This window comes from Pseudomonas sp. LAMO17WK12:I5, from assembly GCF_900215165.1.
Classification (GTDB): domain Bacteria; phylum Pseudomonadota; class Gammaproteobacteria; order Pseudomonadales; family Pseudomonadaceae; genus Aquipseudomonas; species Aquipseudomonas putida_A.
This window is the reverse complement of record NZ_OBDS01000006.1, coordinates 344778-402448: the sequence shown is the minus strand read 5'-3', so window position 1 is coordinate 402448 and position 57671 is coordinate 344778. Positions and strand designations below refer to the sequence as shown.

Annotated in this window: 42 protein-coding genes (1 of these 42 only partly in view); 24 read left to right on the top strand and 18 right to left on the bottom strand. The window is 61.9% G+C overall.

Annotation, left to right across the window (positions count from 1 at the left end):
* On the bottom strand, positions 1–441 hold the 5' portion of the coding sequence (locus CRO59_RS13105; RefSeq protein WP_097087784.1) for a cysteine hydrolase family protein. 246 nt of this gene lie to the left of the window's left edge; the window shows 441 of its 687 coding nt (coding positions 1–441); it begins with the start codon at positions 439–441; its stop codon lies beyond the left edge, outside the window.
* A 192-nt stretch (positions 442–633) separates the two neighbouring features.
* Between CRO59_RS13105 and yegQ the strand changes: the two genes are divergently transcribed.
* Entirely contained in the window at positions 634–1968 is a 1335-nt protein-coding gene (yegQ, locus tag CRO59_RS13100; RefSeq protein ID WP_097087782.1) for a tRNA 5-hydroxyuridine modification protein YegQ, read from the top strand.
* Positions 1969–2086: 118 nt separating this feature from the next.
* Here the strand turns inward: yegQ and CRO59_RS13095 are convergent, their stop codons facing one another.
* Complete coding sequence (locus tag CRO59_RS13095; RefSeq protein WP_097087780.1) at positions 2087–2950, bottom strand: LysR family transcriptional regulator; 864 nt, start codon at positions 2948–2950, stop codon at positions 2087–2089.
* 101 nt (positions 2951–3051) lie between these two features.
* On the opposite strand from CRO59_RS13095, the gene CRO59_RS13090 reads away from it, so the two are divergent.
* Positions 3052–3945: a DMT family transporter gene (locus CRO59_RS13090; protein ID WP_097087779.1), complete on the top strand. Its 894-nt coding sequence runs from the start codon at positions 3052–3054 to the stop codon at positions 3943–3945.
* Between the two features lie 135 nt (positions 3946–4080).
* Here the strand turns inward: CRO59_RS13090 and CRO59_RS13085 are convergent, their stop codons facing one another.
* Complete coding sequence (locus CRO59_RS13085) at positions 4081–4314, bottom strand: hypothetical protein (RefSeq protein ID WP_097087777.1); 234 nt, start codon at positions 4312–4314, stop codon at positions 4081–4083.
* A gap of 92 nt (positions 4315–4406) precedes the next feature.
* Entirely contained in the window at positions 4407–5120 is a 714-nt protein-coding gene (locus CRO59_RS13080; RefSeq protein ID WP_097087775.1) for a FadR/GntR family transcriptional regulator, read from the bottom strand.
* Positions 5121–5485: 365 nt separating this feature from the next.
* Here CRO59_RS13080 and CRO59_RS13075 point away from each other — a divergent pair, with 365 nt between their 5' ends.
* On the top strand, positions 5486–6832 hold the full coding sequence (locus CRO59_RS13075) for an MFS transporter (RefSeq protein ID WP_007965412.1): 1347 nt from the start codon (positions 5486–5488) through the stop codon (positions 6830–6832).
* Positions 6833–6866: 34 nt separating this feature from the next.
* A complete protein-coding gene (gene gudD, locus CRO59_RS13070) occupies positions 6867–8210 on the top strand; it encodes a glucarate dehydratase (protein WP_096797760.1) in 1344 nt (447 codons plus the stop codon).
* Between the two features lie 133 nt (positions 8211–8343).
* Here the strand turns inward: gudD and CRO59_RS13065 are convergent, their stop codons facing one another.
* Positions 8344–9216, bottom strand: coding sequence for a LysR family transcriptional regulator (locus tag CRO59_RS13065; protein WP_097087773.1), 873 nt, complete (start codon positions 9214–9216; stop codon positions 8344–8346).
* Positions 9217–9376: 160 nt separating this feature from the next.
* On the opposite strand from CRO59_RS13065, the gene ampC reads away from it, so the two are divergent.
* Positions 9377–10543, top strand: coding sequence for a class C beta-lactamase (gene ampC, locus CRO59_RS13060; protein WP_097087771.1), 1167 nt, complete (start codon positions 9377–9379; stop codon positions 10541–10543).
* Between the two features lie 139 nt (positions 10544–10682).
* Here the strand turns inward: ampC and CRO59_RS13055 are convergent, their stop codons facing one another.
* A complete protein-coding gene (locus tag CRO59_RS13055; protein WP_027613884.1) occupies positions 10683–11255 on the bottom strand; it encodes a DUF4174 domain-containing protein in 573 nt (190 codons plus the stop codon).
* A gap of 209 nt (positions 11256–11464) precedes the next feature.
* Between CRO59_RS13055 and CRO59_RS13050 the strand changes: the two genes are divergently transcribed.
* Positions 11465–11929 carry a GNAT family N-acetyltransferase gene (locus tag CRO59_RS13050; RefSeq protein ID WP_097087770.1) on the top strand — a complete coding sequence of 155 codons (465 nt, stop codon included), beginning with the start codon at positions 11465–11467 and terminating at the stop codon, positions 11927–11929.
* Positions 11930–11972: 43 nt separating this feature from the next.
* On the opposite strand, the gene CRO59_RS13045 is transcribed toward CRO59_RS13050, so the two are convergent.
* From CRO59_RS13045 to CRO59_RS13035, 3 genes are all read right to left on the bottom strand, one after another.
* Positions 11973–12758 carry a sulfite exporter TauE/SafE family protein gene (locus CRO59_RS13045; RefSeq protein WP_064586898.1) on the bottom strand — a complete coding sequence of 262 codons (786 nt, stop codon included), beginning with the start codon at positions 12756–12758 and terminating at the stop codon, positions 11973–11975.
* 229 nt (positions 12759–12987) lie between these two features.
* A complete protein-coding gene (locus CRO59_RS13040) occupies positions 12988–14202 on the bottom strand; it encodes an MFS transporter (RefSeq protein ID WP_097087768.1) in 1215 nt (404 codons plus the stop codon).
* A 176-nt stretch (positions 14203–14378) separates the two neighbouring features.
* Positions 14379–15128 carry a hypothetical protein gene (locus CRO59_RS13035; RefSeq protein ID WP_097087767.1) on the bottom strand — a complete coding sequence of 250 codons (750 nt, stop codon included), beginning with the start codon at positions 15126–15128 and terminating at the stop codon, positions 14379–14381.
* Between the two features lie 234 nt (positions 15129–15362).
* On the opposite strand from CRO59_RS13035, the gene CRO59_RS13030 reads away from it, so the two are divergent.
* The 3 genes from CRO59_RS13030 (at position 15363) to CRO59_RS13020 (ending at position 18011) form a co-directional block, all read left to right on the top strand.
* Positions 15363–16511, top strand: coding sequence for an aldose epimerase family protein (locus CRO59_RS13030; RefSeq protein WP_097087765.1), 1149 nt, complete (start codon positions 15363–15365; stop codon positions 16509–16511).
* A gap of 179 nt (positions 16512–16690) precedes the next feature.
* On the top strand, positions 16691–17512 hold the full coding sequence (locus CRO59_RS13025; protein ID WP_097087764.1) for an aldo/keto reductase: 822 nt from the start codon (positions 16691–16693) through the stop codon (positions 17510–17512).
* Positions 17513–17540: 28 nt separating this feature from the next.
* On the top strand, positions 17541–18011 hold the full coding sequence (locus tag CRO59_RS13020; protein WP_097087762.1) for a DUF1810 domain-containing protein: 471 nt from the start codon (positions 17541–17543) through the stop codon (positions 18009–18011).
* Here the strand turns inward: CRO59_RS13020 and CRO59_RS13015 are convergent.
* Positions 17976–20336 carry a DNA polymerase II gene (locus CRO59_RS13015; RefSeq protein ID WP_177408995.1) on the bottom strand — a complete coding sequence of 787 codons (2361 nt, stop codon included), beginning with the start codon at positions 20334–20336 and terminating at the stop codon, positions 17976–17978. The two genes, CRO59_RS13020 and CRO59_RS13015, sit on opposite strands and share 36 nt — an antisense overlap.
* A gap of 226 nt (positions 20337–20562) precedes the next feature.
* Between CRO59_RS13015 and CRO59_RS13010 the strand changes: the two genes are divergently transcribed.
* Positions 20563–21003 carry a CBS domain-containing protein gene (locus CRO59_RS13010; protein ID WP_027613875.1) on the top strand — a complete coding sequence of 147 codons (441 nt, stop codon included), beginning with the start codon at positions 20563–20565 and terminating at the stop codon, positions 21001–21003.
* 155 nt (positions 21004–21158) lie between these two features.
* On the opposite strand, the gene CRO59_RS13005 is transcribed toward CRO59_RS13010, so the two are convergent.
* A complete protein-coding gene (locus CRO59_RS13005; RefSeq protein WP_027613874.1) occupies positions 21159–21782 on the bottom strand; it encodes a glutathione S-transferase N-terminal domain-containing protein in 624 nt (207 codons plus the stop codon).
* 1093 nt (positions 21783–22875) lie between these two features.
* Between CRO59_RS13005 and CRO59_RS13000 the strand changes: the two genes are divergently transcribed.
* The 11 genes from CRO59_RS13000 to CRO59_RS12950 all read left to right on the top strand — a co-directional run bounded on the left by CRO59_RS13000 (position 22876) and on the right by CRO59_RS12950 (position 35627).
* The gene (locus tag CRO59_RS13000; protein WP_096797380.1) at positions 22876–23700 is read left to right on the top strand and encodes an energy transducer TonB; all 825 of its coding nucleotides are present in this window, start codon (positions 22876–22878) and stop codon (positions 23698–23700) included.
* A gap of 51 nt (positions 23701–23751) precedes the next feature.
* Positions 23752–24459 carry a MotA/TolQ/ExbB proton channel family protein gene (locus tag CRO59_RS12995; RefSeq protein WP_007966644.1) on the top strand — a complete coding sequence of 236 codons (708 nt, stop codon included), beginning with the start codon at positions 23752–23754 and terminating at the stop codon, positions 24457–24459.
* A complete protein-coding gene (locus tag CRO59_RS12990; protein WP_003223575.1) occupies positions 24459–24860 on the top strand; it encodes a biopolymer transporter ExbD in 402 nt (133 codons plus the stop codon). The genes CRO59_RS12995 and CRO59_RS12990 overlap by 1 nt, the downstream gene beginning before the upstream one ends.
* A gap of 206 nt (positions 24861–25066) precedes the next feature.
* A complete protein-coding gene (locus tag CRO59_RS12985; RefSeq protein WP_177408993.1) occupies positions 25067–27778 on the top strand; it encodes a TonB-dependent receptor in 2712 nt (903 codons plus the stop codon).
* 149 nt (positions 27779–27927) lie between these two features.
* Positions 27928–29793, top strand: a complete 1866-nt coding sequence (locus tag CRO59_RS12980) for an extracellular solute-binding protein (protein WP_097087758.1) — start codon at positions 27928–27930, stop codon at positions 29791–29793.
* 1 nt (position 29794) lies between these two features.
* The gene (locus CRO59_RS12975; protein ID WP_027613869.1) at positions 29795–30859 is read left to right on the top strand and encodes a microcin C ABC transporter permease YejB; all 1065 of its coding nucleotides are present in this window, start codon (positions 29795–29797) and stop codon (positions 30857–30859) included.
* Positions 30859–31881 carry an ABC transporter permease gene (locus CRO59_RS12970; protein ID WP_096797383.1) on the top strand — a complete coding sequence of 341 codons (1023 nt, stop codon included), beginning with the start codon at positions 30859–30861 and terminating at the stop codon, positions 31879–31881. The genes CRO59_RS12975 and CRO59_RS12970 overlap by 1 nt, the downstream gene beginning before the upstream one ends.
* A gap of 14 nt (positions 31882–31895) precedes the next feature.
* On the top strand, positions 31896–33587 hold the full coding sequence (locus CRO59_RS12965; protein ID WP_097087757.1) for an ABC transporter ATP-binding protein: 1692 nt from the start codon (positions 31896–31898) through the stop codon (positions 33585–33587).
* 107 nt (positions 33588–33694) lie between these two features.
* Positions 33695–34216, top strand: coding sequence for a DUF3455 domain-containing protein (locus CRO59_RS12960; RefSeq protein ID WP_097087755.1), 522 nt, complete (start codon positions 33695–33697; stop codon positions 34214–34216).
* A gap of 179 nt (positions 34217–34395) precedes the next feature.
* The gene (locus CRO59_RS12955; protein ID WP_097087753.1) at positions 34396–34929 is read left to right on the top strand and encodes a sigma-70 family RNA polymerase sigma factor; all 534 of its coding nucleotides are present in this window, start codon (positions 34396–34398) and stop codon (positions 34927–34929) included.
* Positions 34926–35627: an anti-sigma factor domain-containing protein gene (locus tag CRO59_RS12950; RefSeq protein ID WP_096797386.1), complete on the top strand. Its 702-nt coding sequence runs from the start codon at positions 34926–34928 to the stop codon at positions 35625–35627. Before CRO59_RS12955 ends, CRO59_RS12950 begins: the two co-directional genes overlap by 4 nt.
* A gap of 7 nt (positions 35628–35634) precedes the next feature.
* On the opposite strand, the gene CRO59_RS12945 is transcribed toward CRO59_RS12950, so the two are convergent.
* Positions 35635–36726, bottom strand: coding sequence for a DUF1615 domain-containing protein (locus CRO59_RS12945; RefSeq protein WP_097087751.1), 1092 nt, complete (start codon positions 36724–36726; stop codon positions 35635–35637).
* 324 nt (positions 36727–37050) lie between these two features.
* Here CRO59_RS12945 and CRO59_RS12940 point away from each other — a divergent pair, with 324 nt between their 5' ends.
* Both CRO59_RS12940 and CRO59_RS12935 read left to right on the top strand, forming a co-directional pair.
* Positions 37051–39255: a TonB-dependent siderophore receptor gene (locus tag CRO59_RS12940; protein ID WP_097087749.1), complete on the top strand. Its 2205-nt coding sequence runs from the start codon at positions 37051–37053 to the stop codon at positions 39253–39255.
* A gap of 210 nt (positions 39256–39465) precedes the next feature.
* Entirely contained in the window at positions 39466–41001 is a 1536-nt protein-coding gene (locus CRO59_RS12935) for an FAD-dependent oxidoreductase (RefSeq protein WP_097087748.1), read from the top strand.
* 124 nt (positions 41002–41125) lie between these two features.
* On the opposite strand, the gene hemB is transcribed toward CRO59_RS12935, so the two are convergent.
* Positions 41126–42100, bottom strand: a complete 975-nt coding sequence (hemB, locus tag CRO59_RS12930; protein WP_027613860.1) for a porphobilinogen synthase — start codon at positions 42098–42100, stop codon at positions 41126–41128.
* 243 nt (positions 42101–42343) lie between these two features.
* Positions 42344–43042 carry a glutathione binding-like protein gene (locus CRO59_RS12925; protein ID WP_027613859.1) on the bottom strand — a complete coding sequence of 233 codons (699 nt, stop codon included), beginning with the start codon at positions 43040–43042 and terminating at the stop codon, positions 42344–42346.
* A gap of 296 nt (positions 43043–43338) precedes the next feature.
* Between CRO59_RS12925 and CRO59_RS12920 the strand changes: the two genes are divergently transcribed.
* On the top strand, positions 43339–44013 hold the full coding sequence (locus tag CRO59_RS12920; protein ID WP_027613858.1) for a hypothetical protein: 675 nt from the start codon (positions 43339–43341) through the stop codon (positions 44011–44013).
* A 136-nt stretch (positions 44014–44149) separates the two neighbouring features.
* Here the strand turns inward: CRO59_RS12920 and mnmH are convergent, their stop codons facing one another.
* The 4 genes from mnmH to CRO59_RS12900 all read right to left on the bottom strand — a co-directional run bounded on the left by mnmH (position 44150) and on the right by CRO59_RS12900 (position 57447).
* Positions 44150–45253, bottom strand: a complete 1104-nt coding sequence (gene mnmH, locus CRO59_RS12915) for a tRNA 2-selenouridine(34) synthase MnmH (RefSeq protein ID WP_097087746.1) — start codon at positions 45251–45253, stop codon at positions 44150–44152.
* Positions 45253–46287, bottom strand: coding sequence for a selenide, water dikinase SelD (gene selD / locus CRO59_RS12910; RefSeq protein ID WP_096797393.1), 1035 nt, complete (start codon positions 46285–46287; stop codon positions 45253–45255). Before selD ends, mnmH begins: the two co-directional genes overlap by 1 nt.
* A gap of 172 nt (positions 46288–46459) precedes the next feature.
* The gene (locus CRO59_RS12905) at positions 46460–46825 is read right to left on the bottom strand and encodes a DUF4440 domain-containing protein (RefSeq protein WP_097087744.1); all 366 of its coding nucleotides are present in this window, start codon (positions 46823–46825) and stop codon (positions 46460–46462) included.
* Positions 46826–46923: 98 nt separating this feature from the next.
* A complete protein-coding gene (locus CRO59_RS12900; protein WP_097087742.1) occupies positions 46924–57447 on the bottom strand; it encodes an autotransporter-associated beta strand repeat-containing protein in 10524 nt (3507 codons plus the stop codon).
* Positions 57448–57671 lie beyond the last annotated feature (224 nt).

Here is a 57671-nt window from a genome sequence, read left to right as displayed (position 1 = left end):
GCCGGCCTTTTTCAATTGCTGGTCAAGGTCGGTGCTGGCGAACACGCTGACGGTGCTCTTTTGCAGCACCACGTCTTGCGGGCGCGGCTGCATGTCCGGGTGAAATTTAACGGTCTGGCCATCGATGGCAAACACTGGCGAGCCGGCCGGGGCAACGTGCTGCACGTGATACACCGGGATCTTGTGACTGTCGGCAAAGGTGATCAGCTCACGGGTTTTCGCCAGGGCAGCGGCACCGTCCGGGATCGGCATCCGGCCGCTGAAATATTCATTCTGGAAGTCGATCACCACCAGCGCAGACTTGCCCGCTGGCAGATGATCGACCGGTGTAGCGCCGGACATTGCCCGAATGGTCGGGTGGTTGTCGGCCATCGCTGCGCTGCTGGCCAATACACCGGAAAATGCACAAGCGGTGAGAAATCGGCGAGTAAAGTTCTGCATGGGAAGTTTCTCTTGCGGTTGAGTGGATGCGCCAAGGTTACGAAGCCAACGTCAAACCGAACACAGTGAAACCGACACATGATCTGTGCCCTTTCTGCACAGATAAAGTCCACGCACTCAAACGTAGATCCAGATCAATAAACCGCACTTGCCACTGCACTACCCTGCCGCGCTTTTGCGACCGATGCCGCCATGAAGCCAGACCTCCCCCTCGCCGCCCCGGAACTGCTCGCCCCCGCCGGCACCCTGAAGAACATGCGCTACGCCTTCGCCTACGGTGCCGACGCGGTCTATGCCGGCCAGCCGCGCTACAGCCTGCGGGTGCGCAACAACGAGTTCGACCACGCCAACCTCGCCCTCGGCATTCGCGAAGCGCAGGCACAGGGCAAGCGCTTCTACGTGGTGGTCAACATCGCCCCGCACAACGCCAAACTGAAGACGTTCCTCAAGGATCTGGCGCCAGTGATCGAGATGGCGCCGGACGCGCTGATCATGTCCGACCCGGGCCTGATCATGCTGGTGCGCCGGCATTTTCCGCAGATGCCGATCCACCTTTCGGTGCAGGCCAACACGGTGAACTGGGCGAGCGTCGAGTTCTGGCAGCAACAAGGCCTGAGCCGGATCATCCTGTCGCGGGAATTGTCGCTGGAAGAAATCGGCGAAATCCGTGAACAGGTACCAAGCATGGAACTGGAGGTGTTCGTCCATGGCGCACTGTGCATGGCTTACTCCGGGCGCTGCCTGCTGTCGGGCTACATGAACAAGCGCGATGCCAATCAGGGCACCTGCACCAACGCCTGCCGCTGGAAGTATTCGGCGCAGCAAGCCACGGAAAACCAGCTCGGCGAGATCGTGCAGACCTTCCAGCCGGAGCCGACCCTGGGCATCGGCGCGCCGACCGATCAGGTGTTTCTGCTGCAGGAAGCCAATCGCCCCGATGAGTTGATGCCCGCATTTGAAGACGAGCACGGCACCTACATCATGAACGCCAAGGATCTGCGCGCGGTGCAACACGTCGAACGCCTGACGCGCATGGGCGTGCATTCGCTGAAGATCGAGGGCCGGACCAAATCGCACTTCTATTGCGCACGCACCACCCAGGTCTATCGCCGGGCAATCGACGATGCGATGGCCGGGCGCGAGTTCGACCGCAGTCTGATGACCGATCTGGAATCACTGGCCCAGCGCGGCTACACCGAAGGTTTCCTGCGTCGCCATGTGCATGACGAATACCAGAACTATCAGAACGGCAGCTCGGTGTCCGAGCGCCAGCAGTTCGTTGGCGAACTGACCGGCGAGCGCCGCGACCGGTTGGCCGAGGTCAAAGTGAAGAACCGTTTTGCCTTGGGCGATCATCTGGAACTGATGACACCCAAGGGCAATTTCCACTTCGATCTGCACCAGTTGCAGAGTGCCAAGGGTGAAGCGATCGAGGTTGCGCCAGGGGATGGACACACGGTGTACTTGCCGATTCCGGATGCGGTGGATTTGCGCTTTGGCCTGCTGATGCGCGACCTGACTCCTTGACCCCCTCCCCTGTAGGAGCTGCCGCAGGCTGCGATCTTTTGATCTTGTTCTTCAATAACAAAGTCAAAAGATCGCAGCCTGCGGCAGCTCCTACACAGGGAATGCGGGTGTAGCGGAGTCAGAGGAATTCTTCACGCAACATCGCCACAAACGCCTCACGCGCCGGGTGTACCCCGGCGTTTTCGTGCCAGTAAAACAGGTTGTCGATCGCCGTCAGTTCGGGAAACTCATACCCCACGCATCCAGCGCCCTTGGCGTATTGCTCGAACACGCCTTTAGGCACCAAGGCCACGCCGGCGCCAGCACTCACGCAACCGACAATCGCCCCATAACTCGCCAGGCTGACAATCGGCAGCGCCTGCCCCTGACGCAACAACCAATGCTCCAGCGCCGCCCGATACGGGCAGCCTTGCGGCCACATGAATACGGTTTTGTCCTGCAAATCGTGGATGTCGCGCACCGGGCCGAACGACGTCGAAGCAATCAGCAGCAGCTCCTCGCGGTACATCGGCGTGCGTTTCAGTTGCGAGCGCTCGACGTCCACTGCGACGATTGCGCCGTCGAGGCGATGGTTGACGGTGTCGTCGAGCAATTGGCCCCAGGTGCCAGTGGTCAACTCCAGTGCCACCTGCGGATAGCGCTGGTGAAACTTGGCCAACAGTCGGGGCAAACGTCCGGTGGCCGAGGACTCGATCGCGCCGATACGCAGCGGGCCAGAGGGTTCGGCGGCGGGATCCACCGCGCGCTTGGCTTCGGCGGTCAGGGCCAGAATCTGCTCGGCATACGCAAGAAACGTCTGCCCCGCCGGGCTGATCCGTAGCCCGCGCCCCTCGCGCAGAAACAGCGCCACACCGAGTTCCGCTTCCAACGCCTTGATCCGTGCGGTGATGTTCGACGGTACACAAAACAGCTTTTCAGCGGCCCGGGCAATGCTGCCCTCGTCGGCCACGGTCTTGAACATGCGGATCTGCGCCAGCTCCATACCCATCACTCAAAGTGAACATTCAGCGCAGTATAAGTCAGTTGTGGAGACTTGTTCGCCGCCCGGATACTCGGCGCATCAACCCTTGCGGTGCGCCGATCATGCCGTCTCCTTCTCCCTTGAAAATCATTCTGGCCATGGCCTTCGTGGTCGGCTGCTGGGCCTATTCACCCACCGGCATTCACATCGGCCTGCAAGCCTACGACCCCGGGCATCTGGCGTTGCTGCGGTTTCTGCTGGCGTCGTTGTTCATGGCCGTGATCGCGGCGTTCAAGAGCATTCGCCTGCCGCAACCGCGCGATGTGCCGCTGTTGTTCGCCCTGGGATTTTTTGCCGTCAGCCTGCATCACGTGGCGCTGAACATCGGCCAGCAAAGCGTCAGTGCCGGCGCCTCCAGCGTACTGGCGCAGTCGAGCCCGCTGTTCAGTACGCTGCTGGCGCGCTACGTGTTCAAGGATCAGGTCAGTGTCTGGCGATGGGGCTGCGTGTTGCTGGGACTGGTCGGGGTGGTGATCGTGGTCAGCGCCGATCGGGGCCTGGGGCAGATCGACGCGCATGGCTTGCTGATCCTGCTGGCAGCGCTGTCATGGAGCATTTACTTCGCCCTGCAAAAACATCACGCCCGGCGTTATGACGGCTTCAGTCTGGCCTGTTATGCGGTGTGGTCGGGGACGCTGCTGTTGCTGATTTATCTGCCGGGGCTGGGTGCGGCGGCGGTGAAAGCGCCGCTGCGAGTGCAGTGGGCAGTGCTTGCACTGGGGGTATTTCCCAGTGCACTGGCCTATGTGGCCTGGGGCTTTGTGCTCAAGCATGTGGACTTGAGCCGGGCGACGATGACGTTGTACCTGATACCACCGACGGCGATGGGGATTGCTTCGCTGGGATTGGGCGAGCGACCGACGCTGATGGTGCTGGCGGGGTCGGCGGTGGTGTTGATCAGTGTGCTGGCGTTGAATCTGGAGCGGCGGGTGGAGGGTCGACCGGTTGAGGTCTGATCGAGGTTTTTTACTGAGGCTGACGACCCTATCGCGAGCAGGCTCACTCCTACAGGGGATGCGTTCTGTCTGTGGGAGCGAGCTTGCTCGCGAAAGGGCCGGCGCAGACTATAAATATCTCGTGCCGGGTCAGCCTCAGCGCCTGTCATCCGACAACGGCGTCGGCTCATCCGCCGGTGGCACATCATCATCGTCCGCCGCCGGGTCCTTCCAGTCTTCCGGCCGATCGGCATCACTCAACGGATCGCGCCCCGGACTCATGCCCGGCGGCGCATCGTGATCGGCCAGTGTCGGCTCATCCGTGCCGGGCACCGGACGGGTTGGATCGGTCGGCAACACACCACCCTGAAACAGCAAATCATTAGCCATGACACACCTCACCAAGGAGGTCCGGAGAACCCGGGCCATACATCTTGGAAGCGCGCCTGCGCAGGCGGTGCTATCGAGCAGACCAACGGCAATCAGCCCTGCGCACTGAAGCGGTCGCGGCTGTTGGTCAGGTGCAGCCACATGGCCGCGCGCGCCGCGTCCGAATCCTGCCGTTTGATCGCATTCAAGATCGCTTCGTGCTCCAGATGGGCCAACTGCCCCAGCTTGCTCAGATCCGCCGCGCCACGCTCGGCGGCATTGAGCCGCTGACGTGGAATCATCGCGCTGCCCAAGTGCTGCATGATTTCGCTGAAGCAGACGTTGCCGGTGGCTTCGGCAATAAGCAAATGAAAGCGTCGGTCGGCCTCGACGCAACTATCGTTGCTGTCCAGCAGACGCTGATAGTCATCCAGCGCCTGACGCATTTGCAGCAATTGCTGCTCGCTGCGACGTGACGCGGCCAACGCCGCAGCCTGCGTCTCCAGGCCCATGCGCAATTCAAGAATGCTGCGCACGCCGAGCGCGGTGTCGACATTCAGGCGCAAGCCCTGCTCCGCGACGCGCTCGATGACGAACGTGCCGATGCCGTGCCGCGTCTCCACCAGCCCCGACGCCTGCAACTTGGAAATCGCCTCGCGCACGACCGTGCGACTGACGCGGTGTTCCTGAACGATGGCGTTCTCCGACGGCAGCTTGTCGCCGGGCGACAGCCGGCCGAGCAGGATGCTCTGGGTGAGTTTTTCCACCAGATCGTGTGCGAGGTTGTGCGCACGTTTGGGCGCGGGGGCGTCGAGGTCTTCTTGCATGTTCGGTTCCGGTCTTCGGGGCTTGCCGATCGTAGCACTGCGTGATGGCTGACGAGTCGATTTTAGCGCCGAAACCACTTTCAACTTGTATGACAACACTCAATAAAACGAAAAAAACGCAACAACCAAACGCTACGCCCTGTTTGAACATTTGGATCGTGAACCCAAGGGGCGCGTCTGACGGCCGCGATTAAAACCAATAAAAACGGGGAAAAACACCAAAAAGAAATAAAGAATTCGTTCACCAGACAAATTTAATCGCTCCACCCCACTTGTAGGACAAAAAATCTCAGTTGTATGATGTCTATCAACAACGCACCATCCAGCCCTACCCCGCATAAAAATAATCAGTGGGAGAAAACCAAGTGAAAACCTCCGTCTCCGGGATGAACGAGGGCGTCGATTCGACACTCGCGTCCGCCATCTCGAAAGTGAAACGCCACGTCCTGCCGCTCTTCGTGATCATGTTCATCGTCAATTACATTGACCGGGTGAACATCGGTTTCGTCCGCACTCACATGGAACATGATCTGGGCATCGGGGCTGCCGCCTACGGCTTCGGCGCCGGTCTGTTCTTCATCGGTTACGCGCTGTTCGAAGTGCCGTCCAACATGCTTTTGCAAAAAGTCGGCGCGCGTATCTGGCTGACCCGCATCATGCTCACCTGGGGCCTGGTCGCCGCCGGCATGGCGTTCATCCAGAACGAAACGCACTTTTACATCCTGCGCTTTCTGCTCGGCGTGGCCGAGGCCGGGTTCTTTCCCGGGGTGATCTACTACTTCACGCGCTGGCTACCCGGCGCCGAACGCGGCAAGGCGATTGCAATTTTCCTCAGTGGTTCGGCAGTCGCCTCGCTGATCTCCGGCCCGTTGTCCGGCCTGCTCTTGCAGATCAACGGCCTCGGCATGCACGGCTGGCAATGGATGTACTTCATCGAGGGGATGTTTTCCGTCGGGCTGTGCGTGTTCGTCTGGTTCTGGCTCGACGCCAAACCCCACGACGCGAAATGGCTGACCCGCGCCGAACAGGACGCACTGGTCAACGCCATCGACGATGAACAGAAGGCCCGCGAAGCCGCGACGCCGATCCGCCCATCGATGGGCAAACTGCTCAAGGACCGGCAAATCATCCTGTTCTGCCTGATCTACTTTTTCATTCAGCTGACGATCTACGCCGCGACGTTCTGGCTGCCGAGCATCATCAAGAAAATGGGTGAGATGAGTGACTTCCAGGTCGGGCTGTTCAACTCGATCCCGTGGCTGCTGTCGATCGTCGGCATGTACGCCTTCGCCGCTTTCTCGGCCAAGTGGAAGCACCAGCAAGCCTGGGTCGCCACCGCGTTGTTGATCGCCGCAGCAGGGATGTTCATGTCCACCACCGGCGGGCCGATCTTCGCCTTTGTCGCGATCTGTTTTGCCGCCCTGGGCTTCAAGTCCGCCTCATCGTTGTTTTGGCCGATTCCGCAGGCCTATCTGGATGCACGGATCGCCGCGGCGGTGATCGCACTGATCAACTCGGTAGGCAACCTCGGCGGCTTCGTCGCGCCGACCACCTTCGGCCTGCTCGAAGAACACACCGGCTCGATTCAGGGCGGCCTCTATGGCCTGGCCGCGACTTCGATCATCGCCGCGATCATCGTCTTCGCTGCACGCACCACCCCGAAACCCGCTGCTGACCTCGCCGTGGCCGAGGCCGCGCCAAAGCACGCATGACTTCCTTTTTAAAGATGCTGACAAGGATAAAAACATGACCGCACACGACACTGCCAAAGCGCCAATCATCACTGAAATGCAGGTGATTCCCGTGGCCGGCCACGACGCCATGCTGCTCAACCTGAGCGGCGCCCACGGGCCGTTTTTCACCCGCAATATCGTCATTCTCAAGGACAACGCCGGCCACACTGGCGTCGGTGAAGTGCCCGGTGGCGAGCGCATCCGCCAGACGCTGGAGGATGCTCGCAGCCTGGTGCTCGGCAGCACAATCGGCAACTATCAGAAGATCCTCAATCAGGTGCGCCAGACCTTCGCCGAGCGTGATGCCGGCGGCCGTGGCCTGCAGACGTTCGACCTGCGCATCACCATCCACGCGGTCACCGGACTCGAAGCCGCCCTGCTCGACTTGCTCGGGCAACACCTCGACGTACCGGTCGCGGCGCTGCTCGGCGAAGGCCAGCAACGCGATCAAGTGAAGATGCTCGGTTATCTGTTTTATGTCGGCGATCAACGCGAGACCAACCTCGCCTACCGCAGCGAACCGGACGCCGATAACGACTGGTTCCGCGTGCGTCACGAGAAGGCCATGAGCGCCGAGGCGGTGGTGCGTCTGGCCGAAGCGGCGCAGGCGAAATACGGTTTCCAGGATTTCAAACTCAAGGGCGGCGTGCTTAGCGGCGACGCGGAAATCGAAGCCGTGACGGCACTGGCCGAACGCTTTCCCGAGGCGCGTATCACGCTTGATCCGAACGGCGCCTGGTCACTGAAAGAAGCGATCCGCCTGTGCCGCGATCAACATAAGGTGCTGGCTTACGCCGAAGACCCGTGCGGTGCGGAAAACGGTTACTCGGGGCGCGAAGTCATGGCCGAGTTCCGCCGCGCAACCGGACTGAAGACGGCGACCAACATGATCGCCACCGACTGGCGCGAGATGGGCCACGCCATTCAGTTGCAGTCGGTGGACATCCCATTGGCCGACCCGCACTTCTGGACCATGCAAGGCTCGGTACGTGTCGCGCAGTTGTGCCATGAGTGGGGCCTGACCTGGGGCTCACACTCCAACAATCACTTCGATATCTCGCTGGCGATGTTCACCCATGTCGCGGCGGCGGCACCGGGCGACATCACCGCCATCGACACGCACTGGATCTGGCAGGACGGCCAGCGCCTGACCAAGGCTCCGCTGCAAATTGTCGACGGTTGCGTGCAAGTGCCGCAGAAACCTGGGCTGGGGGTGGAGCTGGATATGGATCAACTGGCCAAGGCTCATGAGCTGTACAAAGGCATGGGCCTCGGCGCGCGGGATGACAGCGTGGCGATGCAGTTTTTGATACCGGGGTGGACGTTCGATAACAAGCGGCCGTGTCTGGTGCGCTGAATTCTGATTTGCAGTCCACTGCCGTCCCTGTGGGAGCGGGCTTGCTCGCGAAGGCGGTGCATCAGTCAATATTTGAGTTGACTGACACGCCGCCTTCGCGAGCAAGCCCGCTCCCACAGGGGGGGGATTTGTGTCAGGCAGAGATTTGCAGCAGCCAGTTTTTGAACGCCGTCATCGCCGCCGTCTCCGGCCGTGACTGCAAGCGCGTCAGCCAATAACTGCCGGTGGTGATTTCAATCGCAAACGGCTGACGAATCACATCCGCCGCCAGTTGCCGGGCGAACATCAGCGGCGGTGCCAACGCTACCCCGCTGCCCTGCAGCGCGGCCTCCATCATCGCCAGCGATGAGTCGAACACAATGCTTTGCGGCGGCGCCGCGTGGGTCGCCAGGCCGGCGGCGTGAAACCATTCCGGCCATTCATCGGTGCGATAGGAACGCAGCAAGCGCTGTTGCAGCAGATCACCCGGGGTGTGCAACTGCCGGGCAATTTCCGGCACGCACAACACCGACAATGGCGCATCGAGCAGGCGCGTGGCCTCGATGCCGTGCCACGCTCCGGCGCCAAAACGAATCGCGTAATCCAGCCCCTCAGCCGCGACGTCGACCCGGTTGTTGTGAGTCGACAGCCGCAAATCTATGAGCGGATGTTTCGCCTGGAAGTCTGGCAGCCGTGGCAGCAACCAACCGACCGCAAAGGTTCCGACGGCACCCACGGTCAACATTTCCCGATACTGACCGCCGGCCAGCCGCTCGAGCATCTGCGCGATATGATCGAACGACGTGGTCAAAACCGGCAACAGGGTCTCGCCTTCACTGGTCAGCATCAGCCCGCGGGGCAGGCGTTTGAACAGGGTCAGATTGAGCTGCGCCTCAAGGCTTTTCACCTGATGGCTCACCGCCGCCTGAGTCACGCATAACTCCACGGCGGCACGGGTAAAGCTCAGATGCCGCGCCGAGGCTTCGAACGCGCGCAGTGCATTGAGCGGCAATTGAGGTCGAATCATGCCCAGTCCCAAATTTTTCTAATGGCTCATCCGAAATATCATCGTTTGTCGACGAGTGCCAGACTGCCTAAATTGTCGGCGCTGATCAGCTGCCCAACAACAAAATCGCCCGCAGTGTAGCGGGATATCACCCTCAACACTCATGGAGAGTGGTTCACTCATGTCCTTCATCACCCCGAGCAAATTCATTTCCTGCAGCGCTTTCGGCCTGTTTTTCGGCGCCACCGCTTGCATGGCCGCCACACCCGGCGACGAGCAACTGCAAGCGCTGGTGAACAAAGCCGTTACCCCGGTGATGCAGCAGCAGAACATCCCCGGCCTCGCCGTCGCCATCACCATCAACGGCCAACCGCATTACTTTAATTACGGCGTCGCCGCCAAGGACACGGGGCAGAAAGTCAGCGAAAACACCCTGTTCGAAATCGGCTCGGTGAGCAAAACCTTCGCCGCCACTCTGGCCGGCTATGCGCAGGCGACGGGCAAACTGGACCTGTCGACCAAGGCCAGCCAGATCTGGCCAGAACTCAAGGGCAGCGCTTTCGACAACATCAGCGTGCTGCAACTGGGCACCTACAGCGCCGGCGGCCTGCCGCTGCAATTCCCTGGCCAGTGGGATTCGGCGGAGAAGATGCTCGGCTACTACCAACAGTGGAAACCGAGCTTCCCGGCCGGTAGCCAACGCCTGTATTCCAACCCGAGCCTGGGCCTGTTCGGTTATCTGGCCGCCAAGACCCTCGGTCAGCCATATGATCAGGTGATGAGCGAAACCCTGCTGCCGAAACTCGGCCTGCAACACACCTACCTGCAGGTGCCGAAAGCGCAAATGAGCCTGTACGCGCAGGGCTACGACAAGAACAATCAACCGGTGCGCGTCACCCCGGGCGCCATGGATTCAGAAGCCTACGGCGTGAAAACCAGCGCCGCCGACATGCTGCGTTACGTGCAGGCCAACCTGAAACCGGCAAGCCTTGAAACGCCGCTGCAACAAGCTATCGCCAACACCCACACCGGCTACTACAGCGTCGGCGACATGACCCAGGGCCTGGGTTGGGAAATGTACCGTTACCCGATCAGCCTCGACCGCTTGCTGGCCGGCAACAGCACGGAAATGGCCATGCAGCCGCACAAGGTGCAATGGCTCAACCCGCCACAGCCGCAGGCGAAAAATGTGCTGATCAACAAGACCGGCTCTACCGGTGGCTTCGGGACCTACGTGGCGTTTGTGCCGTCGAAGGAGGTCGGCGTGGTGATTCTGGCGAACAAGAACTTTCCGATTCCGGAGCGGGTGAAGATTGCTCACACGATCCTCAGCGCTTTAGCCGACTGAAAATCAAATGATCGCAGCCTTCGGCAGCTCCTACACCGATCCCATGTAGGAGCTGCCGCAGGCTGCGATCTTTTTGGGCGGGCAATAAAAATGGGCGACCTGCAGAGGTCGCCCATTTTTTTTGATTCAGGCCATGCCATCAATCATCCGGCATTTCCGGTGGCTTGCTCGGTTTCGCCGGTTTGCTCGCCTTGGCGCCCTTCTCGCCTTTCTTGGCTGCCGGTTCGGCGGCGGTGGCCTTGGTTTCAGCGACCGTCGGTGCGCTGATTTCCTTTTCGCTGGCCGGCAGCGCGTCAACCGTGTCGAAGATTTTTTTCAGGTCCACCGATTTCGCTTCATCGCCCGAGGCCGACAGTTTAGTCTCGCCGTCCTTGCCCAGCAGGAACACTTTAGGATACGCGCCGGCACCGAGTTTCAGCGACCGCAGCAAAGCCATGGTGTCTTGCTGGCCGAGATCCTTGCCGTCGAGTTGTCCGGCCATATTGAGGATGGTGTAGACCTTGATGTTGCGGTCGGCGACACCCTTCTTGTTCGCCGGATCTTCCAGCGACTTTTTCAACCCCACCCACACCGGGTCGACGGTGCTTTGGGCGATCACGATCAACGGTCGGGCCCGTCCCATATCCCCGGCTATGGGCGAGTCATTGTCAGCGGCGAACAAGGGGCCGGCAATCGCCAGCAAGAGTGTCAGGGTCAGTGACCTGATGAGCATGCGCATCTCCTTTTGATATCCACGCTCTAATGATTGCGCATCGCGGCGATTGTTCCGGGGTTGTGCCCGGCAAATATGTTTCGCCTTGTCAGAAGCTTAGGTCAGCCGCGTCATTGCGCAACCGCATCGGCGTAATCGTGACGCGGATTTGATTACCTTTTATGAGCGCATTAGGGTGGTCGTTCTGCCCACGAAATGGAGTTCAACCCATGCACATCGACTACCTGTGCGATCACCCGCATTTGATTGAGGAACTGGCTGCGCTCAATTTCAAGGAATGGGGCGAATTCCGTGACGGCGATACCCTTGAAGCCCGCACCGAGCGGATGCGCGCGGCCTGCGGCAAGGGTGCGGTTCCCAGCGTGGTGGTGGCCATTGAAGACGGCAGATTGCTCGGCGGCGCGCTGTTGATCGACAGCGATATGAAGATCCGTCCCGAGCTAACGCCTTGGCTGGCCGGGGTTTATGTGAAGGCCGAGGAACGTGGACGCGGTGTTGCTTCGCAGCTGGTCAATCGGATTGTCGAAGAAGCCAGGGCGTCGGGCGTACAGACGTTGTATCTGTACACCGATGCGGCGCAAGCACTGTATGCGCGGTTGGGTTGGGAGGTGGTCGAGGATCTGGTCTACGAAGACCTGCCGGTGACGATCATGAAGTACACCTTTACGAGCTGAGATTCCTCCACAGGTTTTGTCCGGCTCAAAGATCGAGCCGGGATCAGAACGCCAGTTTGTAGCCGATCAACAGCAACATGGTCGCCAGGCACGGGCGCAGCAATTCATCGGAAATGCGCCCGGTCAGGTGACTGCCAAGCCAGATGCCCGGCAGCGAACCCATCAGCAGGAAGCCCAGCACGCCCCAATCCATATTGCCCATGCTCGCATGCCCCAGCCCCGCAACCAGGGTCAACGGCACGGCGTGGGCGATTTCGGTGCCGACCAGACGCCGGGTCGGCAGCAGCGGATAGAGGATGAACAACGCGACCGTGCCGAGGGCGCCGGCGCCGATCGAGGTCAGGGCGACCATGGTGCCGAGGATCAGCCCGGTGATCACCGTCATCACATTCAGGCGCGCGCCGCTCGGGTTGTAGTTGCCGCCCGCGCGTTTGTGGGCGAATTCGAGCAGGCGCTTTTTGAACAGAATCGCCAGCGCCGTGGCGAACAGCACGAAGCCCAAGGCCTGTTTGATGATCGCGTTCATCGCCTCGGGCGCGGTGTGCAGGGTGCTGAGAAACCACAGGGTCATGGCGACTGCCGGCACGCTGCCGAGGGTCAGCCAGCCGGTGATGGCCCAGTCGATGTTGTTGTTCTTTTTGTGCACCAGCACGCCACTGGATTTGGTAATGGCCGCGTATAACAGGTCAGTGCCCACCGCGGTTGCCGGGTTGATACCGAACCACAGCAGGATCGGCGTCATCAACGAACCGCCGCCGACACCGGTCATGCCGACAATAAAACCCACCACCAGCCCGGCAATCACCAGGCCGAAATTTGCCAATTCCATTAAGACGTCCAGAAAAACGACAGGAAAAATCTGGCCCGCAGCATAGCGATTTTTCATATAACCACATATATCGATGCGGTCTATCGTTATGCCTTCCAGCCACACCGCCTTTATCTGAGTGGGAGCGGGCTTGCTCGCGAAGGCGGCGTGTCATTCACGTAGATATCGACTGACACGCCCTTTTCGCGAGCAAGCCCGCTCCCACAGGGGTTCTATGGTGCCAGGTAGATCAATGCATGCGCCGGCCCGGTTTGAAACTGTGATGCCGGTTGATCCACACCGTCGCCAGCGCGATCAGCGACAGGATCAACAATGCCCATGGAAACGACATCGCCCCCGCCCGATCCAGCAACAACCCGCCAAACAGACCGCCGCCGGCAATCGCCACGTTCCAAGAGGTGGTGAGCATCGCCTGCACCACGTCCACGTGCTCGCCAGCCGAATCCGCCGCGGCTGTCAGCAGCAGCGTCGCCGAACCGCCGAACGACAGGCCCCACACGGCCATGCAGGTGTAGATCAGCCACGGCGACGGGGATATCAGCGCCAGCACCAGCGCGGTCACGGCAAACACCGCGAGGCTGATCAGCGTCAGCCAGCGCAACCAGCGGTCCACCAGCAGGCCAATGATCCAGATCCCCACCAGCGAACACAGGCCGAACACCAGCAACACCAGATCGACGCGCTCGGCCAATCCGGCTTGCATCAGGAACGGCGCAATGTAGGTGTAGAGAATGTTGTGCCCGAGCATCCAGGTCAGCACCACGAACAGCACCGGCCGTACGCCCGGGAGACGCAGCGATTGCAGCAACGGCAGGCGTTCGGCGCTGGCCTGGCCCGGACGGTCCGGCACCGCCAGCACAATCCACGCCGCCAGCACCAACGCCAGCGCCGACATGATCCCGAACGAAGCGCGCCAACCGATCAGGTTGCCCAGCCAGGTTCCCGCCGGGGTGCCCAGCGACAGCGCCACCGGGGTGCCGAGCATGGCGATTGCCAGTGCCCGCCCCTGCTGGTGCACCGGCACGATCCCGCGGGCGTAACCGGCCATGATGCCCCACGACAGCCCTGCCGCCATCCCGGCGAGGAACCGCGACGCGAGGGTCAAGCCGTAATGGCTGGAGAACGTGGTCACGGTGTTGAACACCAGGAAGCCACCGACCGTCACCAGCAGTACCCGCCGCCGTGGCCAGCCCCGGGTGGCGACGGTCAGCGGAATCGCCGCGACGATCGAGCCCAGCGCATACAGCGTCACCAGTTGCCCGGCGAGCACTTCGCTGACCCCAAGCCCGGCGCCGATCTGCGGCAGCAGCCCGGCCGGCAGGGTCTCGGTGAGGATGGCGATGAAGCCGGTCATGGCGAACGCCAGTAACGCGGCATAGGGCAGTTTTTCTGTGCGGGTAGCGCGGTCGATACGGTTGAAGTCGGTGCTTGCGGAGTCGGTCATGACAGGTGCAGCTCCCTTTGGATCAATAGTAGCGATGGATTGTATACAAAAATCCCACGCACAATTTGATCAATGTGGGAGCGAGCCTGCTCGCGAATGCGGTGGATCTATCAGAGATTCAGCGCCTGGTAGATCGCTTTCGCGAGCAGGCTCGCTCCCACATTGGATCTCCGCACTTACTGCACCGGCAGGAAATTCAGGAACAGCAGGCTCTGCGCGTAATTCAACCCAATGCGCCGGTAGCGCTCATCGAGCATCTGCGTCAGCAGGTCGAGCCGCGCGACGATCTTGCCGAACTCGGTGGCGAAACTCAGGTTGCTGCCCTCCTCCGAGATTTCGTTGGAGAACAGCAGCGGCTGTCCCTCCTTGTTCTGGCGCTGGGCCAGAATCCATGTGGCTTTTTCGATGTTGCGCGCGGCGTTGTGGACGAAGGTCGGGTTGATTGCATCGGTCATGTAGAACTCGATGCGATTGCCGTGGGCGGTGACCAGCATGCTGCCGATGGCATAGATGAAGGCGCCGACCCGATCCCCGAGAAACTCCGGACTCATCGCATAGCTGAGCGCCGCCAGATCTTTGCGCCCGCCCAACACCGGTAACGGTTGCTGCTGCTCGACGGCAAGGCGCACCTGTTTCACCGCCGTGTTGATGTCGAGGAAGCCCGACTTGCGCAGTTCTTCCGGGTTGCGCAAATACAGCTTGCCCATCAGGCGATAAAGGCTGTTGAGGTTGTCGCGCATCGCCAACGTGGCCATGCGATCGACGCTGGTCTGCAGGAATTCCTGCGGTTGACCGTCACGCATCTGAGCGATGAAACCGTTGCCGGTCTGGTGCGTGCAACCGCTGACAAACAGCGATGACAGACAGGCCAGCAGCAGGCACGGGCGGCGAAAAAATCGGGCGATCGGGTGAAAAACTCTCGGCATGAATTCTCGAACGGGCACATTCCTGTGCGGCGGGCGTCGCCGCATCCTGGCCATGGATAGAGCCGCCGAATCCGGAAAAGTGCAGCGCAGGCACGATTTCCCGACCTTCGGCAACTATTTAGTATGACTTTATATTTGCACTAAACCTTTAACCGGCTATAAATTCTGACTCAACCCACAATTAGCATGACTATTACCCTGTTTTGAAAACAACAACAAAAAGGAAGGTCAACCATGCTTCAATCACGTCACCTGCTCTCCGGCCTCGGACTGTCCCTGATGATCGCCACCCTCTCCGCCAACGCGGCCGGCCTCAGCGCCGAACACAAAGCCTTTGGCAAAACCAATGACGGCACGCCCGTCGAGCAATACATCCTGCGCAACAGCCACGGCATGCAGGCGACCGTCATCACCTACGGCGCCACCCTGCAATCGCTGCTGGTGCCGGACAAACACGGCAAAGCAGCCGATGTGGTGCTGGGTTTCGACGATGTTCAGGGTTACCAGAAAGGCACGGCGTATTTCGGCGCGACCATCGGCCGTTTCGGCAATCGCCTCGCGGACGGCGCGTTCGAACTCGACGGCAAGCGCTATCAGGTGCCGCAGAACGACAAGTCCAACGCCTTGCATGGCGGTACTCAGGGTTTCGACAAGAAGGTCTGGAAAGCGCAGGAAACCAAGGACAAGGATTCCGTCGGCGTGACCCTCACCTATCTGTCGGCAGACGGTGAAATGGGCTTCCCCGGCAATCTCACAACGCAGGTGACCTATCGCCTGACCGACAGCAACGAGTTGCGCATCGACTATAAGGCCAGCACCGATAAACCGACCGTGCTCAACCTGACCAACCACAGCTACTTCAACCTCGCCGGTGCCGGCAATGGCGACATCCTCAAGCAGGTGGCCACCTTGCACGCCAGCCATTACACCCCGGTCACCGGCAAACTGATCCCGACCGGCGAACTGGCGCCAGTGGCCGGCACACCAATGGACTTCACCAAACCCACCGCCATTGGTACGCACATCAAGGCCGATCACCCGCAGCTGAAATTCGCCGAGCCGAAACAGGGTGGCTTCGATTTCAACTGGGTGCTGGATACCAAAGGTGATGTGAGCAAAGTCGCCGCCGAGGTCAGCGATCCGCAGTCAGGGCGGCATTTGCAGTTGTTCACCAGCGAACCGGGTGTGCAGTTCTATACCAGTAACTTCCTCGACGGCACGGTCAAGGGCAAGGGCGGCAAGGTCTATCCGCACTGGGGCGCGTTTACCCTGGAAACGCAGCACTATCCGGATGCGCCGAATCAGCCGGACTTCCCGAGCACGCGTCTTGATCCGGGGCAGACTTACAACCACAGCGTAGTCCTGAAGTTCTCCGCTAAGTAACACCGGTCTTGTGGTGAGGGGATTTATCCCCGATGGATTGCGCAGCAACCCTGCTTCTTGGGGGCGCTGCGCGCCCATCGGGGATAAATCCCCTCGCCACAGGTTCATCGACCTCCATTGGAACCCCTGCGCTATCCTGCTGCCCACTAAGGTATCGACCATCAGCACAGGAGGTTTGAATGCGTACCCTTGAACTGGCAGGCGTGCAGGTTCCAGTGATTGGCCAGGGCACCTGGCGCATGGGCGAAGACCGTTCGGCGCACAAGCGTGAAGTGTCCGCGCTGCGACAAGGTATCGAGTTGGGCATGACCCTTATCGACACCGCAGAAATGTACGCCGAGGGCGGTGCCGAAAGCGTGGTCGGCGAAGCCATTGCCGGTCTGCGTGATCAGGTGCTTCTGGTGAGCAAGGTCTACCCGCACAACGCCAGCCGCACAGGCATCCCGCAAGCCTGCGAGCGCAGTCTGCGCCGGCTCGACACCGACTACATCGACCTCTATCTGCTGCACTGGCGCGGCCAGTATCCGCTGGAAGAAACCGTCGAAGCCTTCGAACGCCTGCGCGAGGACGGCAAGATCGGCCGTTGGGGCGTGTCGAATTTCGACGTCGATGACCTCGAAGAGCTGGCCAATCCGGCCTGCGCCACCAATCAGGTGCTGTACAACCTGGAAGAGCGCGGCGTCGAATTCGACTTGCTGCCCTGGTGCCAGCAACAGCGTATGCCGTTGATGGCGTACTGCCCGATCGGCCAGGGCGGCGCGATGCTCGCCGAACCAGCGCTACAGCAGATTGCCGCTCGTCACAACGTGACCCCGGCGCAGGTTTCGCTGGCGTGGATTCTGCGTCAGGATGGGGTAATTGCGATTCCCAAGGCTGTGCGACCGGAACATGTGCAACTCAATGCACAAGCGGCGCAGTTGCAACTGGATGCCGGGGATCTGGCGGCGCTGGACCAAGTATTCAAAGCGCCACAACGCAAGCAGCGGCTGGCGATGGTCTGAGTCGCTGGCCGTTGGCGAGGGCTTCGTCATGAGAAGCACTGATCAGTACGATCCGTTCAATCTGCAGCGTTTCGTCCAGGCGCAGGACCCGGTGTTCGAACGGGTTCAGCGTGAACTCGGTGAGGGGCGCAAGCGTAGCCACTGGATGTGGTTTGTGTTCCCGCAGTTCGCCGGGCTGGGCGGCAGCGAAATGTCCCGGCGCTTCGCCATTCAATCCGCCGACGAGGCGCGGGCCTATCTGGCCCACGACCTGCTCGGTGCGCGGCTGCGCACCTGCACGCAGCTGGTACTGAACATCCGTCAGCGCTCGATAGCCGAGATTTTCGGCCACCCCGACGACCTGAAATTCCACTCCTCGATGACCCTGTTTGCGCAGTTCAGCGCCGAAGATTGCCCGTTCGCTCAGGCACTGGAGCGCTACTTCCACGGCATCCTCGATGAATGGACCCTGCAACTGCTGGACTCAAAACAGGCCCAGTTGTCCCCCGATCAGGGTTGAGAAGTCATCGTCGACGAACGGCAGAATCGCGTCCGCCACCGGCTGCAGTTGGCGGGTAATGTAATGGTCGTAGTCGATCGCCGCGCGGCGCACTTCCAGCGGTTCCGGCCCGGCCAAGGTGATCACGTAACTGATCCAGCCGCCGTTCTGGTACTGCCGCGGGCGACCCTGCTGCGCGTTGTAATCGTCGGCCAGCCGCGCCGCACGCACATGCGGCGGCACGTTGCGTTCGTAGTCGTCGAGGGTGCGGCGCAGGCGCTTGCGGTAGACCAGTCGTTCATCGAACTCGCCGGCCAGAGTCTTGCGCACGTAATCGCGCACGTAATCCTGATACGGCTTGCGCTGGAAGATCCGCTCGTAGAGTTCCTGCTGGAACTGCCGAGCCAGCAGCGACCAGTCGGTGCGCACGGTTTCCAGGCCCTTGTAGACCATTTCGTCACTGCCATCGGCGCGCGTCACCAGTCCGGCGTAGCGCTTTTTGCTGCCCTCCTCGGCACCGCGAATGGTCGGCATCAGAAAACGTTTGTAGTGGGTTTCGTACTGCAATTCGAGGGCACTTTGCAGGCCGTATTCCTCACGCACATGCTCGCGCCACCAGTCGTTGACGTGCTTGACCAGCGCCTGACCGATCTGCGCCGCTTCCTCCTGCCCGTGCGCACGACGCAGCCAGACGAAGGTCGAGTCGGTGTCGCCATAGATCACCGCGTGGCCCTGCGCTTCGATCAACTGACGAGTGCGCAACATGATCTCGTGGCCGCGCAGAGTGATCGACGACGCCAGACGCGTATCGAAAAACCGGCAGCCGCTGGAACCGAGCACGCCGTAGAAGGCGTTCATGATGATCTTCAGCGCTTGCGACAACGGTGCGTTGTGCTCGCGCTTGGCGGTCTCGCGGCCCTCGGCGACCCGCGCGACAATCGACGGCAGGCAATGCCGGGTGCGCGAAAACCGTGCGCCGCGAAACCCCGGCACCGAATCGGCATCGTCCGGGTGTTGCAGGCCTTCGATCAGTCCCACCGGGTCAATCAGAAAAGTGCGGATGATCGACGGATACAGGCTCTTGTAATCGAGCACCAGCACCGACTCGTACAGCCCCGGCTGTGAGTCCATGACGAAGCCGCCGGGGCTGGCCTGTGGCGGATTGGTGCCCAGGTTCGGCGCAACGAAACCCTGGCGGTGCATCAGCGGCATGTACAAATGGGTAAACGCCGCTACCGAGCCGCCGCTGCGATCCGCCGGCAGGCCGGTAACGCTGGCGCGTTCGAGGAGAAACGTCAGCAGTTCGGTCTTGGCGAAGATCCGCGTCACCAGCTCGCAGTCCCTGAGGTTGTACTTGGCCAGCGCCGGTTTGTCCTCGGCGAACATGCGGTTGATTTCGTCCATGCGCTGGTACGGGTTATCGATCGCCTTGCCCTCGCCGAGCAGGGTCTGCGCGACGTTTTCCAGGCTGAACGAGGGGAAACTCCAGGTCGCCGAGCGCAGCGATTCGATGCCGTCGATGATCAAGCGCCCCGCTGCCGAAGCAAAGTAGTGCGTGCGGCTGCCGTGTTCGCGCCACTGCATCTCTTCACCGCCACGGCCGATTTTCAACGGCACACCGAGGCGTCGCGCGTGTTCGTGAAGGATGCGCAGGTCGAACTGCACGACGTTCCAGCCGATGATCGCGTCGGGGTCGTGGAGGGCGAACCAGTCGTTGAGCTTCTTCAGGATCACGGTGCGCGAGTCGCAATATTCCAGATCGAAGTCGACAATGCTGGCGTCACCGTTGGGCGCGCCGAGCATGTACACCTGACGCTGGCCGCAGCCTTCAAGGGCGATGGAATACAGCTCGCCGGTTTCGGTGGTTTCGATATCCAGCGAGACCAGCCGTAGTTGCGGTCGGTATTTCGGATCAGGTTTGAGTTGAGCGTTGAGCAAGACGCCGTCAGCGTCGGCGCTACCGCCGAACAGCACCGGTGCAGTGATGAAGCGCTCCATCAGGTAGCGCTCGGGCGGACGCACGTCGGCTTCGAAGACATCGACACCGGCGCGGGACAGCGCGGTTTCCAGGCGCATCAACTGGCCGTGTTGCTGGCAATACAGGCCCAGCACCGGGCGATGTTCGAAATCCTGCAGGGCCAGCGGGCGCAGTTCGACGTTCTTTTCGTCGTGCAGCAGGCGTTCGGCCGCTTCGCGTTGAGCAGCGGGGATAAACGCCACTGACGTCTGCGGCGCCAGACGCACACGTCGCGGCCCGGCGTCGGTCGCCAGCCAGAACTCGACTTCGGTGCCGGCCGGGGTGTCGCGCCAATGCCGGGTCAGGACGAAGCCCTGCTGTAAATCCACCACTGCAACCTCAGGAATTGAATCAGAGGGGCATTCTACGCTGCCGTTCAAGGGATAACCCCATTCCCTGTGGTGAGGGAGCTTGCTCCCTCACCACAGGGTTAGAGCAAAGCCGGAAAAACCGGCAAATGACGTTTTTTGCGTGCTATCTGCCGCTTTGCCACCTTGCCCTGCGCGCAAGGGTCTACGATGCTTGAATAACAACGACAACACCTGAGTAACCGCCATGAAGACCGTCGCCCAACTGCTCAAGCTCAAAGATCAGAAAAATCAGGAAGTGCACCATATCGATCCCGGTCACATGGTGCTCGAAGCGCTGATGAAAATGGCCGAGAAAAACGTCGGGGCCTTGGTGGTGATGGAAGATGACAAAGTGGTCGGCATCATCAGTGAGCGTGATTACGCACGCAAACTGGTACTGCACGGGCGCTCGTCAGTGGGCACACCGGTGCGCGACATCATGGTCAAGGACGTCATCACCGTGGACACCCACCAGACCGTCGACACCTGCCTGGGCATCATGTCCGACAAACGCCTGCGCCACTTGCCGGTGGTGGAGAACGGCAAGCTGATCGGTCTGCTGTCGATCGGCGACCTGGTGAAAGAGGCAATTGCCGAGCAGGCGGAACTGATCAAGCAGTTGGAGCAGTACATTCGCGGGGAATAAACCCTTCCCACTTACAGGAGTGAGCCCTGTGGCGAGGGGATTTATCCCCGATGGACTGCGAAGCACCCCCAGAAAAGCCGGGACCGCTTCGCAGTCCATCGGGGATAAATCCCCTCACCACAGAGTTCACTCCTACATTTTGGTTTATCGGGTGATCAGGACGGCCAATGCCGGGCGAAGACCGGTGCCAGCACCGGGTGCCGGTCGATGCGCTGCAACCACGCATAAAACCCCGGACGGCTCTGGCGCAAGTGCTCGCGGCTGCCCGCCCAACGCGTCACCACGGCCGCCAGCACGTCCAGCGCGCCGGGTGTTTCGTCGTCCAGGTACAACTCGGCGGAAAACTGATCGGCAAACACTTCCCAGCTCCAGTGCAGGCGCTCACGTGCACCGGCCATCAGGTTCTGCCGTGAAGCTTCGTCCGGCATCACCAGCCAGCGCTCGGGGTAATCGATGACGCCGATGGCTGCATAGCAATTGCTGGCGATGTAGACCATGCCGCGAATCGCCTGATCGCGATCAGCCGCCTTGGCCGGCAACAGACCGGACTCGGGAAAACTCAGGCCCAGATGAATCAGAATCGCCACACTCTCGGTGATCGCACTGCCATCGGGCAATTGCAGGGTCGGCACCTGCTTCAGTGGATTGAGGCGCGCCAGTGCCTCGGCGGCTTCGCTTGAGGCTTCGATATCGATAAAGCGATAGGCGATCTGGCATAACTCCAGCGCTGCCTCGATGGCTGCGGCACCTGAATTGCGATGTCCGTACAGTTGATACATGCCCCCTCCTCGATCTCGACAGATCTGTGTAGCCCTATTTATAGCGGGTGTATCCGCTTTGGCACGTTTTTCCCATGCATTGGCGACTTGCGAATTCAAACCTCGCAAAACAGCGCTGGCGGTGCCCATCCCGCACCAAGAGCAATCATCGAACGCTATCCGCGTTCTTGTAAGGTGCGATACCGAACCAAAAGTTCGCGTATCCGAGCTGGCAACAAGGAGTTCACCGCGTGAATCTTCAAACGCTCTGCCGCATCAGCCTCTGCTTGCTTGTTTATCAACAACGCCGAGTTCATTCGAACAGTCCCGGCGGCCAGTGCCTCTACTTTATTACCTGACTCCATGACCACACACTCTGATTGGCGATGACGCTTCGCCGACAACGGCGTGATATTTATTTTTTAAATACAACTGCAAAAATCCCTGCACCAGCGCCGTATTAAATGAACGCAGGCGGGATTGTCGGACAATAACTTTCAGCGACTTTGCAAGTGCACCAAAACGGCTCCAGTGAGTTGAATTATTCAGCACTGGAAACAGTGATTTCATTTAAACAAGAACAAGGAACATACGCCGTGACCCGCTAAAACACAGACCCGCACCAAATCAGTCCGCCGCGCACCAGCAAGTGCCCGGGCCGTTAGCCAAGCCGCCGCTCTATCCCGCCGATCAGCGTGATACCGCGTAGAGCCTGACTCGCCTCTGAAAAAACTCCACTCAATGGAGTTTCGGAAAACTGTTGGCCGGAGAAATACACGACAAAGGCAAAACTTATATAAATGCGACATGGGTAACACTGATGAAATAAGACCTATACATTTCGGCAACATCTGGCACAGCGGTTGCTACATGCAAAAAGCACAAGCATGAGACACCAACATTGATCTCAAGCAATAGAAGAACAACCAGGGAATGGCCAATGAACACTCGAAGTCGATGGCTCTAAGCCAGTAACTGTAAGCAAGCCCTGTTCTATAGATAGTTCAACTATCGGCCTGCGTACACCTTGAAGAAAGTTACACCCACCCACTCGAACATCACCCCAATGTTCGGACAGCACCTTATTGCCCTTCATCAACCCGAGGGAGCTTTAATGAACGATGCGGTAAAGCACAGAACCCTGCCGGGGTCGTTACGGGAAGCGCCAATCCCGCTGTCACCGGACAGGCCAGCCTTCACGGCCAATACCTCGCAGCCCGGCGGGTTGAACAAACAGCAAATGCTGTTGCTGGTGGCGGTATCGGCGCTGATACACGGCGGCGCCTGGTGGTTTTTCCAGCAGACCCGGCCCGAGCCACTGCCGACTCCGCCGCAGATTCCGGAAATGACCGTCGAGTTGACCAGCCCGACGCCGCCGGCACCGCCCACACCGGAACCACCACCGCCTCCGCCGCCCCCTCCACCTCCGGAACCGGAACAACCGGTGGAAGACGAAGACGCGGTCAAGCCACCGCCAAAACCGGTAGAGAAACCCAAGCCGATCGAAAAACCGAAACCGGTCGAGAAGCCCAAACCGGTGAAGAAAGTCGAGCCGCCGAAAGCTCCGCCCGCCCCGGCACAACCGGCCGCTCCCGCTGCGCCGGCGACACCGAGCGCGCCACCGGCCCCGGCCGCCGCGCCTGCCCCGGTCAAGGAATCGGCAGCGATTTCCGGTCTCGCCAGCCTTGGCAACCCGCCGCCGGAATACCCGTCGCTGGCGCTGCGGCGCAATTGGGAAGGCAGCGTGGTGCTGCGCATTCAGGTGCTGGCCAACGGTCGCGCCGGCTCGGTGACAGTGACCAAGTCCAGCGGCAAGCCGCAACTGGATGACGCCGCCGTCGCGGCGGTAAAGAACTGGAAGTTCATTCCGGCCAAACGCGGTGACACGCCGATTGACGGCTTCGCCACCCAGACCATCGATTTCAAATTGCCGCAATAACGGCACAACCCAACGAACTCACAACCGACTTAATGCAAGCGAGGTGTAGCGATGAACAATTCACTGTCTTCGATGATTGTCCCCGGTGTGCTCTGGGGCCTAGTGCTGTTTTCCGTGGTCAGCTGGGCGATCCTGCTGGTCAAGTCGGCGCAATACCTGCGCCAGAAAGCCCAGAACAAACAGTTCAGCAAAGCCTTCTGGGGCGCACCGGATCTGCTGACCGCGGCCGAACACGCCAGTCAGTACCCGGGCTCGCTGGCGCGCATCGCCAGCAGCGGCTTCGAAGCTTTGCTGGTGGAAGAATCGCCGCGTACCACGCAACAACTGGCGCACACCATCAACCGTTCCGATCGCCTGGAGCGCAACCTGCGCCAGCAGATTCAGAAGGAACGCCGCTCGCTGGAAAACGGTCAGGCGATTCTCGCCAGTATCGGCAGCACCGCGCCGTTCATTGGCCTGTTCGGTACCGTGTGGGGAATCATGGAAGCCCTGCAAAGCATCGGCGAAACCGGCTCGGCCAGCCTTGAAGCGGTCGCCGGCCCCATCGGTCATGCACTGATCGCCACTGGCGTGGGGATCGCCGTCGCGGTCCCGGCAGTGCTGATTTACAACTTCTTCCTGCGCCGCCTGAAACTCGCCTCGGCGGACATGGATGACTTCGCCCACGACTTCGACGCCCTCGCCTCACGCAGCGCGTTCTCCATCAGCCGCCAGGCCATCGCCAGCAAAACCACAGCCGCCGTGCGGGAGGCCAGCTAATGTCCTTTTCTACCCAAGACAGCGATGAAGTGCTCAGCGAAATGAACGTCACGCCGCTGGTGGATGTGATGCTCGTGCTGCTGGTGGTGTTCATCGTCACCGCGCCGCTGATGACCAACGCGATCAAGGTCAACCTGCCGAAAACCGACGCCGTCGCCCCCGCCGAAAAGAAAGACCCGGTGGTGGTCAGCGTCGATCAGGACGGCAAGTTCTACCTGGCAAAAACCGAACTGGCGCCGGAATCGCTGGAGGCCAGCCTCAAGGAGGTCAAGGCCAAGGACGCCGAAGTACGCGTGCAGTTGCAGGCCGACGCCAACGTCAATTATGGCCAGGTGGCCAAGGCCATGGCATCCATCGAACGCTCGGGCATCAGCAAGATTTCGGTGATGACCACCCACTGAGTGCGGTGCGGGGCGCGCGTTGAGAGTCGCGCCCGGCACCGCTGAAGCATCCCGTCGCAATCAGCCGACCGAAAAAACGCCAGGCGTCTTCGGAGGGGATCGGCTTGCTTGAAGAAAGTGGTTTTCCGCACGCGGTATCACCGAAAGCGGAGCAATGAGGGGCTCACAAGGCCAATTCGATAACGTCTAAAAAGTCGGAAATAACCATGCTGATGAACACTCCACGCTTCACGCTCAAACCTTTGGTGGCAACGATCTCTCGCCACCGTTTTGTTCCGTTGTATCTGGTGGCCATGGGGATGGGCGCCGGGACTGTGCAAGCCGCCGAGGATGACAACGCCGCCGTGCCCGCTGCGGCAGCGGTGGTGGCGCCGACCACGCAACTGCAACGGGTGGAAGTGACGGGTTCGGCGATTCGCCGGGTCGATGCGGAAACGGCCGTGCCGATCACCATTCTCAAGGCCGATGAGTTGCGCAAACAGGGCGTGACCACCACCGCCGAACTGGTGCAGCGGATCACCGGCAGCCAGTCGATCAACAACAGCGCCGGCTCGGTCGGCGCCGCCACCGGTGGCGCTTCGTTTGCCGACATGCGCGGCATCGGCGCGAACAAGACGCTGGTGCTGCTCAACGGTCGACGCCTGGCGAACAACGCCTTGTCGGGCACCAACTCGGCCGGCGGCGCGGTGGATCTAAACATGATCCCGTTTGCCGCGATCGAGCGCGTGGAGGTGCTGCGCGACGGCGCATCAGCGCTGTACGGCACCGACGCCATCGGCGGCGTGATCAACTTCATCACCAAAAAATCCCTGACCGACGGCCAGCTCACCCTCGGTGGCGAAACCCCGACCCACAGCGGCGGCGGTGCCACCAAAGACATGAGCGCCAGTTGGGGCTACGGCGATCTGGAGCAAGACCGCTTCAACGTCCTCGGCGTGTTCAACTACAACAAGCAGCAGAACCTCGACGCCAACGACCGCTCCTTCGCCCGCGACTATGTGCCCGGCCGTGGCCTGGACCAGACCTCCGGCACCGCGTTCCCCGGCAACTACAGCCAGAACGGCAACGCCACCAACCCGTTGGCCAACAGCAATTGCAACGGGCCGAACCTGGTGGCGCGTGACGGCTTGTGCCGCTTCAGCACCCGCGAATACATCGACCTGATTCCGCAAACCGAAAAAACGTCGTTCTTCGGCAAGACCACCGGCAAGCTGGCGGATGACCACAACGTCAACCTCGAATACTTCTGGTCGCGCAACAACAACGCCACCGCTGTCGGCCCGGCGCCGCTCACCGGTTTGAGCCTGGATTCGTCATCGCCCTACTACCCCGGCAACGGCATCACCCCCGGCCCGACCGGCTTCGCCCTCGACCCGACGCAACCGGTCGACGTCAACTGGCGCGAAACCGCCGCCGGCCCGCGCGAATCGAAAGACCAGAACACCAGTCAGCGCTTTCTGCTGAGTTTCGACGGGCTGGTCGGCGGCTGGGATTACAACGTCGGCGCCTCGTACAACCAGAACAAAATCGTCTCCAGTGTCACCAGCGGATATGTCAGCGATCAGGCGATGATCAACGGTCTGGCCAGCGGTCTGCTCAACCCGTTTGGCCCGCAATCCGCCGCCGGTCAGCAGTACATCGACCAGGCCATGTATCACGGCGCCTATTCCACCGCCGTCGGCCGCGTGGCCGGTTTCGACGGGCGGGTCAGCCGCGAGATCGGTGACTGGTTCGGTGCCGGCCCCGCCGGTCTGGCGCTGGGTGGCGAGTACCGCAAAGAAAAATTCCATCAGGATTTCGAGCAGTTTGCCGGCGACATTCAGAGCCTCGGTATCGACCCGGCCGGCAGCGTCGAGGGCGACCGCAGCGTGAAAGCCGCGTACGCCGAAATCAACGTGCCGGTGCTCGACAGCCTCGAACTGTCCGCCGCTGTGCGTCACGACAAATACAGCGACTTCGGCAGCACCACCAACCCGAAATACTCGTTCCGTTATCAGCCGCTCAAAGAGCTGGTAGTGCGTGGCGCGTACAGCGAAGGCTTCCGTGCGCCATCGCTCTACGAGCTGTATTCGCCGCGCAGCATCACCTACACCCAGGGCTACTACAACGACCCGGTGCTGTGTACCGGTGGCGTGGTGCAACCGGGCGGCAACGGCGGGCGCGATTGCGGCCAGCAGTTCCTCAATCAGATCGGCGGCAATGAAGATCTGGCTCCGGAGAAGGCGCGCAACGTGACGCTGGGCTTCGTCTATCAGCCGGTCAGCAACCTGTCGGTGGGTCTGGATTTCTGGTGGATTCACATTTCCAACCAGATCCAGCCGTTCCCTGAATCCACCGTGTTCGATCAGGCCGGCAGCTACCCGGATCGCTTCGTGCGCAACGCCGACGGTACGCTCAACTACATCGTCACCGGCAACGCCAACCTCGGCATCGTCGAAACCAACGGTGTCGATGTGTCGCTGGACTACCGCTTCCCGAACACGCCTTACGGCCAGTTCGGTCTGGGCCTGCAAGGCACCTACGTGGACGAGTACGACTTCCAGAGCACCATCAAAGGCCCGTTCACCGACAAGGTCGGCGACTTCGAAGGGGACGGGGTGATCGCGCGCTGGAAGCACAACCTCACCGGCAGCTGGACCTTCGGCGCTGCACGCGCGTCGCTGACCAACCGCTTCACCACCGGCTACAACGACTACGACCGCGATACCCATGCGCGCGTGGCGTCGTATTCGGTGTGGGACCTGTCGGCCGGCTACACCTTCAACAAGGTGCTGGACGTGGATGCGGGGATGAAGAACATGTTCGACCGCAACCCGCCGTTCTCCAACCAGGCCTACAACTTCCAGAGCGGCTATGACCCGCGCTACACCGACCCGCTGGGCCGCACGCTGTTTGCGCGCATGACGTATCACTTCTAAAGAACGAGCGCCAAAAAACCCTGTGGGAGCTGGCTTGCCAGCGATAGCGTCGTATCAGTCGACATTTACTTCACTGACATACCGCTATCGCTGGCAAGCCAGCTCCCACATGGGAACCGGGTTTCTTCAGGGATTTTCAGGGTGATCTCATGAGTTTTTTGCGCAACATGGCTAGCCTGCTGCTCGGCAGTGCACTGCTGTGCACCGGCCCCTCGGCGCTGGCCGCCGGCAGCTACGCACTGACGGTGTACGGCGAGGCGCCGAAGTATCCGGCGGGTTTCCAGCATTTCGATTTCGTCAATCCCGACGCGCCCAAGGGCGGTTCACTCAGTCGTGCGTCGATGGAAATCGGCCAGTACAACTACATCACCCCGTATGCCGATCAAGGCATTTCCGTGGTGCAGGTCAACGACTGGGTTTATGCGCCGCTGGCGTTCCGTTCGCTCGACGAGCCCTACACCGTTTACGGTCTGGTCGCGCAACAGATGGAGCGCGATCCCGAAGGCCTCTGGGTGCGCTTCACCCTCAACCCCAACGCCCGCTTCGCCGACGGCACGCCGATCACCGCCGAGGACGTGCGCTACACCTTCAACCTGCTGATGACCAAGGGCAGCCTCAGTTATCGCCAGCAATACGCCGACGTGCAGGACGTGCTGATCGAAGGCCCACGGCAGGTGCGTTTCACCTTCAAGAACAACCTCAACCGCACCCTGGCGCTGGACCTGGCAACACTGCGCGTGGTGCCCGAACACTGGTGGAAGACTCGCGATTTCGCCAACGGCGGTGGCTTCGAACCGCCGCTGGGCAGCGGCCCGTACCGCGTGAGCAAAGTCGATGCCGGACGCAGCATCAGTTTCCAGCGCGACCCGGACTGGTGGGGCAAGGACCTGCCGGTCAGTCGCGGGATGTACAACTTCGACACGCTCACGGTGAATTTCTACGGCGACACCGACGTCGCGCGCCAGCTGTTGCAGGCCGGCGCGTTCGACTACAACCGCGAGTTTTCCTCGTCCGGCTACGTGGTGGGTTACGACAGCCCGGCACTGCGTGACGGTCGCTTGCAGCAGGCGATCCTCGCTCCGGAAAAACCCACCGCCGCCCAAGGCTTCGTGTTCAACCTGCAAAACCCGATTTTTCAGGATCGCCGCGTGCGTCAGGCGATCAGCCTGCTGTGGGATTTCGAATGGACCAACAAGCAGATGATGCGCGGCTTTTATGTACGCCAGAACAGCTTCTGGCCGAAGAGTGAAATGGCCGCGACCGCCCTGCCCGACGCCGAGGAATTGAAGATCCTCGAACCGTTGCGCGGACAGATTCCCGACGAGGTGTTCACCACGGTGTATCAGGCGCCGAAAACCGATGGCAGCGGCTACATCCGCGACAAGCAGCTGCAAGCCCTGAAGCTGCTCGCCGAGGCGGGCTGGACGCCGCAACACAGCCGACTGGTCAACGCCGCCGGTGAGCCTCTGGAGTTCACCTTCCTCGACGGTCAGGGCGGTTTTGATCGCATGCTGCTGCCGTTCAAACGCACCCTCGCGCAGATCGGCATCACCCTCAATCTGCGCCGGATCGACTCGGCGCAATACGTCAACCGCCTCAACGCCCGGGACTACGACATGATCGTCACCAGTTTCCCGCGCAGCGGCGATCCGATCGTCTCGCCCGGCCGCGAGCTGTACAGCCTGTACGCCTCGCAAAGTGCCACGCAGGTCGGCAGTTCGAACTCGATGGTGCTGGCCAACCCGGCGGTCGATCAACTGATCGACGGGCTGGTCAAGGCCGACACCCGCGACGCCATGGTGCATTACGCCCGCGCCCTCGACCGGGTGCTGCAATGGGGTTACTACATGATTCCCAACTACTACTCCAAGGGCACGCCGACGGTGTATCAGAACCGCTTCGGCATGCCGCCGGTGCAACCGGCGTACGACGAAGGCCTCAACACCTGGTGGGAGGTCTCGACCAAGCCGTTGACCACGCAACAGATGCACACCCAGCTCGCGGGGGGCCAGTGACATGCTGCGTTATCTGAGTCGACGTTTGCTGCTGATCATCCCCACGCTGCTGTGCATTCTGGTGGTCAACTTCGTGATTGTGCAGGCCGCACCGGGCGGCCCGGTGGAGCAAGCCATTGCCCGCCTGCAAGGTTTCGGCGGGCACGGCATGGGCGGTGGTGGCGAAGTCGCCGCGACGGGTGGTGCCGGGCGCAGCAGTCGCGGGCTGGACCCGGCGCTGATCGAGGAAATCAAACACCACTACGGCTTCGACAAGCCGATGCACGAACGCTTGTGGCTGATGCTGAAAAACTACGCCCAGCTGGATCTGGGCAGCAGTTTCTTTCGCGGCGCCAAGGTCACCGATCTGATCCTGCAGAAACTGCCGGTGTCGCTGTCGCTCGGCCTGTGGGCAACGCTGATCACCTACCTGATTTCAATCCCGCTGGGCATCCGCAAAGCGATCAGCAACGGCAGTGCGTTCGATGTCTGGAGCAGCACCGCGATCATCATTGGCTACGCGATGCCGGCGTTTCTGTTTGCGATGCTGCTGATCGTGGTGTTCGCCGGCGGCAGCTACGTCAACTGGTTCCCGGTGCAGGGGCTGGTGTCGGATAACTTCGACAGCCTCAGCACCTTGGGCAAGGTCGGCGACTACCTCTGGCACCTGGTGTTGCCGGTTACAGCACTGGTGATCGGCGGTTTCGCCACCCTGACCATCCTCACCAAAAACAGCTTCCTCAACGAGATCAGCCGCCAGTACGTGATCACCGCGCGGGCCAAGGGTCTGACCGAACGCCGCGTGCTCTACGGCCACGTGTTTCGCAACGCGATGCTGCTGGTGGTGGCCGGGGTGCCCTCGGCGCTGATCGAGGTGTTTTTCGCCGGTTCCTTGCTGATCGAAACCATCTTCAACCTCGACGGCCTCGGGCGCATGAGTTACGAGGCGGCGGTGTCGCGTGACTATCCGGTGGTGTTCGGCGCGCTGTTTCTGTTCACCCTGTTTGGCCTGCTGATCAAGCTGATCGGTGATCTCTGCTACACCCTGCTCGACCCGCGCATCGACTTCTCGGCGAGGACTGCCTGATGTTCACACTCTCTCCTCTGGGTCAGCGCCGGGTCGCGCAGTTCAAGGCCAACCGCCGTGGACGCTGGTCGCTGTGGCTGTTCATTGGCCTGTGCCTGATCTGCCTCGGCGGCGAACTGATTGCCAACGACAAGCCGTTGGTGATCCGCTACCACGGCGCCTACTACTTCCCGATCCTCAGCGAATACCTGGAAACCGATTTCGGCGGTGAACTGCCGTTCCAGCCGGATTACGCCAGCGCTTATGTGCACGGGCTGATCGAGGATCAGGGCGGCTGGATGCTGTTTCCGCCGATCCCGTTCAGCTACGACACGGTCAATTACGACCTGACTGAACCGGCACCCAGCCCACCCTCTTCCAGCAATTGGCTGGGCACCGACGATCAGGCGCGGGACGTATTGGCACGGGTGATTTTCGGCACACGAATTTCGATTCTGTTTGCGCTGATCCTCACCGGCATCAGTGCGCTGGTCGGCATCGTTGCCGGGGCGTTGCAGGGTTATTACGGCGGTTGGGTGGATTTGCTCGGGCAACGGGTGCTGGAGATCTGGTCGGGGCTGCCGGTGCTGTATCTGCTGATCATCTTGTCCGGGTTTGTCTCGCCAAGTTTCTGGTGGCTGCTGGGGATCATGGCGCTGTTTTCCTGGCTGGCATTGGTGGATGTGGTGCGCGCCGAGTTTCTGCGTGGACGCAATCTGGAATACGTCAAAGCCGCGCGGGCGCTGGGGCTGACCGACAGCGAACTGATGTTGCGGCACATCCTGCCCAACGCGATGACCTCCACCCTGACCTACCTGCCGTTCATTCTGACCGGCGCCATCGCCACCCTCACCGCCCTGGATTTCCTCGGTTTCGGCATGCCCGCCGGGACCGCTTCGCTGGGCGAACTGATCGGCCAGGCCAAGCGCAATCTGCAAGCGCCATGGCTGGGGCTGACGGCATTTTTTGCCTTGGCGCTGATTCTGTCGTTGCTGGTGTTCATCGGTGAGGCTTGCCGTGATGCGTTTGATCCACGATCTTGATCCGAGGGGCTGACATGAGCGACAACCTGATTGAAATCCGCGACCTGCGTGTCGCCTTCGCCGGGCAGGAAGTGGTGCACGGTCTGAACCTCGATATTCGTCGTGGCGAGTGTCTGGCGCTGGTCGGTGAGTCCGGCTCGGGCAAGTCGGTGACGGCGCATTCGATTTTGCGCCTGTTGCCGGGCAAAACCGTCAGCAGCAACGGTTCGATCGCTTATAACGGGGTGAACTTGCTGCACGCCAGCGAGCAGCAGATGCGCGGTTTGCGCGGCAACCGGATTGCGATGATTTTCCAGGAGCCGATGACCTCGCTTAATCCACTGCACAGCGTGGAACGACAGGTCGGCGAAGTGCTGGAGATTCACAAGGGCCTCAAGGGACGCGCCGCTCGTGAGCGCACGTTGGAGCTGCTGGAACTGGTGGGCATTCGCGAGCCGTTGCAGCGTTTGAAAGCCTATCCGCATCAGCTCTCCGGCGGTCAGCGGCAACGGGTGATGATTGCAATGGCGCTGGCCAATGAGCCGGAACTGCTGATCGCCGATGAGCCGACCACGGCGCTGGACGTGACCGTGCAGCAGAAAATTCTCGAGCTGCTGATCGAGTTGCAGCAGCGGCTCGGCATGTCGATGCTGCTGATCAGTCACGATCTGAATCTGGTGCGGCGCATCGCGCAACGGGTGTGCGTGATGCGCCACGGCGAAATCGTCGAACAGGCTGACTGCGAGACCCTGTTTCGCGCACCGCAGCATCCTTACAGCCGCTTGTTGATCGAAGCTGAACCGAGCGGTGCGCCGGTGCCGAGCCCGTACCAGCACAACCTGCTGGAAGTCGATGATCTCAAGGTCTGGTTTCCACTGCCCAAGGGCTTGTTCAGTCGTTCGCAGGCGTACATCAAAGCGGTGGACGGGGTCAGTTTCCGCCTGCAACGCGGCAAAACGTTGGGAATTGTCGGCGAATCCGGTTCGGGCAAATCGACGCTGGGTCAGGCGATCCTGCGGCTGGTGGAATCCGAGGGCGATATCCGCTTCGGCAACAAGCAACTGAGCCTGCTCAATCAACGCTTGATGCGGCCATTGCGGCGGCAGATTCAGGTGGTGTTCCAGGACCCGTTCGGCAGCCTGAGTCCACGGATGTCGGTGCAGCAGATCATTGCCGAAGGGTTGCTGACCCACGGCATCGGCACCGAGGCCGAGCGCGAAGCTGCGGTGATTCGCGTGCTGGAGGAAGTCGGCCTCGACCCCAAGAGTCGTCATCGCTACCCCCACGAATTTTCCGGCGGCCAGCGCCAGCGCATCTCCATCGCCCGTGCACTGGTGCTGGAGCCGGCGCTGATCCTGCTCGACGAACCGACCTCGGCGCTGGATCGCACGGTGCAGAAACAAGTGGTGGACCTGTTGCGGCAACTGCAGATCAAGCATGGGCTGACCTATCTGTTCATCAGCCATGACCTGGCGGTGGTGCATGCGCTGGCCCATGACTTGCTGGTGATCAAGGATGGCAAGGTGGTGGAACAGGGTTCGTCGCGGGAGATTTTTGCCGCACCAACCCACCCCTACACCCAGGAACTGCTGAAAGCCTCCGGCCTCAAGCCCGCTGAAGCCCCCTGTGGGAGCTGGCTTGCCAGCGATGGCGTCGTGTCAGTCGACACTCATTTCACTGATACACCGCTATCGCTGGCAAGCCAGCTCCCACAGGTCCACAGGTAATTGAACAATATTTTTCAGGCACTGCATCCAAACGCCTCCGCCACGGGTAGTCCCTGTAACAGCCCTCTTCGGCTGTCAGCGGTCTACCCCTTTCGGAGATAACACTGATGAACTTCACTCAACTGATTGGCCTCACCGGTTTGCTCGCCCTGTCCTCGACAACCTTCGCCCAAAGCAGCTATCCCGATGCGATCAAAGTCCCGGAAGGCCACAAGATCGCGATGGAAACCACTGGCGTCGGCGAGATCACTTACGAATGCCGCGACAAGCCCAATGCCGCCGGGCAAACCGAATGGACCTTCGTCGGCCCGAAAGCGGTGCTCAATGATCGCAGCGGCAAGCAGGTCGGCACCTACTTCGGCCCGCCCGCCACCTGGCAGGCCAAAGATGGTTCGAAAGTCACCGGCACGCAATTGGCCGTCGCCCCGTCGAGCCCGGGCAACCTGCCCTATCAACTGGTCAAGGCCAACCCGACTGAAGGCAAAGGCGCGATGAGCGGCGTGAGTTATATCCAGCGTGTCGCGCTCAAGGGCGGCGTGGCGCCGGGCAGCGAATGCACGGCGGCGAACAAGGGCAAGCAGGAAGTGGTGAAATATCAGGCCGATTACATTTTCTGGGCGGCGAACTGAGTTTCTGGCCCACTCAAATCTTTACTTGTGGGAGGGGGCTTGCTCCCGAAGGCGGCGTGTCAGCCAGCATCTGTTTCAATGACACAGCGCCTTCGGGAGCAAGCCCCCTCCCACAGAGGAGTCCACAGCGGGCCCCGGGTTGTCTGGATGTTTGCGGAATGTGAGCTAGATTGCACGACATGTCCTTACCCGAATCTGAATTCGATTACGAAGCCCGTCTCGCTGCCTGTGCCCGCGGCGAGCAGTCGGCCCTGCGCGATTTGTACGTGCAGGAAGGCCCGCGCCTGCTCGGCGTGGCCAAACGGCTGGTGCGTGACACGGCGCTGGCCGAAGACATCGTGCATGAGGCGTTTATCAAGATCTGGAACGGTGCGGCGCAATTTGATCCGGCGCGCGGTTCAGCGCGCGGCTGGATGTTCAGCGTGACCCGACATCTGGCGTTGAACCAGCTGCGTGATCAAAGCCGGGAGACGCCGTTCAACGAAGAACACGATGCCGAGCCTGACGAGGACGCCTTCGATGTGCAGGGGCATTCGGCGCGGATCCATCGTTGTCTGGAACAACTCGACCCGCAGCGGCGAAGCTGCATCCTCCACGCTTATGTCGACGGCTACAGCCACGCGCAGATTTCCCAACGGTTGGGCACGCCGCTGGGCACGGTCAAAGCCTGGATCAAACGCAGCCTCAACGCTTTGCGGGAGTGCATGGGATGACCACTGAATCGGCGCAGGAACGTGATGAACTGGCCAGTGAATACGTGCTCGGCACCCTGTCGGCGCCGGAGCGTGAAGCGCTGCAACAGCGCTTGCCACACGACCCCGAACTGCAAGCGGCGGTGGATGCCTGGGAGCGACGCTTGCTCGACCTGACCGAATTTGCCGGGACGCAGCAGCCTTCGCCGCATTTGTGGCCGCGCATCGAGCGCAGTGTCGAGCGGTTCGCGCAAAAAGCGCCGGCTGCGCCGTCAACCTCGTGGTGGAATCTGCTGCCGCTGTGGCGCGGCTTGAGTGCGGCCGGCTTGGTCGCCACATTGGTTTTGGGCTCGATCCTGCTGACCCAGACCACGCCGAAGCCGAATTATCTGGTGGTGCTGGTCGCGCCGCAGGACAAGGCGCCAGGCTGGGTGATTCAGGCCAGTAATCCACGGGAAATTCAGTTAATCCCGCTGGGCGTGGTCGAAGTGCCGGCGGACAAGGCGCTGGAGTTCTGGACCAAGGCTGACGGCTGGCAAGGGCCGGTGTCGCTGGGACTGGTCAAACCGGGGCAGACGCTGTCGGTGCCGCTGGACAAATTGCCGCCGCTGCAACCGAATCAGCTGTTCGAGCTGACGCTGGAAGGCGCCAATGGCTCGCCGATCGGCAAACCAACCGGGCCGATTCAGGCGATTGGCCGAGCCGTCAAGGTGCTTTGAACCGGCGTCAACCGGCCTTGGCCATGCAACGCTTGTAGCGCTCATCCACGCGTTTGGCGAACCACGCCGTGGTCAGCTTGCGGGTGATTTTCGGGCTCTGCAAAACGATCCCCGGCAACACCGCGCGTGGCAAGGTCTTGCCTTCAGCCTTCTCCGCCAGTTCGAACACCCGCTGATAGAGTTTGGTCTCTTCGAACTCCAGGGTTTTGCCCTTCTCCAGTTGATCGCGAATGGTCGGGTTACGCATGCCCAGCGACTTGCCGAGGGTGCGCACCGCCAGTTCGGTGGTGCCAGGCATGATCGAGTCGTAGCGAATCAAGTCGCCATCCAGCGCCAGCGGGATGCCCGAAGCTCGGCTGACGGCGTTCTGGAACGCGGCATTGCGGCTGGCGTACCAGCCGGCATTGAAGTCGGCGAAGCGGTACAGCGGCTCGCGGTAACTCACCGGGTAGCCAAGTAAATGGGCGATGCCGAAGTACATGCCGCCACGGCGGGTGAACACTTCGTGGCGGATCGTGCCGTCTACCGGGTACGGATACTCCTTGGCGTGCTGCTCAGCGAATTCGATGCTGACCTGCATCGGTCCGGCGGTGTGTACCGGGTTGAAGCCGCCGAACAAGGTGCGGCCCATCGGCACTCTGCCGATGAAGTCGTCAAAAATGGCGCTGAGTTCTTTTTCACTGCGTGCCGCGTTCAGGCGTTCGCTGTAGGTCTTGCCGTTGGTGGAGCGCACTTGCAGAGCGCCACTGACCAACAGGCTGGGAATATGCACTTTGGCGGCACGACGGTCGATTTCGTCGCGGGCGATCTTGCCCAGGCCCGGCACCGTGGGGTCAACTTGGAAGGTGGATTCCTGCTCGGCCACGGCCAGCACCGAACACAGATTCTGCATGGTCGGGCTGATGTTCTGTGCGGCGAACGCGGCGTAGATGTCGGTGGCCCAGCCTTGACGGTCGGGCACTTTGGCCGGCATCAGCCGCACTATTTCGGCTTTCACTTCAGCCGGCGCACGCGGTGCCGGCTCCTGGCTGCGCTGGCCGGCGCAACCGGCGAGCGCCAGCAGCGTGGCGAGGGTAATGACTAATCGAGGGGTGTGCATGGCGCTCCTTGGCGTGCGTTGAGGCGGGTTCACCATACGATCAAAGGGGTGACGCAGGCTAGGACTGTGACCTTTGTGGTGAGGGGATTTATCCCCGATGGACTTCGCAGCAGCCTTCCAATATCAAAGCGACCCGCTCCGCGCGTCATCGGGGATAAATCCCCTCACCACAGGTTTCCATTCGGAACCGAAAATTCAGCGAGATAAACAGTTTGCAAAACGTTACTGCGAACTCCTATCATTTGCACCTGGAGTCGTATTTGCGCAAGGAGTTCCCCGCGCCGTTCTAATTTTCTCACCGGCCGTACGCCTCCAGGTATCGACATGCCCGCTCCAGCTCGACTCGCCGTCCCGTTTCGCCCGACGCTTCTCGCCCTGCTGTGCTCCCTGACTGTCACCGCTCACGCTGCCGATGAAAACGGCAAGGAGCTGGTGCTCGACAACGTCAACATCAATGCCCAGGCACCGACGCCCAACGCCCTGCCCCCGGTCTACGCCGGTGGTCAGGTCGCCCGTGGCGGCCAGCTCGGCGTGCTCGGCAATCAGGACATGATGGACGTGCCGTTCAGCGCCGCGTCGTACACCGAACAGCTGATTCAGGATCAGCAAGCGGAAAACGTTGCCGACGTCCTGCTCAACGATGCTTCGGTGCGTCAGGCTTCGGGTTTCTCCAATCAGGCGCAGGTGTTCATGATCCGCGGTCTGCCGCTGAACGGTGACGACATTTCCTATAACGGCCTGTACGGCGTGTTGCCCCGGCAGATCATCTCCACCGATGCGCTGGAGCGCGTGGAAGTGTTCAAAGGCCCCAACGCCTTCATCAACGGCGTGACGCCGACCGGCTCCGGCATCGGTGGCGGCGTCAACCTGCAGCCCAAGCGTGCCGGCGACGAGCCGCTGCGCCGCTACACCACCGATATCAACAGCGAAGGTCGCATCGGTCAGCACTTTGATATCGGCCAGCGATTCGGCGAAGACAACCGCTTCGGCGCGCGGATCAACCTGTCCCAGCGCGAAGGCGACACCGGCATCGATCACGAAAACCAGCGCTCGAAACTGTTCAGCATCGGCCTCGATTATCGCGGTGACGCGCTGCGTATTTCCGGCGACTTCGCCTACCAGAAAGAACGCGTCAACGGCGGCCGCAACTCGGTCAACCTCGGCACCGCCACGCACATTCCGGACGCGCCGTCGGCCGACACCAACTACGCGCCGAAGTGGGGTTACACCGACATCGAAGACACTTTCGGCATGCTCCGCGCCGAATACGACCTGAACGACAACTGGACCGCCTACGTCGCCGGCGGCGCCAAGCACACCCGCGAAGTCGGCCGTTACAACTCGACCACGCTGGTGGGCAACAACGGCGCCTCCTACACCACCGGCTCGTTCATCCCCCACGACGAGGACAACACCAGCCTGATGGCGGGTCTCAACGGCAAGTTCAACACCGGCGCCGTCAGCCACAAACTCAACTTCGGCCTCAGCGGTCTGTGGGCCGAACAGCGCAGCGCCTATGATTTCGACCTGACCAAGTACGCCAACAACATCTACCACCCGGTGCAAACGCCGTCGCCGGTCGGCAATTTTTCCGGCGGCGATCTCAATGACCCGGGCATCGTCGGCAAGACCTTCAACCGCAGCCTCGCGCTCTCCGACACCCTCGGTTTCTTCGACGACCGCCTGCTGATCACCGCCGGCCTGCGTCGTCAGCAACTGGTGGTGCAAGGCTACAACTACGCCAGTTACGGCAGCGGCAGCCGCAAGTCGAGCTACGACGAATCGATCACCACGCCGGTCTACGGCATCGTGTTCAAGCCGTGGGAGCATGTGTCGTTCTACGCCAACCACATCGAAGGCCTGGCCCAGGGGCCGACCTCGCCAGCCAGCACTGGCGGCTTGCGCGTGACCAACGGCAACGAGGTCTACGCACCGGCCCGCTCCAAGCAGACCGAGGCCGGGGTCAAGGTCGACATGGGCACTTACGGCGCGAGCCTGGGCGTGTATCGCATCGAGCAGCCGAGCGATGGCTACTGTGAAATCAACAGCGCCACCACCTGCACCTACGTGCGTGAAGGCGAGCAGATCAACAAAGGGGTAGAGATGAACGTGTTCGGCGAGCCGATCAACGGCCTGCGCCTGATCAGCGGCCTGACGCTGATGGACACCGAACTGCGCAACACCCAGAACGGCGCCAACGACGGCAACCGTGCCATTGGCGTGCCGAGCTTCCAGTTCAACGCTGGTGCCGACTGGGATGTACCGGGCCTGCAAGGCGTGGCGCTGAATGCGCGGATGCTGCGCACCGGTGGCCAGTATGCCGACGCGGCCAACAACCTCAGCCTGCCGAGCTGGAACCGCTTTGACGCGGGTGCGCGTTATGCGTTCAAGGTCTCGCAGAAAGACGTGACCCTGCGTCTGGGCGTGGAAAACCTGGCCAACAAGAAGTATTGGGAATCGGCGCAGGGCGGCTATCTGACCCAGGGTGAGCCACGGGTGGCGAAGTTGTCGGGCACCATCGATTTCTAAACCTCGCCGTGAAATGAAAAGGCCCCGCAGCTTTACCGTTGCGGGGTCTTTTTTTTTCTGCGGCGAGTTATAAGCCCCCTTCGCGAGCAGGCTCGCTCCCACCTTGGAATGCGTTCGACTGTGGGAGCGGGCTTGCTCGCAAAGGGGCCGGCACTGGCTACCCTTTCCATCTGATCCATACTTGCTCCACAGCAAACGGAGGAGAGGCCCATGAACCGCAGCGACGTACTGATCATCGGCGCCGGCCCGACCGGTCTGGTGCTGGCCCTGTGGCTGAGCAAACTCGGTATGCGCGTGCGCATCATCGACAAGACCTCCGCGCCCGGCACCACCTCACGAGCACTGGCGGTGCAGGCGCGCACCCTGGAGTTGTACCGCCAGCTGGACCTGGCCGACACCGTGGTGCGCAACGGCCACAAGGTCGCGGCGGCGAATTTCTGGGTAAAGGGCAAACCGGTCGCGCAGTTGCCGTTGCAGCGCATCGGCGAAGGCCTGACGCCCTACTCGTTCATCGAAATCTTTCCCCAGGATCAGCACGAACGGCTGCTGCTCGAACGCCTCGAAGACTATGACGTGACGGTTGAGCGCAACACCGAGCTTGAGAGTTTCGAAGAAACCGGCGACGGCCTCACCGCGCACTTGCGCCTGCCCGATGGCGAACAGGAAATCTGCCAGGCCTGCTATCTGGCGGGATGTGATGGCGCCCGCTCAGTGGTGCGCAAAACCCTCGACACCGGTTTTCCCGGCGGCACCTATCAGCAGATTTTCTACGTCGCCGACGTCAAGGCCAGCGGCCCGGCGATGAACGGTGAGCTGCACCTGGATCTGGATGAAGCGGACTTCCTTGCGGTGTTTCCACTGGCCGGTGAAGGCCGCGCCCGACTGATCGGCACCGTGCGTGACGAACGTGCCGACCGCGCCGAAACCCTGCAATTTGCCGACGTCAGCAGCCGCGCCATCGAGCACCTGAAAGTGCACATCGACGAGGTCAACTGGTTCTCCACCTACCGCGTGCATCACCGCGTGGCCGAGCATTTTCGCAGCGGTCGGGCGTTTCTCCTCGGCGACGCCGCGCACGTGCACAGCCCCGCCGGCGGCCAGGGCATGAACACCGGCATCGGCGATGCGATCAACCTGGCCTGGAAACTCGCCGCCGTGCTCAACGGCAGCGCCACGGCGAAGCTGCTCGACACTTACGAAACCGAGCGCATCGCCTTCGCCCGGCGGCTGGTGTCGACCACCGACAAGGTGTTCACTTTCGTCACCGCCGAGGGGCGCATCGCCGATCTGCTGCGCACGCGCCTGGCCCCGTTTCTGATCCCGAAAATGGCCACCTTCGAGGCCAGCCGTGAGTTCCTGTTTCGCACCGTCTCACAGGTCACCCTCAACTACCGCGGCATGCCGCTGAGCCAGGGCACAGCTGGCCACGTGCACGGTGGTGACCGCCTGCCGTGGGCGCATGATGGTGAGGGGGATAACTACGAACCGCTAAGGCAGCCTTGCTGGCAGGTGCACGTGTACGGCGACACCAGCGACGAGATGATCGCCTGGTGCAACGAACACCATCTGTCGCTGCACGTGTTCGACTGGCGGCCGGCGTTTGAAACGGCGGGGTTGGGGCGTAACGGGTTTTACCTGTTGCGCCCGGATACGTATGTGGCGATTGCCGATAACAGTGCTGATCCGAAGGTGATCGAGCGGTACTTTCGCGATCACGGTATCCGGCCCTACTTCAACTTTCCGTGACCCTACACAATCCCAATGTGGGAGCGGGCTTGCTCGCGAAGTCGTCGTGTCAGTCAACCTATTCGTTGCTGATACACCGCATTCGCGAGCAAGCCCGCTCCCACAGGGGGTTGTGCGGTATTCGTCAGATCCCGGCCAGCGCCAGATCCATCGCAAAGTAGGTGAAGATCAGGTCCGCCCCCGCGCGCTTGATCGCGCCCAGGCTTTCGCGCACCACGCGATCCTCGTCGATTGCACCGGCCTGCGCGCCGAACTTGATCATCGCGTATTCGCCGCTGACCTGATACGCCGACAGCGGCAGGTTCGAGGCTTCACGAATGTCGCGGATGATGTCGAGGTACGCACCGGCCGGTTTGACCATCAGCGCATCGGCGCCTTCCTGCTCGTCGAGCAGCGATTCGCGCAGGGCTTCGCGGCGGTTCATCGGGTTCATCTGATAGCTTTTGCGATCACCCTTCAGCGCGCTGCCGCCGGCCTCGCGGAACGGGCCGTACAGCGCCGAGGCGAATTTGGTCGAGTAGGCCATGATCGGAATCTGGGTGAAACCGGCGGCGTCCAGCGCCTGGCGAATCGCCCGCACCTGCCCGTCCATCGCCGCCGACGGGGCGATCACGTCAGCACCGGCACGCGCCGCGGCCACAGCTTGCTTGCCGAGGTTGATCAAGGTCTGGTCGTTGTCGACTTCGTGGTTGTGCATCACGCCGCAGTGGCCGTGATCGGTGTATTCGCAGAAGCAGGTGTCGGACATCACGATCATTTCCGGCACCGCGTCCTTGGCAATCCGCGACATGCGCGAGACCAGTCCCTCTTCGCGCCAGGTGTCGCTGCCGTTGGCGTCCAGGTGATGGGACACGCCAAAGGTCATTACCGACTTGATCCCGGCACGGGCATAACGCTCGATTTCACTGGCCAGCTTGCGCTCGGGAATGCGCATCACCCCGGGCATGCTCTTGATCGGCACGAAGTCGTCGATCTCTTCTTCGACGAAAATCGGCAGCACCAGATCATTCAGGCTGAACTCGGTTTCCTGGAACAGGCTGCGCAGGCTCGCATTGCGGCGCAGACGGCGGGGACGTGCTTCGGGGAACTGGCTGGACATGGGGCTTTCCTGAAATCGGAAGATGAGACGAAAGTCGTAGGGGGCGAAGCTTATGCCTTCGGTGGGCGCAGGTACAAACCTGGATCAATCAAGACAGCATTACCGGGGGTGCAATAATCCTCGGAACAATCCGATTACCTGTGGGAGCTGGCTTGCCAGCGATAGCGGTGGGTCAGGCAACATAGATATTGACTGTGCCGGCTTCATCGCTGGCAAGCCAGCTCCCACAGGGTCGGGTGAAGGTCAGGAAGGAATGGTCAACCCGCGCACCACAGCCGGGCGAGCCAGAAAGCGCTCCAGCACCCGGGTCACGTTCGGGAAATTATTGATTCCGACCAGATCCCCCGCCTCATAGAAGCCGATCAGGTTACGCACCCACGGAAACGTGGCGATGTCGGCGATGGTGTAGCGCTCGCCCATGATCCAGTCGCGACCTTCCAGACGTTTGTCGAGCACGCTGAGCAGGCGTCTGCTCTCCTCGACATAGCGGTCACGCGGACGCTTGTCCTCGTAGTCCTTGCCGGCGAATTTGTTGAAGAAGCCGAGCTGGCCGAACATCGGGCCGATACCGCCCATCTGGAACATCAGCCACTGAATCGTCTCGTAACGCAGCGCGCCTTCCTGGGCGAGCAACTGGCCGCTCTTGTCGGCGAGGTAGATCAGGATTGCGCCGGATTCGAACAGCGGCAGCGGCTGGTCTTGCGGGCCGTGGGGGTCGAGGATCGCCGGGATCTTGTTGTTGGGGTTCAGCGACAAAAATTCCGGGGACATCTGATCTTGCGTGTCGAAACCCACACGGTGCGCCTCGTAGGGCAGGCCGATCTCTTCGAGCATGATCGAGACCTTGACGCCGTTGGGGGTCGGCAGGGAATAGAGTTGAATCCAGTCGGGGTACTGCGCCGGCCATTTCTGGGTGATGGGGAACGCGGACAGATCGGTCATGGGAAACATCCAGTCACAAGGAAAGCACTGATCATAATGTAGGAGCTGCCGCAGGCTGCGATCTTTTGATTCAGCTTTAACAAACCAAATCAAAAGATCGCAGCCTGCGGCAGCTCCTACATGAACCGTAACATCCTGCGGGTAATGTGCATGAACCAAACCGGCCTCAGAGGACTCTGAGCTATGCCTTTCGTAAAGGAAGCGCGACACACGACATGGACAACACCCGGTGCTGGGAGCCCGCGGTGTAAGGGTTGGTCAGCCCCAACCGAATTTGCTGAAGAATCCTATATTCAATGACGAACCTCATGAGTTTCGCCAAACGCTTCAAACATCGCGCCTATGTGGCCCTGCCCTCCCTGCTGGCAGTCAGTGCGCTGACCTTGTCGCTCGAATCGAGCCAGATTCGCGCGCAACCGGTGGACGGTACGCAGACGCTGATCTTCCTGCGCCACGCGGAAAAACCCGAGGGCGGTCTCGGCCAGCTCAACTGTCAGGGTCTGAACCGGGCGATCGAGCTGTCGACCCTGCTGCCGGAAAAATTCGGCAAGGCCGATTACGTGTTCGCCGCCAACCCGACACGCAATGTCGAGGAAGGCGAACTGGACAACTCCTACAGCTACATCCGTCCGTTGATGACCATCAGCCCCGCCGCGATCAAGCTCGGCCTGCCGGTGAACATCGAGTTCTCCGCCAACGACACCAGTGATCTGGCGCGCGAGCTGATCGAGGACAAGTACCACAACGCGACGATCTACACTGCCTGGTCGCACGGCTATTTGCCGGAGCTGATCAACAAGGTTGCCGGCAAGGCCGTCGGCGAGAAGCAGACCATCACCGATGACTGGGCGTCGGGCGATTTCGATTCGCTGTACGTGCTGACCCTGACCTGGCACAACGGCAAGGCCAGTTTGCAGAGCCACAGCTACAAGCAGGGGCTGGATAACGGCAAGGCGACCTGTCCGACTTGAGTTTTGCGCTGCCTGTACCGGCCCTTTCGCGAGCAAGCCCGCTCCCACAGGGGATCTGCGTCAGGCAGAAATTTCTGCCCAGTGGAGACCCAATGTGGGAGCGGGCTTGCTCGCGAAGAGGCCCGCAAGAGCACCCTCAAACCCGCTGATTCAGCCGCTCACGCAGATACTCCAGCACCGCCCCGCGCTCCCCGGCAAATTCAATCCGCCCGCCCTTCTTCTCACGCTGGAACGCATACATCGGGTCGTAATATTCGCGCAGCAACACGCTGATCCAGTTACGGAACTGCTCGACCGAACCGCTGCGCGCCTGCTCCGCCAAGGCCTCTTCCATCTGCAGGAACATCCGCTGATGGCGTTCGCCCCCCAGCCGGCGCTGGATATTGTTCAAACTCGCAATCAGCCGCTCGGCATACAGCGCAAAGCCCTGCTCGCCATGCACCGCGACAAACTCAGCGTGCAGGTTGATCACGTAATCCTGCAGAATCCGCTCGACCCGCTGCTCCAGGCTGTCTTCGAGCCAGACCATCGGCGCCACTTGCATGCCTCGGTACAGCGGCAATGGCAAGGCACAACTGCCGACTACCCGGCTCTCGTCCTCCAGCACAAACTGCTGGATCCCGCCGGCGCGTTTTTTCAGCAGATCAACGGCCAGACGGTTTTCAAAATCGATGTTGGTCGGTTGGCCGGTGGCGCGCTTGCCGAAACTCGAGCCCCGATGATTGGCGTGGCCTTCCAGATCCAGACCATTACTCAACTGCACCAACAGTTCAGTCTTGCCGGTGCCGGTCATCCCGCCCAGCAGCACCAGATCGCACTCGGCCACGGCCTGATCGATCGTCTCCAGCAGGAACGTACGCATCGCCTTGTAACCACCGCCGACCCGCGGGTAATCGATCCCGCCCTCTTCCTTGATCCATTGCTGGACGATCTGCGAACGCAAGCCGCCGCGAAAGCAATACAGGTAGCCGTCGGGGTGCGCCCGGGCAAACTCGACCCAGCCCTGAATGCGCTGCTCACGCACGTCGGCAGACACCAGCCGCTCACCCAGGGCGATGGCGGCTTGTTGCCCATGCTGCTTGTAGCAAGTCCCCACCTGCTCGCGCTCGCGGTCGTTCATCAGCGGCAGGTTGACCACGCCCGGAAACGCGCCGTGGGCAAACTCGATCGGCGCACGGGCATCCATCATCGGCCGGTCGTTGAGGAAAATATCGCGGTAATCGGTGCAGTCGCGTGACATCAGTTCACCTCGACTGCGTGGGTCTGTCGCTCGACCAGCTCGCCGATCGGCGCCAGGTTCAGGCCCAGTTCGGCAGCCACGGCGAGGAATTCGGCGTTGCCTTCCGGTGTAACTGCAATCAACAGACCGCCGCTGGTCTGCGGGTCGCACAGCACGCGCTTGTGCAACTCCTGCAGACGGCCGAGCTTGCTCGAATAGCTGTCAAAGTTACGCAAGGTGCCACCGGGCACACAGCCCTGTTCGAGGTAGTACTCGACGCTGTCCAGACGCGGCACGTGGTTGTAGCCGATACGTGCGGTCAGGTGGCTGCCGTCGGCCATTTCCACCAGATGCCCGAGCAGGCCGAAACCGGTAACGTCGGTCATCGCGGTGACGCCGGCCAGTTTGCCAAAACGGCTGCCGGGTTTGTTCAGGGTGCACATCCAGTCACGGGCCACGCCAATGTCGCTGGAACGCAATTTGCCTTTCTTCTCGGCGGTGGTGAGGATGCCGATGCCCAACGGCTTGGTCAGGTACAGCAGGCAACCGGCGGTGGCGGTGTCGTTGCGCTTCATGTGGCGCTTTTCCACCAGACCGGTCACGGCCAGGCCGAAAATCGGCTCCGGCGCATCGATCGAATGCCCACCGGCTAGCGGAATGCCGGCGGCGTCACACACCGCGCGCCCGCCGCGAATCACTTCCCGCGCCACTTCCGGCGCCAGCACATTCACTGGCCAGCCGAGGATCGCAATCGCCATCAACGGATCGCCGCCCATCGCATAGATGTCGCTGATCGCATTGGTCGCAGCGATCCGGCCGAAGTCGAACGGATCGTCGACAATCGGCATGAAGAAGTCCGTGGTCGACACCACACCGCGCTCGGCGTCGATCTCGTACACCGCCGCATCATCACGCGAGGCATTGCCGACCCACAGTTTCGGGTCAAGGTTCTGCGCTCCGCTGCCGGCCAGAATCACTTCCAGCACCTGCGGGGAAATCTTGCAGCCACAACCGGCACCGTGGCTGTATTGGGTCAGGCGAATCGGCTCGCTCATGGGAGAGTCTCTGGCAGTTGATGGGGCGGATTCTAGCAGAGCGCGGGCCGGCAGATTTTTGCGCTGAATGTCCGGGCCTCTTCGCGAGCAGGCTCGCTCCCACATTAGTTGCAATGCGATCCCCTGTGGGAGCGGGCTTGCTCGCGAAAGCTATCGACGGGTCACCACGATTTCACGGCCGGGTACAAAAGGTGCCCTGATGAAAAACCATTTGCCACTGCTCGCCCTGCCGCCGCCATACCGAACTGCGCAGACTGTCCGCCGGCACCCGCTGACCGTCAGCGACGGTATGGCAGTGATACGTCACCAGCGCCGAATCTTCCGACAACGGCTTGAGCGTGAACTGACTGACGGTACGTGGTGCGAATGCTTGCTGCGGCAGCGCTGCCAGCACATCGGACTTGTTCCAGATGCCGCCGCTGGCGCCGAATTCGACAAAGTCGTCCGCGATCAGTCGCGCCAGTTCTGCGGGGTCCTCGCGCACGGCGCGCGATAGCAGGCGGTTTTCCAGATGTAACAAATGCTTCGACAGATCCATCTCGTTCCTACCTCAGTGCAGAAATCACTCGCCACAAAGGCTTTCGATTGTGCAAAAAAAACCGCCCTTTCGGGCGGCTAAAGTACTTCGACCATGATTCAGAAGCTTTGACTGAAGCTGATGTTGAACGCGCTGTCGTTGTTGTCGCTCGACACCTGGCCTGAGTAGCCGATGCCCAGCTTGCCGGTCGGGGTGACCTGGAAGTCGATGCCGGCTTCGAGCAATGCGCTGTCCTTGGCGATGGGTACGCCCTGGGTGCTGAACGAGGCGCCGCCGTCGATGAAGGTCAGGTCGGCGTCAGGTTTGGTGTCGCCGTAGGCATGCCGCCAGCCGATGGCCGCGCGTGGCGTCAGTTGGCTGCCGTTGGCCAGGGTCACCAATTTGCCGACACGCACACCAAGGGTCGAGTAGGTGATGTCCTGATCGGCGTCGGCCTTCAGGCGCCCCACTCCCCCTTTTTCCTTGCCGGTGTCGCTGTCGTAGTTGACGTAGGCCAGCCCGGCGAACGGTTCGATGGCAACGCCTGCCGCGTTGATCGCGTAACCCACTTCACCGAACACCTGCGCACTGCGCGCGTCGTAATCGGCCTTCAGGCGATCGTTGTAAGTACCGACGCTGACATCGCGTTTGGTCTCGATGCTGTGCCAGCTGTAAGCCGCGCCGAGGCGCACCGCCAGTGCATCGAATTGCGAGTTCAGATAACCGGCCAGGTGGTAGCTGTCGACCTTGGCATCTGAGTTGCGATCGTGCGCATTGAGGTTGCTGCGGGTGTAGCCGGCCGCCATCCCGGCACGCCAGGTGTCATCCAGCGCCTTGTCGGTGCCGAGCATGAAACCGCCGAGGTTGCGATCAACTTTTGCCGTGTTGCTGTCGCCGCCCATGTCGCCCCAGGCACCGATAGCCCGGATCCAGCCGACCATTTCCCCGTGGCAGCCGTTGCTGCTCAGTTGCGTGTCGCTCGGTGCCAGGGTTTTGCGTGGATCATCCGCAGCGCTGCACGACGGCTGGCGCATGCGGTCATTGACCGCCTCACGGATGAAGCGCGAGTCTTCCAGCATGGCGCTGGCGGCGCTGGCGTGGATTTCCCCGGAGAGGCTGTCGAACGCATTGCGTGCACCGGCCACGCTGAGGTTGACGATCTGGTTCTGCAACGCCGCGCCAGCCGCTCCGTTATTGGACAGTGCCGTGGCGGTGCCGCGCTGGTTGCCCGTGGCAGCGACATCGGCGAACGAGTTGCCGTTGCGGCTCACGGCCAGGGTCACCGAATCGGCACCGTAGATCAGCGAGCTGTCGAGGAACGCGTACTGCGGCAGATCGGTGGCACTGAAGGTGCCGGTCACCCCGCCGCCCGCAGTGATCAGCGAGTAGGTGGTATTGCCGGTGAACGGCGCCAGGCTATTGACCACCAGACCGCCGCCCAATGCCGCCGTACCACCCACCGCCAGTGGCGTGGCGGTTGGCGAGCTGACGGTCAGCGCCAGTACACCATCGCTGCTGTTGGTCAGGTTGCCGGCCACGCTCAAGGTGCCGTCAGCACCACCGGAAGCGACCACACCGTGGTTGACCACCGAACCGACGCTGCCGTTACCGCTCAGGCCTGCGCCGTTGGCGACCGTGACTTGTGCGCCCAGCGAAGCCCGGGCCGCACGGCTGCCGACTTGCAGCAGGCCTTGATCGACGGAAACCGTACCGCTGAACGGTTGATTGCCGACCATCAACAGGCGACTCACGCCGCGTTTGAACAGCGCGCCGGTGCCGTTGAGCACACCATTGAACTGGCCATCGGTGTTTTGCTGGAACACCAGCGTAGCGTTGTCGGTGATGTTGCCTTGCAGACTCGTGGTGTTACCGATCAGCGTACCGCCACTGACGGTGGTGCCACCGCTGTAGGTATTGGCGCCAGTCAGCACGAGGGTGCCGGAATCGAGTTTCTCGATACCGCCGGTGCCGATCAGCGGCACGTCGATTTCAGCACTGGCCCCGGCATTGACCCGCACCGGCGCCAGGCTGCCGTCCGCACCGTTGACTGGCGTCAGCGTACCGCCAGCGCCCGGCACCAGGCTGTAGCCGCCGGTGAGGAACTGCAGACCGGTGAAGTTCTGATTGCCCTGCACAGTGACGGTACCGGCCTGGCCACCAAACACTGCGAACTGACCATTGGACGCCAACGCCTGCGTGCCGCTCGGATCGGTCCAGTTGGTGCCCGGGCCCCACACGCCACTGCCGCCACCGATGCTGCCATCAGGGTTGGTAGTGCCGCCGTTCCAGAACTGCACCTCACCCGGCGTGCCTTGTACCAACAGGTTGACCTGATTGGCGATCGCGGTTTGCAGGGTCAGGTTGGCCGCCGATACCGGCAGGCTGCCGTAGACCAGCCCGTTGTCGGTCAGGCTGCCACCGTAGCGGAACAGTTGATAGACCCCGGTGCCGAAACCGCCGGCGTTGCTGATATTCAGCGTGCCGTCGAGGGTCAGGTTACCGGCGACGTTGACCACCGTGGTGGAACTGGTGGCCGAGCCGAGGCTGAAGTCCAGGTTGGTGCCCGAGGACAGCGCCAGCGAGCCGACCGACAACGGTGTAGCCGTGCCGCCACCGGTCAGCGTCGCACCGCTGGCCAGTTGCACGTTGCCGCCCAGTTGTCCGCTGCCACCGACTTTCGCGCCACTGGCGACGTTGACGTTGGCACTGTTGAGCACGCCGTTGACGATCAGGTTGCCGGCCTGCACCGAAGTGTCACCGGTGAAGGTGTTGTTGCCGGTCAGGAGCAATTGGCCGGTGCCGGTTTTGTTCAGCGTGCCGGCGCCGGTGAGGTTGCCGGTGTAGCTGCCGTCGGCGTTCTGCGCGAAGGTCAGCGCCGCGTTGTTGACGATGGCGCCTTGCAGGCTGCTGGTGTCGCCAGTGGTAGTGCCAGCGTTCAGCGTGGTGCCGCCGCTGTAGGTGTTGGCGCCGCTAAGCAGCAGATCGCCGTTGCCGTTTTTCACCAGGCTGCCGGTGCCGGTGATGGCGCCGAGCAGCGTGGTGTTCTGGTTGCCGGCCAGGGTCAGTTGCGACCCCAGATTGATCGCGTTGGCCAGTTGCAGCGCCGAGGGGCTGTCGAGGCTGGCGTTGCCGGTCACGCTCAGTGCACCGCTGCTGATCGCGCTGTTATTGCCCAGCACCAGCGTACCGCCAGCGAGCTGAGTACCACCGCTGTAGGTGTTGCTGCCGTTGAGGGTCAGGCTCGAAGCGCCAGACTTGATCAGGTTGCCCGCCCCACTGACTACACCGTCGAGGGTCAAGGCGTTGCTGCCAGCGACAGTCAGGCCACCGTTCACCACCACATCGTTGCCCAGCGTGACGGCCGCGTTGCTGTCCAGCGCGGTGCCGTCCGCAGCGGTCAACACACCGCTGCCGAGCGCTGCGTTGTTGCCCACGACGATCTTGCCGCCATTGAGCGCGGTGCCGCCGGAGTAGCCGTTGGCGGCGTTGAGCACCAGCGTGCCGGTGTCGTATTTGCCGAGGGTGCCGCTGCCGTTGAGTGCCACGCCAACGGTCGCGGTGGCGTTCGGATCGACTCGAACCGTGGCGTTACCCAACGAACCGTTGACCAGATTCAGCGAACCCGCGGTGCCGTCCTGCAGGCTGTAGCCATCGGTGACGAACTGCATGCCGGTGATGGTTTGTGCGCCGTTCACGGTGACCGTGCCCGCCGTGCCCTGGAACACCGCGAAGTTGTTGGTCCAGGCCTGATTGGTGGTGCCGTTGACGTCGGTCCAGTTGGTGGTGCCGGCGCCCCAGGTACCGCTGCCGCCATCCACCGAACCGTTGGCGACGAGTTGGTTGCCGTCCCAGAACTGCACGGTGACGCCCGGTGCACTGACCAGCAAATTGATCTGGTTGGCCAGCGCGGTTTGCAGAGTCAGATCGCCCGGGGTGACGCTGCCCGGCACCGTGCCGATCAGCATGCCGTTGTCGGTCAGGCCGCCGGTATAGTTGATCAACCGGTACACACCACTGCCGAAACCGCCGATGTCGCTGACGTTGAGGGTGCCGTCGAGGGTCAGGTTGCCGCCGACATTCACCAGCGCATTGCCGCCACCGGAAACCGGCGTGCCCAGTCCGACATCGAAATTGGAGTTGGCGTTGAACACCAGCGAGTTCACCGACAGGGTGCTGCCGGTGGCGCCGGCCAGATGACCGCCGTCGGCCACGGTCACCGCACCGCCCAGCGAGCCGCCGCCCGTCAGGGTGCCGCCGCTGTTGACCAGTACGCTGGCGCTGTCCAGCGAGCCACTGACGTTCAAGGTGCCGGCGTTGACCGTGGTGTTGCCGGTCAGGCTGTTGAGGCCGGTCAGGGTCAGGGTTCCGGTGCCGAGCTTGTTCAATTCGCCGGTTCCGGTGAGGACACCGGCGAAAAGGCTGCTGGCGTTGTTGCCGCCGATGCTCAGAGTGTTGCCGCCGCCGATCAGTGCGGTGCCGCTGCCGGTCAGACTGGCGAGGCTGCCCGAGCCGCCGAGATTGAGAGTTGACGCAGCGCCGAGTTTGACCCCGGCATTGCTGCCCAGTGCCGAGTTGCCCAGTGTCGTGAGGCTGCCCGATTGCACATCAAAGGTGCCGCTGAAGGTGTTGTTGCCGGACAGCGTCAGGTCGGCCAGACCATTCTTGGTCAGGGTGCCCGCCCCGGCGATCACGCCACCGAGCGTCAGGTTGTTGTTGCCAGCCACGCTCAGGTTGGCATTGACGTTGACGTTGTTGGCCAGCACCAGCGGCGCGGTGGTGTCGAGGGTCGATGCACTCGCCACGGTTACCGCGCCGGAGCCCAGGCCCGCCGAGGTGCCGAGGGTCACGGTGCCGGCGTTCAGTGTGGTGCCGCCGCTGTAGGTGTTGATGCCGTTGAGGGTCAGGTTGGACGCGCCGTTCTTGTTCAGGCCACCGGCGCCGCTGACCACGCCGCTGAGCGCTACGTCGTTGCTGCCGGTGTTGCTCAGATTGGCGTTGAGCACCACGTTGTTGCCCAGACTCACTGCTGCGCTGCTGTCCAGCGCCGAAGCGCCGGCCACGGTCAGGTTGCCCAGGCCGAGTGCTGAGTTGCTACCGGCGGTCAGGGTGCCGGCGTTCAGGGTAGTGCCGCCGAGGAAGTTGTTATTGCCGCTGAGGGTCAGATTGGCCGCGCCGTTTTTGCTCAGACTGCCGGCGCCGTTGACCGTACCGGCCAAAGTCAGATCCGCTGTGCCACCGATGCCGAGGTTACCGGCCAGATTCACCGCGTTGTTCACCGAAATCGCCGTGCTCGCATCCAGCGTGCTGCCGCCCGCCGCGTTCAACGTGCCGGAACCCAGCGCCGAGTTCGACGCCAGAACCAATCCGCCAGCGTTCAGCGCCACCGGCCCGAGGAAGGCGTTGTTGCCGCCGAGGGTCAGGTTGGCCGCGCCATTCTTGATCAGGCCACCGGTGCCACCGATCACGCCGTTGAGGGTCAGCGCATTGCTGCCGACCACGGTCAGATTGCCGTTTAGCGTCGCAGCGTTGCCGAGGGTCACCGCAGTGTTGCTGTCCAGTTGTGTGCCGGCGTTGGCGGTCAGTGTGCCGCTGCCCAGCGCGGTGTTGCTGCCGACAATGATCTTGCCACCGTCCAGCTGCGTGCCGCCGCTGTAGGTGTTGGCGCCATTGAGCACCAGGGTACCGGCGTCGAGTTTATTGAGGATGCCGCTGCCATCGATATTCACGCCGATGGTCGCAGTAACGCCCGGATCAACCCGCAGCGCTGTGGTACCGCCAGTGCCGTTGACTGCGGTCAGTTGCCCCGCCGCGCCGTTGACCAGGTTGTAGCCGTCGGTGAGGAATTGCATACCGGTGAACGCTTGCGTACCGTTCACCGTCACAGTGCCCGCAGCACCCTGGAATACCGCGAAGTCACCGGCCCATGGCTGGTTGACCAGACCATTGGCATCGGTCCAGTTGGTGCCGACAGCATTCCACGTGCCGCTGCCGCCATCGACCACGCCGTTGGCGATGGTCTGGCTGCCGTCCCAGTAACGGATGTTGCTGTTCGGTGCCGACACTTGAATATTGATCTGATTGCCCACGCCGGTCTGCACCACCAGATCGCCAAGGCCATAGCCGACCGGCACGCTGGCGACGTCCAGACCGAGATTGGTCAGGGCACCGGTGTAGTTGAACAGGCGATACACACCGACGCCGAAACCGCCGGCATCGGTGACGTTGAGATTGCCGTCAAGGGTAAGGTTGCCGCCGATGTTCATCAGCGAACTGGTCGACGGAGTCCCCAGCGCCACATCCACGTTGCTACCGGCACCGAGGGTCAGGCCACTGGCTGACAAGGTATTGCCCGATGACAGCGCCAGATGGCCCCCGCTATTAATGTTCACTGTGCCAAGCGCCGAGCCGGTACCGGTCAGGGTACCGCCGGTGTTGACGTTGACCTGTGCACTGCCCAGCGAACCGCTCAGGTTCACGATACCGCCATCGATCGCGGTATTGCCGGTAATGCCGTTGATGCCAGTGAGGTTCAAGGTGCCGGTGCCGACTTTGGTCAGGCCACCGCTGCCACTGAGATCACCATCAAAGGTGCTGGTGACGTTGCCGCCACCGACGGTCAACGTGTTGCTGCCAGTCAGTTGCACACTGCCGCTGCCGGTCAGCGCGCCGAGGCTGGCATCGCTACCGAGATTCAGGCCGGCACCGGCACTGATGTTGACGCCAGAAGTGTTGCCCAGTGCGTTGGTGTTGAGGGTAGTGACGCTGCCGGAGACGATGTTCACGGCGCCGGTAAAGGTGTTGTTGCCGGCCAGAGTCAGGTCCGACAGGCCGTTTTTGGTCAGGCTGCCGGCGCCGTCGATGATGCCGTTGAGGCTCAGGTCGTTATTGCCGGCCACCGTCAGCCCGGCGTTGAGGGTGATCGCGTTGCCGATGCCGAACGAGGCGCTGTTATCGAGAGTCGCCGCGCCGCCGACGGTCAAGCCACCACTACCCAGACCGTTGGCATTGCCCAGGGTCAGGGTACCGGCGTTGAGGGTGGTGCCGCCGCTGAAGGTGTTGTTGCCGTTGAGTGTCAGATTCGCTGCGCCATTCTTGATCAATTGGCCGCTGCCGCTGGTGACGCCACCGAGGGTCAGATTCTGCGTGCCGCCGACGGTCAATCCAGCGTTGAGAGTGACGCCGTTATTGAGGCTGACCAGCGGCGAATTGCTGTCCAGTGTGGCAGCGCCAGCGACGGTCAGTGCGCCGGAACCCAGCGCCGAACTGTTGCCGACGGTCAGCGTACCGGCGTTCAACGTGGTGCCGCCGAGGTAGTTGTTGGCCGCATTGAGAATCAGATTGGCCGCGCCGTCTTTCACCAGACTGCCGGCGCCGCTGACCAGACCGGTCAAGGTCAGATCTGCCGTGCCACCGATATTCAAGGCTCCCGCCAGGCCCACTGCGTTGTTCAGGCTGACGGCGGTGTTGGCGTCCAGCGTGGTATTGGCCGCCGCATTCAGCGTACCGACGCCCAGCGCGGTGTTGCTGCCGACAATCAGCTTGCCGGTGTTCAGTGCAGTGTTGCCGAAATAGGTGTTGGCGCCGTTGAGGGTCAGGTCGGCCGCGCCGTTCTTGGTCAGCCCACCGATGCCGGCGACCACCCCGCCGAGGGTCAGCGCATTGCTGCCGCCGACGGTCAGCGTGCCGCCGAGGTTGACGTTGTTGGCCAGGGTCGCCGCCGTGCTTGCATCCAGCGTGGTGCCGTTCGACGCGTTCAGTGCGCCCGTACCCAGAGCGGTGTTGGAGCCGACCACCAGCGAACCGGCATTCAGCGCCGTGGTGCCGGTGTACGTGTTGTTGCCGGTCAGGGTCAGGCTCGATGCGCCGGTCTTGATCAGGCCGTTCGCGCCACTGATTACCCCGCCGAGGGTCAGCGCGTTGGCGCCGCCTGCGGTGAGGTTGGCATTGAGAATCACGTTGTTGTTCAGGGTCACGGCGGAACTACTGTTGAGGGTGCCCGCGCCTTCCACCGACAAGGCGCCGGTGCCCAGTGCCGCACCGTTGCCGACGGTCAGGCTGCCGGCATTCAGGGTGGTGCCGCCGCTGTAGGTATTGGTGCCGTTGAGGGTGAGATTGGCGGCGCCGTTTTTCACCAGTTGGCTGGTACCGCTGATCCCGCCACCGAGGGTCAGCGCGTTGCTGCCGCCAATCCCCAGACTGTTATTGAGAATGACGTTGTTGTTCAGTGTCACCGCCGCATTGCTGTCGAGCGTCGCCACGCCGCCGACGGTGATGTTGCCGCTGCCGAGCGCCGCATTCGCGCCGGCCGTAATGGTGCCGGCGTTCAACGCGACGGCACCGAGGAAAGTATTGGCGCCATTGAGAATCAGATTGGCCGCGCCGTTCTTGGTCAGCCCGCCGCTGCCGCTGACGATACCGCCGAGGGTCAGGTTGGCGCTGCCGCCGATGTTCAGATTGCCACCGAGTGACACCGCGTTGGTCAGCGCCACCGCGGTGCTGGCATCAAGCGTGGTGCCCGCCGCCGTGGTCAATGCGCCAGTGCCCAATGCGGTGTTGCTGCCGACAATCAGCGTACCGGCGTTGAGCGCGGTGCCGCCGGAGAAAGTGTTATTGCCGCTGAGGCTGAGGCTCGCAGTGCCGTTCTTGATCAGATTGCCGGCGCCGCTGACGACCCCGCTCAGGCCCAGTGCCTGGGTGCCGCCAATGGTCAGATCCGCCGCCAGCGCGACAGCGTTGGCCAGGGTCACCGCCGTGGTCGCATCCAGCGTGGTGCCGGCCGCGGCGTTCAACGCGCCAGTCCCCAGTGCGGTGTTGCTGCCGACGAACAGGCTGCCGGCGTTGAGAAGCGTGTTGCCGGCGTTGGTATTGTTCCCCGTCAGGGTCAGGCTGGCGGTACCGGATTTGGTAATCCCGCCAGTACCGGACAGGACGCCGCCCAGGGTCAGGGCATTGCTGCCGAGCACGTTGAGCGCGCCGGTCATGGCGATGTTGTTGGCCAAGGTAACGTTGGCGGTGCTATCGAGACTGGTGCCGGCAGCGGTGTTCAGCGCGCCGCTACCCAGCGAGTTGTTGTTGGTCACCAGCAGGCTGCCGGCGCTCAAAGTGGTAGTGCCGGTATAGCCGCTGTTGGCGCCACTGAGGGTCAGGCTGCCGGTGCCGGTCTTGGTCAAACCGCTGCTGCCTGTGATCAAGCCGCCGAGGGTCAGAGCGCCGGAGCCGCCGGCCGTCAATGTGCCGCCGAGGCTGATGGCGTTGTTCAGGTTGATCGTGCCGGGCGCGCTCAAGGTGGTCGCGCCGGTGACGTTGACGGTACCGGTGCTCAGCGCCAGGTTGTTGCCCAACTGCACGGTGCCGCCGTTGAGTGTGGTGTTGCCCAGATAGGTGTTGGCAGCGCTGAGGCTCAGTTGCCCGGAACCGACTTTGCTCAGGCCGCCGCTGCCGGAAATCACCCCACTCAGGGTGGTGGCGTTGGTGCCCTGCACGGTCACACCACCGGCGCCGAGGGAGATCAGATTGCTGAGGTTCAACCCGGCGTTGCTGGCCTGGAGGATCCCGCCGTTGGAGGTGAGCACCCCGCTGCCGAACGTGGCGTTGTTGTTGAACTGGGCGACACCGCCATTGAGCGTGGTCGCGCCGCTGACCAGTGGCCCTTGCAAGGTCCAGGTGCCGCTGTTGATGGTCAGGTTGTTGAAGTTGACGTAGGTGGCGCTGGACGCCGTGCCCGTCCCGGTGGTGCCGCCGCCGACACCGACCGGGTTTTGCAGGATCAGGCTGTTGGTACCGCCCGCGCCGCCATCGACAGTGCCGGTCGGGGCGAAGGTCAGGTTGATGCCGATCAGTCCGCCGAGGCCGACGCTGACCTGCACGCCGTCACCGACCTGCACCGAAGAGCCCGTCACCGCCGTAAAGGTGTTGGTGCTGCTCGCGCCCATCGACACGCCGCCGGTGATCGCACCGGCGTTAGTGAAGGTGTTGCCCGCCGCCGAGGTCTCGAAGGCGATCCGGCCGTTGATCACGCCGGTGCTGCTGTTGGTCATGTTGACCTGCGAGCCGCCGTACACACCGACCACCGGGGTGTCGGCCAAGGTGATGCCACCGACCGAGAGTCCGGTCGAGGTGATGGTGCCATTGTTGGTGATGCTGGTAGTGCCGGCCGCAGCGTTGTTCACCGCGATGCCCAGGCCGTCAACGCTGGTCAGGTTGAGCCCGAGCAACATGCCGGTACCGCGAATGATCCCGCTGGCATTGTTGAGCACGCTGACCGTACTGGTTGCGCCCGTACCGATGAAGGCACCGCCGCTCAACACCGAGACCAGCCCAAGCAGCGCCGGGTCGATCGTCCCGGAGTTGTTCAGGCTGATGTTGACCCCGGTCAGGTCCATCACATGGCCGCCGAGCGTCGCGTTCATCTGCGCCCCGGAGTTGACGTTGACCGTCAGACCGTTGGTGGCACTGGCAAAATTGTTGAGAAACAGCGGCAGACTCGGCACGCCGGTACAGGTCACCGTGGAGCCTGCCGTGGAGCATGTGGCCAGTGCCGGTGCGCTGACCCCACCGAACAACAGCCCGGCAACGCTCAGGTGCACAGCAAGGGAAAGAGGGGAAAAACGCGAAACGAGGGCGACACCAAACCTTGCTTCCACGGGCTACTCCTTGTCGTGGCCAAATTCTTCCTTGAAGGCGTGGGAAACGTGCTTATTCCACACGCGAATCAAGACTGCGACGGTCATCACAAAACCGCGTCTTGGCTGACAAGCTAGTAGACGCCCCGCGATGGGGCACTGATTAAATGGTGTTAATACTTTAATACTAGAACCGTCTAGAACGCGGATTTCGGCCAATAAACACTGGGTTTGGCGACACCTGA

Bases quoted from the DNA above. Each gene is read 5' to 3' on its own strand.
- yegQ (WP_097087782.1), top strand. From the start codon at position 634: ATGAAGCCAGACCTCCCCCTCGCCGCCCCGGAACTGCTCGCCCCCGCC.
- CRO59_RS13095 (WP_097087780.1), bottom strand. From the start codon at position 2,950: ATGGAGCTGGCGCAGATCCGCATGTTCAAGACCGTGGCCGACGAGGGC.
- CRO59_RS13090 (WP_097087779.1), top strand. From the start codon at position 3,052: ATGCCGTCTCCTTCTCCCTTGAAAATCATTCTGGCCATGGCCTTCGTG.
- CRO59_RS13085 (WP_097087777.1), bottom strand. From the start codon at position 4,314: ATGGCTAATGATTTGCTGTTTCAGGGTGGTGTGTTGCCGACCGATCCA.
- CRO59_RS13080 (WP_097087775.1), bottom strand. From the start codon at position 5,120: ATGCAAGAAGACCTCGACGCCCCCGCGCCCAAACGTGCGCACAACCTC.
- gudD (WP_096797760.1), top strand. From the start codon at position 6,867: ATGACCGCACACGACACTGCCAAAGCGCCAATCATCACTGAAATGCAG.
- CRO59_RS13065 (WP_097087773.1), bottom strand. From the start codon at position 9,216: ATGATTCGACCTCAATTGCCGCTCAATGCACTGCGCGCGTTCGAAGCC.
- ampC (WP_097087771.1), top strand. From the start codon at position 9,377: ATGTCCTTCATCACCCCGAGCAAATTCATTTCCTGCAGCGCTTTCGGC.
- CRO59_RS13055 (WP_027613884.1), bottom strand. From the start codon at position 11,255: ATGCTCATCAGGTCACTGACCCTGACACTCTTGCTGGCGATTGCCGGC.
- CRO59_RS13050 (WP_097087770.1), top strand. From the start codon at position 11,465: ATGCACATCGACTACCTGTGCGATCACCCGCATTTGATTGAGGAACTG.
- CRO59_RS13045 (WP_064586898.1), bottom strand. From the start codon at position 12,758: ATGGAATTGGCAAATTTCGGCCTGGTGATTGCCGGGCTGGTGGTGGGT.
- CRO59_RS13040 (WP_097087768.1), bottom strand. From the start codon at position 14,202: ATGACCGACTCCGCAAGCACCGACTTCAACCGTATCGACCGCGCTACC.
- CRO59_RS13035 (WP_097087767.1), bottom strand. From the start codon at position 15,128: ATGCCGAGAGTTTTTCACCCGATCGCCCGATTTTTTCGCCGCCCGTGC.
- CRO59_RS13030 (WP_097087765.1), top strand. From the start codon at position 15,363: ATGCTTCAATCACGTCACCTGCTCTCCGGCCTCGGACTGTCCCTGATG.
- CRO59_RS13025 (WP_097087764.1), top strand. From the start codon at position 16,691: ATGCGTACCCTTGAACTGGCAGGCGTGCAGGTTCCAGTGATTGGCCAG.
- CRO59_RS13020 (WP_097087762.1), top strand. From the start codon at position 17,541: ATGAGAAGCACTGATCAGTACGATCCGTTCAATCTGCAGCGTTTCGTC.
- CRO59_RS13010 (WP_027613875.1), top strand. From the start codon at position 20,563: ATGAAGACCGTCGCCCAACTGCTCAAGCTCAAAGATCAGAAAAATCAG.
- CRO59_RS13005 (WP_027613874.1), bottom strand. From the start codon at position 21,782: ATGTATCAACTGTACGGACATCGCAATTCAGGTGCCGCAGCCATCGAG.
- CRO59_RS13000 (WP_096797380.1), top strand. From the start codon at position 22,876: ATGAACGATGCGGTAAAGCACAGAACCCTGCCGGGGTCGTTACGGGAA.
- CRO59_RS12995 (WP_007966644.1), top strand. From the start codon at position 23,752: ATGAACAATTCACTGTCTTCGATGATTGTCCCCGGTGTGCTCTGGGGC.
- CRO59_RS12990 (WP_003223575.1), top strand. From the start codon at position 24,459: ATGTCCTTTTCTACCCAAGACAGCGATGAAGTGCTCAGCGAAATGAAC.
- CRO59_RS12985 (WP_177408993.1), top strand. From the start codon at position 25,067: ATGCTGATGAACACTCCACGCTTCACGCTCAAACCTTTGGTGGCAACG.
- CRO59_RS12980 (WP_097087758.1), top strand. From the start codon at position 27,928: ATGAGTTTTTTGCGCAACATGGCTAGCCTGCTGCTCGGCAGTGCACTG.
- CRO59_RS12975 (WP_027613869.1), top strand. From the start codon at position 29,795: ATGCTGCGTTATCTGAGTCGACGTTTGCTGCTGATCATCCCCACGCTG.
- CRO59_RS12970 (WP_096797383.1), top strand. From the start codon at position 30,859: ATGTTCACACTCTCTCCTCTGGGTCAGCGCCGGGTCGCGCAGTTCAAG.
- CRO59_RS12965 (WP_097087757.1), top strand. From the start codon at position 31,896: ATGAGCGACAACCTGATTGAAATCCGCGACCTGCGTGTCGCCTTCGCC.
- CRO59_RS12960 (WP_097087755.1), top strand. From the start codon at position 33,695: ATGAACTTCACTCAACTGATTGGCCTCACCGGTTTGCTCGCCCTGTCC.
- CRO59_RS12955 (WP_097087753.1), top strand. From the start codon at position 34,396: ATGTCCTTACCCGAATCTGAATTCGATTACGAAGCCCGTCTCGCTGCC.
- CRO59_RS12950 (WP_096797386.1), top strand. From the start codon at position 34,926: ATGACCACTGAATCGGCGCAGGAACGTGATGAACTGGCCAGTGAATAC.
- CRO59_RS12945 (WP_097087751.1), bottom strand. From the start codon at position 36,726: ATGCACACCCCTCGATTAGTCATTACCCTCGCCACGCTGCTGGCGCTC.
- CRO59_RS12940 (WP_097087749.1), top strand. From the start codon at position 37,051: ATGCCCGCTCCAGCTCGACTCGCCGTCCCGTTTCGCCCGACGCTTCTC.
- CRO59_RS12935 (WP_097087748.1), top strand. From the start codon at position 39,466: ATGAACCGCAGCGACGTACTGATCATCGGCGCCGGCCCGACCGGTCTG.
- hemB (WP_027613860.1), bottom strand. From the start codon at position 42,100: ATGTCCAGCCAGTTCCCCGAAGCACGTCCCCGCCGTCTGCGCCGCAAT.
- CRO59_RS12925 (WP_027613859.1), bottom strand. From the start codon at position 43,042: ATGACCGATCTGTCCGCGTTCCCCATCACCCAGAAATGGCCGGCGCAG.
- CRO59_RS12920 (WP_027613858.1), top strand. From the start codon at position 43,339: ATGACGAACCTCATGAGTTTCGCCAAACGCTTCAAACATCGCGCCTAT.
- mnmH (WP_097087746.1), bottom strand. From the start codon at position 45,253: ATGTCACGCGACTGCACCGATTACCGCGATATTTTCCTCAACGACCGG.
- selD (WP_096797393.1), bottom strand. From the start codon at position 46,287: ATGAGCGAGCCGATTCGCCTGACCCAATACAGCCACGGTGCCGGTTGT.
- CRO59_RS12905 (WP_097087744.1), bottom strand. From the start codon at position 46,825: ATGGATCTGTCGAAGCATTTGTTACATCTGGAAAACCGCCTGCTATCG.